The 57,431-nt window shown below is 63.2% G+C and carries 54 protein-coding genes and 3 pseudogenes (1 of these 57 cut by a window edge); 31 read left to right on the top strand and 26 right to left on the bottom strand.

Annotation, left to right across the window (positions count from 1 at the left end):
* The 3 genes from MUN73_RS17755 to MUN73_RS17745 form a co-directional block, all read left to right on the top strand.
* A protein-coding gene (locus MUN73_RS17755) for a zinc-binding dehydrogenase (protein ID WP_250141846.1) crosses the window boundary here: on the top strand, positions 1–41 show its final stretch. It extends 1,096 nt beyond the left edge of the window; 41 of the gene's 1,137 nt are visible here — the last part of the coding sequence; the start codon falls outside the window, past its left edge; its stop codon occupies positions 39–41.
* 48 nt (positions 42–89) lie between these two features.
* Positions 90–788, top strand: coding sequence for a helix-turn-helix domain-containing protein (locus MUN73_RS17750; protein WP_250141845.1), 699 nt, complete (start codon positions 90–92; stop codon positions 786–788).
* 372 nt (positions 789–1,160) lie between these two features.
* Positions 1,161–2,297, top strand: a complete 1,137-nt coding sequence (locus tag MUN73_RS17745; protein WP_250141844.1) for a zinc-binding dehydrogenase — start codon at positions 1,161–1,163, stop codon at positions 2,295–2,297.
* A gap of 526 nt (positions 2,298–2,823) precedes the next feature.
* On the opposite strand, the gene MUN73_RS17740 is transcribed toward MUN73_RS17745, so the two are convergent.
* Both MUN73_RS17740 and MUN73_RS17735 read right to left on the bottom strand, forming a co-directional pair.
* Positions 2,824–3,753 carry a DMT family transporter gene (locus MUN73_RS17740; RefSeq protein ID WP_250141843.1) on the bottom strand — a complete coding sequence of 310 codons (930 nt, stop codon included), beginning with the start codon at positions 3,751–3,753 and terminating at the stop codon, positions 2,824–2,826.
* A gap of 496 nt (positions 3,754–4,249) precedes the next feature.
* Entirely contained in the window at positions 4,250–5,041 is a 792-nt protein-coding gene (locus tag MUN73_RS17735; protein ID WP_250141842.1) for an IclR family transcriptional regulator, read from the bottom strand.
* Positions 5,042–5,486: 445 nt separating this feature from the next.
* Here MUN73_RS17735 and MUN73_RS17730 point away from each other — a divergent pair, with 445 nt between their 5' ends.
* Together MUN73_RS17730 and MUN73_RS17725 are read left to right on the top strand one after the other, a co-directional pair.
* Entirely contained in the window at positions 5,487–6,794 is a 1,308-nt protein-coding gene (locus MUN73_RS17730) for an SAF domain-containing protein (RefSeq protein ID WP_250141841.1), read from the top strand.
* A 170-nt stretch (positions 6,795–6,964) separates the two neighbouring features.
* Positions 6,965–8,443, top strand: a complete 1,479-nt coding sequence (locus tag MUN73_RS17725) for a CoA-acylating methylmalonate-semialdehyde dehydrogenase (protein ID WP_250141840.1) — start codon at positions 6,965–6,967, stop codon at positions 8,441–8,443.
* On the opposite strand, the gene MUN73_RS22805 is transcribed toward MUN73_RS17725, so the two are convergent.
* On the bottom strand, positions 8,388–8,660 hold the full coding sequence (locus tag MUN73_RS22805) for a HEAT repeat domain-containing protein (protein ID WP_465261004.1): 273 nt from the start codon (positions 8,658–8,660) through the stop codon (positions 8,388–8,390). The two genes, MUN73_RS17725 and MUN73_RS22805, sit on opposite strands and share 56 nt — an antisense overlap.
* On the opposite strand from MUN73_RS22805, the gene MUN73_RS17720 reads away from it, so the two are divergent.
* The 3 genes and pseudogenes from MUN73_RS17720 to MUN73_RS17710 all read left to right on the top strand — a co-directional run bounded on the left by MUN73_RS17720 (position 8,541) and on the right by MUN73_RS17710 (position 11,742).
* Entirely contained in the window at positions 8,541–9,002 is a 462-nt protein-coding gene (locus MUN73_RS17720; RefSeq protein WP_250141839.1) for a hypothetical protein, read from the top strand. The genes MUN73_RS22805 and MUN73_RS17720 overlap by 120 nt on opposite strands.
* A 1,108-nt stretch (positions 9,003–10,110) precedes the next feature.
* Positions 10,111–10,785, top strand: a pseudogene (locus MUN73_RS17715) (IS6 family transposase).
* A gap of 97 nt (positions 10,786–10,882) precedes the next feature.
* Positions 10,883–11,742 (top strand): annotated as a pseudogene (locus tag MUN73_RS17710) (IS5 family transposase).
* Between the two features lie 122 nt (positions 11,743–11,864).
* Here the strand turns inward: MUN73_RS17710 and MUN73_RS17705 are convergent.
* Positions 11,865–12,995, bottom strand: coding sequence for a DUF1214 domain-containing protein (locus MUN73_RS17705; RefSeq protein WP_250141838.1), 1,131 nt, complete (start codon positions 12,993–12,995; stop codon positions 11,865–11,867).
* 825 nt (positions 12,996–13,820) lie between these two features.
* Here MUN73_RS17705 and MUN73_RS17700 point away from each other — a divergent pair.
* On the top strand, positions 13,821–14,015 hold the full coding sequence (locus MUN73_RS17700; RefSeq protein WP_250141837.1) for a hypothetical protein: 195 nt from the start codon (positions 13,821–13,823) through the stop codon (positions 14,013–14,015).
* 288 nt (positions 14,016–14,303) lie between these two features.
* A complete protein-coding gene (locus MUN73_RS17695; RefSeq protein ID WP_250141836.1) occupies positions 14,304–14,504 on the top strand; it encodes a hypothetical protein in 201 nt (66 codons plus the stop codon).
* Between the two features lie 199 nt (positions 14,505–14,703).
* On the opposite strand, the gene MUN73_RS17690 is transcribed toward MUN73_RS17695, so the two are convergent.
* The 4 genes from MUN73_RS17690 to MUN73_RS17675 all read right to left on the bottom strand — a co-directional run bounded on the left by MUN73_RS17690 (position 14,704) and on the right by MUN73_RS17675 (position 22,607).
* Positions 14,704–18,426, bottom strand: a complete 3,723-nt coding sequence (locus MUN73_RS17690; protein WP_250141835.1) for a PAS domain-containing sensor histidine kinase — start codon at positions 18,424–18,426, stop codon at positions 14,704–14,706.
* A gap of 434 nt (positions 18,427–18,860) precedes the next feature.
* A complete protein-coding gene (locus MUN73_RS17685) occupies positions 18,861–20,129 on the bottom strand; it encodes a saccharopine dehydrogenase family protein (protein ID WP_250141834.1) in 1,269 nt (422 codons plus the stop codon).
* 667 nt (positions 20,130–20,796) lie between these two features.
* Entirely contained in the window at positions 20,797–21,213 is a 417-nt protein-coding gene (locus MUN73_RS17680; protein ID WP_250141833.1) for a CoA-binding protein, read from the bottom strand.
* A gap of 155 nt (positions 21,214–21,368) precedes the next feature.
* Entirely contained in the window at positions 21,369–22,607 is a 1,239-nt protein-coding gene (locus tag MUN73_RS17675) for a YncE family protein (RefSeq protein WP_250141832.1), read from the bottom strand.
* Between the two features lie 102 nt (positions 22,608–22,709).
* Here MUN73_RS17675 and MUN73_RS17670 point away from each other — a divergent pair, with 102 nt between their 5' ends.
* The 7 genes from MUN73_RS17670 to MUN73_RS17640 all read left to right on the top strand — a co-directional run bounded on the left by MUN73_RS17670 (position 22,710) and on the right by MUN73_RS17640 (position 30,069).
* Positions 22,710–23,810 (top strand): DUF3179 domain-containing protein, encoded by a 1,101-nt coding sequence (locus tag MUN73_RS17670; protein WP_250141831.1) that lies wholly within the window; start codon positions 22,710–22,712, stop codon positions 23,808–23,810.
* Positions 23,807–24,397, top strand: coding sequence for a hypothetical protein (locus tag MUN73_RS17665; RefSeq protein WP_250141830.1), 591 nt, complete (start codon positions 23,807–23,809; stop codon positions 24,395–24,397). The genes MUN73_RS17670 and MUN73_RS17665 overlap by 4 nt, the downstream gene beginning before the upstream one ends.
* Positions 24,398–24,767: 370 nt before the next feature.
* On the top strand, positions 24,768–24,917 hold the full coding sequence (locus tag MUN73_RS17660) for a hypothetical protein (RefSeq protein WP_250141829.1): 150 nt from the start codon (positions 24,768–24,770) through the stop codon (positions 24,915–24,917).
* 58 nt (positions 24,918–24,975) lie between these two features.
* A complete protein-coding gene (locus MUN73_RS17655; RefSeq protein ID WP_250141828.1) occupies positions 24,976–25,269 on the top strand; it encodes a DUF8159 domain-containing protein in 294 nt (97 codons plus the stop codon).
* Positions 25,270–25,425: 156 nt separating this feature from the next.
* Positions 25,426–26,787 carry a dihydrolipoyl dehydrogenase family protein gene (locus MUN73_RS17650; RefSeq protein WP_250141827.1) on the top strand — a complete coding sequence of 454 codons (1,362 nt, stop codon included), beginning with the start codon at positions 25,426–25,428 and terminating at the stop codon, positions 26,785–26,787.
* 346 nt (positions 26,788–27,133) lie between these two features.
* Positions 27,134–27,901 carry a response regulator gene (locus MUN73_RS17645; protein ID WP_250141826.1) on the top strand — a complete coding sequence of 256 codons (768 nt, stop codon included), beginning with the start codon at positions 27,134–27,136 and terminating at the stop codon, positions 27,899–27,901.
* A gap of 56 nt (positions 27,902–27,957) precedes the next feature.
* Entirely contained in the window at positions 27,958–30,069 is a 2,112-nt protein-coding gene (locus MUN73_RS17640) for a PAS domain-containing sensor histidine kinase (protein WP_250141825.1), read from the top strand.
* 10 nt (positions 30,070–30,079) lie between these two features.
* Here MUN73_RS17640 and MUN73_RS17635 read toward each other — a convergent pair whose 3' ends face one another.
* The 6 genes and pseudogenes from MUN73_RS17635 to MUN73_RS22800 all read right to left on the bottom strand — a co-directional run.
* Positions 30,080–30,649, bottom strand: coding sequence for a carboxymuconolactone decarboxylase family protein (locus MUN73_RS17635; RefSeq protein WP_250141824.1), 570 nt, complete (start codon positions 30,647–30,649; stop codon positions 30,080–30,082).
* A gap of 21 nt (positions 30,650–30,670) precedes the next feature.
* Positions 30,671–31,705, bottom strand: coding sequence for a patatin-like phospholipase family protein (locus MUN73_RS17630; protein ID WP_250141823.1), 1,035 nt, complete (start codon positions 31,703–31,705; stop codon positions 30,671–30,673).
* On the bottom strand, positions 31,698–32,561 hold the full coding sequence (locus MUN73_RS17625) for an SDR family oxidoreductase (RefSeq protein ID WP_250141822.1): 864 nt from the start codon (positions 32,559–32,561) through the stop codon (positions 31,698–31,700). Before MUN73_RS17625 ends, MUN73_RS17630 begins: the two co-directional genes overlap by 8 nt.
* Before the next feature lie 100 nt (positions 32,562–32,661).
* On the bottom strand, positions 32,662–33,834 hold the full coding sequence (locus MUN73_RS17620) for a phospholipase D-like domain-containing protein (protein WP_250141821.1): 1,173 nt from the start codon (positions 33,832–33,834) through the stop codon (positions 32,662–32,664).
* 196 nt (positions 33,835–34,030) lie between these two features.
* On the bottom strand, positions 34,031–34,171 hold the full coding sequence (locus MUN73_RS17615) for a hypothetical protein (RefSeq protein ID WP_250141820.1): 141 nt from the start codon (positions 34,169–34,171) through the stop codon (positions 34,031–34,033).
* A 225-nt stretch (positions 34,172–34,396) separates the two neighbouring features.
* Positions 34,397–34,645: pseudogene (locus tag MUN73_RS22800) on the bottom strand (TSUP family transporter); the annotation flags it as partial.
* Between the two features lie 137 nt (positions 34,646–34,782).
* Between MUN73_RS22800 and MUN73_RS17605 the strand changes: the two are divergent.
* Positions 34,783–34,989, top strand: a complete 207-nt coding sequence (locus MUN73_RS17605; RefSeq protein WP_250141818.1) for a hypothetical protein — start codon at positions 34,783–34,785, stop codon at positions 34,987–34,989.
* A gap of 169 nt (positions 34,990–35,158) precedes the next feature.
* On the opposite strand, the gene MUN73_RS17600 is transcribed toward MUN73_RS17605, so the two are convergent.
* Positions 35,159–36,118, bottom strand: a complete 960-nt coding sequence (locus MUN73_RS17600; protein WP_250141817.1) for a DUF3179 domain-containing protein — start codon at positions 36,116–36,118, stop codon at positions 35,159–35,161.
* A gap of 270 nt (positions 36,119–36,388) precedes the next feature.
* Here MUN73_RS17600 and MUN73_RS17595 point away from each other — a divergent pair, with 270 nt between their 5' ends.
* Positions 36,389–36,652 carry a helix-turn-helix domain-containing protein gene (locus tag MUN73_RS17595; protein WP_250141816.1) on the top strand — a complete coding sequence of 88 codons (264 nt, stop codon included), beginning with the start codon at positions 36,389–36,391 and terminating at the stop codon, positions 36,650–36,652.
* A 312-nt stretch (positions 36,653–36,964) separates the two neighbouring features.
* Here MUN73_RS17595 and MUN73_RS17590 read toward each other — a convergent pair whose 3' ends face one another.
* Positions 36,965–38,014: an NAD(P)/FAD-dependent oxidoreductase gene (locus tag MUN73_RS17590; protein ID WP_250141815.1), complete on the bottom strand. Its 1,050-nt coding sequence runs from the start codon at positions 38,012–38,014 to the stop codon at positions 36,965–36,967.
* A gap of 197 nt (positions 38,015–38,211) precedes the next feature.
* Here MUN73_RS17590 and MUN73_RS17585 point away from each other — a divergent pair, with 197 nt between their 5' ends.
* Positions 38,212–38,586, top strand: a complete 375-nt coding sequence (locus tag MUN73_RS17585; RefSeq protein WP_250141814.1) for a winged helix-turn-helix transcriptional regulator — start codon at positions 38,212–38,214, stop codon at positions 38,584–38,586.
* Between the two features lie 79 nt (positions 38,587–38,665).
* A complete protein-coding gene (locus MUN73_RS17580; RefSeq protein ID WP_250141813.1) occupies positions 38,666–38,893 on the top strand; it encodes a DUF5795 family protein in 228 nt (75 codons plus the stop codon).
* A gap of 82 nt (positions 38,894–38,975) precedes the next feature.
* Here MUN73_RS17580 and MUN73_RS17575 read toward each other — a convergent pair whose 3' ends face one another.
* Entirely contained in the window at positions 38,976–39,848 is an 873-nt protein-coding gene (locus tag MUN73_RS17575; RefSeq protein ID WP_250141812.1) for a UbiA family prenyltransferase, read from the bottom strand.
* 456 nt (positions 39,849–40,304) lie between these two features.
* On the opposite strand from MUN73_RS17575, the gene sucC reads away from it, so the two are divergent.
* Positions 40,305–41,453, top strand: coding sequence for an ADP-forming succinate--CoA ligase subunit beta (sucC, locus tag MUN73_RS17570; RefSeq protein ID WP_250141811.1), 1,149 nt, complete (start codon positions 40,305–40,307; stop codon positions 41,451–41,453).
* Positions 41,450–42,322 (top strand): succinate--CoA ligase subunit alpha, encoded by an 873-nt coding sequence (gene sucD / locus MUN73_RS17565; protein ID WP_250141810.1) that lies wholly within the window; start codon positions 41,450–41,452, stop codon positions 42,320–42,322. Before sucC ends, sucD begins: the two co-directional genes overlap by 4 nt.
* Positions 42,323–42,511: 189 nt before the next feature.
* On the opposite strand, the gene MUN73_RS17560 is transcribed toward sucD, so the two are convergent.
* Positions 42,512–43,411: a hypothetical protein gene (locus tag MUN73_RS17560; protein WP_250141809.1), complete on the bottom strand. Its 900-nt coding sequence runs from the start codon at positions 43,409–43,411 to the stop codon at positions 42,512–42,514.
* 284 nt (positions 43,412–43,695) lie between these two features.
* Positions 43,696–44,595, bottom strand: coding sequence for a haloalkane dehalogenase (locus MUN73_RS17555; protein ID WP_250141808.1), 900 nt, complete (start codon positions 44,593–44,595; stop codon positions 43,696–43,698).
* A gap of 88 nt (positions 44,596–44,683) precedes the next feature.
* Between MUN73_RS17555 and MUN73_RS17550 the strand changes: the two genes are divergently transcribed.
* The 3 genes from MUN73_RS17550 (at position 44,684) to bioU (ending at position 47,961) form a co-directional block, all read left to right on the top strand.
* The gene (locus MUN73_RS17550) at positions 44,684–45,658 is read left to right on the top strand and encodes a hypothetical protein (RefSeq protein ID WP_250141807.1); all 975 of its coding nucleotides are present in this window, start codon (positions 44,684–44,686) and stop codon (positions 45,656–45,658) included.
* 80 nt (positions 45,659–45,738) lie between these two features.
* A complete protein-coding gene (gene bioB / locus MUN73_RS17545) occupies positions 45,739–46,845 on the top strand; it encodes a biotin synthase BioB (protein ID WP_250141806.1) in 1,107 nt (368 codons plus the stop codon).
* A gap of 51 nt (positions 46,846–46,896) precedes the next feature.
* The gene (gene bioU / locus MUN73_RS17540) at positions 46,897–47,961 is read left to right on the top strand and encodes a (S)-8-amino-7-oxononanoate synthase BioU (RefSeq protein ID WP_250141805.1); all 1,065 of its coding nucleotides are present in this window, start codon (positions 46,897–46,899) and stop codon (positions 47,959–47,961) included.
* A gap of 106 nt (positions 47,962–48,067) precedes the next feature.
* On the opposite strand, the gene MUN73_RS17535 is transcribed toward bioU, so the two are convergent.
* Positions 48,068–48,550 (bottom strand): Lrp/AsnC family transcriptional regulator, encoded by a 483-nt coding sequence (locus MUN73_RS17535; RefSeq protein WP_250141804.1) that lies wholly within the window; start codon positions 48,548–48,550, stop codon positions 48,068–48,070.
* Positions 48,551–48,755: 205 nt separating this feature from the next.
* Here MUN73_RS17535 and MUN73_RS22710 point away from each other — a divergent pair, with 205 nt between their 5' ends.
* From MUN73_RS22710 to bioD, 4 genes are all read left to right on the top strand, one after another.
* Positions 48,756–49,067 carry a HalOD1 output domain-containing protein gene (locus MUN73_RS22710; RefSeq protein WP_321575771.1) on the top strand — a complete coding sequence of 104 codons (312 nt, stop codon included), beginning with the start codon at positions 48,756–48,758 and terminating at the stop codon, positions 49,065–49,067.
* 1 nt (position 49,068) lies between these two features.
* Complete coding sequence (locus tag MUN73_RS22795; protein WP_425492732.1) at positions 49,069–49,233, top strand: DUF7576 family protein; 165 nt, start codon at positions 49,069–49,071, stop codon at positions 49,231–49,233.
* Positions 49,234–49,505: 272 nt separating this feature from the next.
* Positions 49,506–50,720 carry an aminotransferase class I/II-fold pyridoxal phosphate-dependent enzyme gene (locus tag MUN73_RS17525; protein WP_250141802.1) on the top strand — a complete coding sequence of 405 codons (1,215 nt, stop codon included), beginning with the start codon at positions 49,506–49,508 and terminating at the stop codon, positions 50,718–50,720.
* Positions 50,717–51,421, top strand: a complete 705-nt coding sequence (bioD, locus tag MUN73_RS17520) for a dethiobiotin synthase (RefSeq protein ID WP_250141801.1) — start codon at positions 50,717–50,719, stop codon at positions 51,419–51,421. Before MUN73_RS17525 ends, bioD begins: the two co-directional genes overlap by 4 nt.
* Here bioD and MUN73_RS17515 read toward each other — a convergent pair.
* The 3 genes from MUN73_RS17515 to MUN73_RS17505 all read right to left on the bottom strand — a co-directional run bounded on the left by MUN73_RS17515 (position 51,418) and on the right by MUN73_RS17505 (position 54,758).
* Positions 51,418–51,624, bottom strand: a complete 207-nt coding sequence (locus tag MUN73_RS17515) for a C2H2-type zinc finger protein (RefSeq protein ID WP_250141800.1) — start codon at positions 51,622–51,624, stop codon at positions 51,418–51,420. The genes bioD and MUN73_RS17515 overlap by 4 nt on opposite strands.
* A gap of 124 nt (positions 51,625–51,748) precedes the next feature.
* Positions 51,749–53,260, bottom strand: a complete 1,512-nt coding sequence (locus MUN73_RS17510; RefSeq protein ID WP_250141799.1) for a replication factor C large subunit — start codon at positions 53,258–53,260, stop codon at positions 51,749–51,751.
* Between the two features lie 157 nt (positions 53,261–53,417).
* Entirely contained in the window at positions 53,418–54,758 is a 1,341-nt protein-coding gene (locus MUN73_RS17505; RefSeq protein WP_250141798.1) for a hemolysin family protein, read from the bottom strand.
* 310 nt (positions 54,759–55,068) lie between these two features.
* Between MUN73_RS17505 and MUN73_RS17500 the strand changes: the two genes are divergently transcribed.
* Complete coding sequence (locus MUN73_RS17500; protein WP_250141797.1) at positions 55,069–55,830, top strand: competence/damage-inducible protein A; 762 nt, start codon at positions 55,069–55,071, stop codon at positions 55,828–55,830.
* 28 nt (positions 55,831–55,858) lie between these two features.
* On the opposite strand, the gene MUN73_RS17495 is transcribed toward MUN73_RS17500, so the two are convergent.
* From MUN73_RS17495 to MUN73_RS17485, 3 genes are all read right to left on the bottom strand, one after another.
* Entirely contained in the window at positions 55,859–56,503 is a 645-nt protein-coding gene (locus MUN73_RS17495) for a metal-dependent hydrolase (RefSeq protein ID WP_250141796.1), read from the bottom strand.
* A 71-nt stretch (positions 56,504–56,574) separates the two neighbouring features.
* Positions 56,575–56,847 (bottom strand): DUF7521 family protein, encoded by a 273-nt coding sequence (locus MUN73_RS17490; protein WP_250141795.1) that lies wholly within the window; start codon positions 56,845–56,847, stop codon positions 56,575–56,577.
* A gap of 58 nt (positions 56,848–56,905) precedes the next feature.
* Positions 56,906–57,256 (bottom strand): ArsR/SmtB family transcription factor, encoded by a 351-nt coding sequence (locus MUN73_RS17485; RefSeq protein ID WP_250141794.1) that lies wholly within the window; start codon positions 57,254–57,256, stop codon positions 56,906–56,908.
* Between the last annotated feature and the right edge of the window lie 175 nt (positions 57,257–57,431).

Here is a 57,431-nt window from a genome sequence, read left to right as displayed (position 1 = left end):
ACCGTGACGTCATTCGGGCGACGCTGATCCCATCACAGTAATCCGCCCGGACACGGCCACTTATTATCGCCGGGGTGCTCTACAGACCAATGCTCACAGCCAAACTAAGCGTCCGATACGAGGGAGACTGGACGGCAGAGCTCGACCGGTACGACGTCACCGGTCAGTTCTTGGCCTCCACGTATCGCGACCGGCGGTATTTCGGGCTGTTCGCCCTTGAGGCCGCCGAGAACGAGTGCGAAGCCGTTATTGACGTCATTCGAGAACACGAGACGACGGACACAATCGACGTGATCGAGCGATACCAGGTCGAGGGGGCGGATCGGGTAACCGCGACGGTCATCATCAAAGGGCAGTACTTCGAGTTCACTCCACTCCAGGTGCTTCTCCACGAGGGGTTCATCCCGCTGGCGAACTTCGGCGAGGTCCGGGACGGTCGAGAGACCTTCGACCTCCTGCTATCGAAGCGTGAAGACCTCGCGGAGGCCGTCGACCTGCTCGAGCGGTTCGGCCCGGTGACGATCGAATACGTCTCGAGGGACTTTCAGCGCCGCATCACGCCCAGCGTCACCGAGTGGGCAGAGCTGTTCGAGACCGTCACGCCGCGCCGCCGGCGCGTCCTCAACGAGGCCCTCGAGGCCGGCTACTTCGACGTGCCCCGCGGCTGTACGCTCGAGGAGATCGCGGACGACCTGGGGATCGCCAAGACGACCGCCTCCCAACACTTGCGGAAGGCGGAGAAGGACCTGATGCAGTTCTTCATCAAGTACGTAAACCTGTCCGCGTGAGGTGGACGCGTGGTCGGACACGTACCGTTCGACGTGGTAGCTCGCAGCTAACCTGCTCCAGACGGGCCTGGTCGTCAATACTTATAAGAACCACCATGTGTGGCAGAACCTTCGTGCCGCTGACCCTCGCCAGATGAGCTGTGAATACCGAGACAGCACCAATCCCAGAACCGACGAACAGAGCGATATCAGAGGACTCGCGCTGCCGAACTTCGGGGAAAGATCGATTGGCAAGCGCACGACTGGAACCGCGTCCGCAGCGGCCCCACCTTCCTCACCTGGCCGCTCGTTCTAGAGGGCCGTCCGCCGACCGTCAGAACGAGAGAGGCCCGGCTGACACATCGAGGGCGAAACCGGCCGGGAGGGGCGTCTATGGACGGTGACCCGAACCCGGAAAGCCAGACGTCCAGGCCGACCGGTGAGGTCGTTTACTTTTACGAACCAGGGGAACTTGCGATGCGCGAACATCCTGTGCCGGAGCCTGAGCCCGGCGCCGTAGTCACTGAAGTGGTGCGTACCAACGTATGTGGCTCGGACGTACATATCTCCGAGGGACGACTCGGCGACCCCTTCGTGAACATGGTCTTAGGTCATGAGGCGGTCTGTCGCGTCACTGAGCTCGGGCCAGGCGTCGAGACGGATTACGCCGGCAACGAGATCTCACCGGGCGACCTTGTCGCCCCGGTGTACTATCTCACTTGCCAACACTGCAGCGCCTGCGCCCGGGGAGAGTTCCACAACTGCCAGGAGTCGTACTCGTACAAGACCAAGTCCCTTGAGGAGTTCCCACACTTCCACGGGACGTACGGCACGCACTACTACGTCCACCCGAACCAGCACTTTTACAAGGTTCCCGACGCGCTTACGGAGGTTCCGAGTGTGGCCGCGGCGGCCAACTGTGCGCTGTCGCAGGTTATGTTCGGACTCGACCAGGTGGACCTGGAGTACGACGAGACGGTGGTGATCCAGGGCGCCGGCGGGCTCGGACTCAACGCAACCGCGTACGCGAACGAGCGAGGGGCAGAAGTTATCGTAGTCGAGGGCGCACAGAACCGTCTTGACCTGGCCAGGCGGTTCGGTGCAGACCACGTCGTAGACATGAACGAATACAGTAGTATCGACGAACGTATTGAGAGAGTGATGGAACTCACCGACGGAGAAGGGGCGGACGTCGCAGCGGAGCTCGCGGGCGTGCCGGAGGCGTTCACCGAGGGCATCGAGCTCCTGCGAACGGGCGGGCGGTACCTGGAGGTCGGCAACATCAATCCCGGATCCGTCGTCGACTTCGACCCGGGGCAACTCACTCGCGAGTCCATCACGGTCGAGGCGATGGTGCAGTACGACCCCTGGTACCTGCGCAAGGCACTCGGCTTCCTCGCGGACACCATCGATGTGTATCCCTACGGGGACCTCCTGGACGAGACGTACGGCCTCGCGGAGTTCGAGGCGGCTCTCGAGGCGTCTGCGGGCAAAGGCGTCGGCCGCGCCTCGCTGGATCCGCAGTCGTAGCCGGGCAGACGAGGTGCTGGTCGCATCCACATCTCCGGTGCCAGCAATCGAGTCCGATCGTAGTCGACCCAAGAAGAGTTCGAGACGTGAGACACGACGCTTACGTTTCCTCCACGCGCCTCACGCACGATTTCGGAGGAGATTGTTGCGACAGTATCCACCTCCCCGGCAGCCTCGGCCGGCGTCCATCCTACCTGTGGTACCGTCAGTGACCACCGTGACGACCCGACGGTTCGAGGCGACGCCCACTCACCCGGGATCGGTCGAAGATATCATCCCCATATATAATTTACAATTATGTATAATATATCTTATTTGTGGACGTGAGACGGGCGTCCGCGACGTCTCGGATCGGCGCCCCTGTTCGAAGAGGGAGCAGGTTATAGACGGACGGTGCCCCGGTGTCGACGGCGGCCTGTCTGTGACCGCAGAAGAAGCGGCGGCCCTAGTGTCGAACGCGGTGAGTGAACGCCATCGTGCAGAACAACCACGGCACGGTAGCTGGTCGACCGGCCGCCTAAGAGGCTCAACTGCGGCCGAGCGACTGCCAGGAAAGCTTCCGGGCTTCGGCCCGCAGTTCGTCGTTTTTCACCAGAGCGAAGCCGGCGAAGATGGTGAGAAAGCCCAAGACACTCAGCGGCGATAGCGTCTCGGCCAGCAACAGCCAGCCCAGGACCGCGGTGAAGATGGGGGCTGCGTAGGACACCAGGTTGATCTCGACGGCGCCCAGTGCGTGAAGTAGGTGGAAGTAGATGATCGCGCTGAGCCCGCTTCCGACGACGGCCAGGTAGACGATCGCGAATAGTGCCTCACCAGTTAGGTCCACGGCCGACAGTGATTCGCTGGGCAGTCCGAGGCTCACGACGTGTAGCAAGCCGGCACCCAAGAGGTTCGACCAGCCGACGAACCCGGCGGTGGACAGGTCACCGCTGGCGCGCTGGACGAGAACGCTCCCGAACGCCAGACAGGCGGTCGAGAGGATCACGAGTCCGGCACCGACCGTCTCTGCTCCCAGGGGGCCCGAGAGGTCGGGATTTGCGACCAGACCCACGCCGACAAAACCGAGGAAGAGACCTACAACCCCGGTTTTCGAAAGGCGTTCCGCCGGAATCAGGACCCACGCGAACATCGCCGCGAGGATCGGGTTCGTCGCCGTGAGAATCGCCGCGATACTGCTGGTTACGTCCCCTTGACCGACGAAGAGGAACGCGTTGTACAGGCCGACGAAGAAGGTGGCACCGAGGCCGACGAGCCACCAGTCCGCTCGGGACCGCGGGCGCCACTGCTCCGAAACGGCCGCCGCGTACGCCAACGTCAGCACGGCGGCGAGATCGTGCCGGAGCGCTGCGAACAGCACCGGAGGCACGTACGGTAATCCAATCTTGATGAAGACGAACAGGGAACCCCATATGAACGCGAGAGCGACGAACAGCGCGAAGTGTCTGTACGAACTCACGTGTGCCTTCCCGGTACTCCTCGGTGACTTGACGTCGTCGCGTGATGTTCGGCCATCTGTATACGAACAACTCGTTCTGTCAAACGTGGATTTGCCGGGCGACCTCCTGAATCTTGTGGTCGATCCATACTTCGTTTAATCGCCGGGCAGATGATCGTGGCGGTCTGAAATTCTCTCCTGCGAAATGCCGCTTGGTGTCGGCGGGGACAGTGGTAGCAAAAATGGATCCACGTACATGTCCAACCCAGGACCCGCCAGCAAAGCACGTCTACTGCGGGACGACCGCATTGACGCGAATTCTCGCCTGGACGGAAACTGATGGGTCCAGTTTGGGTGACCCGAACGATATGGTTGCACCTGTTTGGACTGGCAACGTCGATCGTTGGGTTCGGGCGTAATGCCCAGACCAGGTGAGCAGGAGCGGATTGGATTACAGCCATACGAATGTAATACACCGGGTCGCGTCGTAGGCGAACGCCCCCTTTGCAAGCGGTGCCTATCCATCGACGGCCGCGTCACCATTATACCGGATCCGGATAATATCAGCTGTCTGGGCGATTTTTCTCGGAAGTGTTTCGTGGAAGTATTCGCCTTCGATCCGACTGGCCGGACCAGATATCGCTACCGCACCGATGAGACCGTCGAGTCCCTGGACCGGTGCGGCTACGCCACGGATGCCAACTGCCGACTCCTCGTGGTCGCGGGCGACGCCTTCTTCGCGGACCTGTTCGAGTTCGGTTTCCAGTTCTGCCCGGTCGGTAATCGTGTTCGGCGTTACTTGTTCCATCTCGTGTGCGTCGAGAACGGACTCAGCTTTAGTGTCGTCCATGTGAGCAAGCAACACTTTACCACTGGCACTCGCATTAAGGGGCCATCGGCTCCCCATCGTGTACGCTCCACTCTCGACGGCGGCGTCCCCCGCCGATTTGTAGATGTAGTACCCGCGCCCGCGTTCTTCGACCATCAGCCAGACGAACTCGCCCGTATCGGCTGCCAGGTCGTCCGCAGGTTGGGTCCCGTGCACGAACAGCGGATACTCTTCCCTGATAGCCGTGCCGATTTCGTAGTACCGAAGCCCGGGCCGGTACCGGTTGTGCTCCTCGACGACAAATCCCCGTTCTTGGAGTGTACGGAGATGTGCGAGGACGTTGCTCGGTGATCGGTCCAGCTTATCGGCCAGTTCAGTGATCGTTCTGGGGGGGCCCTGTTCCAACGTCGTCACGATGTCCAGCGAGACGCTGACTGACTTGATCCGGTCGTGATTCCCACTCCGTGCATTGTCGGTCATACCCAAGCCTTAGACCGGAGGATAATGAGAATACCGCTCGTTCGGACGGTGGCACGGATGACCCTATCCCCTCTCTGTCGTCTTCTCCGTCGCGTACACACTGATGACCTTCGCACGTCTGCTGTCGACTGCGGATTCTGTCGGACCGGTTCTGTATGAGAGAATGCCGTAACGTCCGGAGAGATCGGGTATCAGCTCCCGGCCTGTGGTCGATCCCTTCACGTTAGTCGGTGCACCGGCCCGACGGTTGAAAGAGTGGTTACAGACCAGTACGCAGATTCGTCGTGTCGCAGGACCGTATCGTAGAGGCCCTGGTACTGGCGTTTACGGGATATTTGGTACATAAGGCAGCATCGCCGCCCTTGGCGATAAACGTGGAGCGTCGACCTTTGATACGCGTCCCGACATAACACTTAAATAACCTCTCGAAAATTGTGCGGTACAGATGGAAGTCAGAGCCCAGCTGATGGAGCGCGTAGCAGAGCCGATTACGGTGGCGCTGATTGGTCCAGGCGTGTACGGATCGCACCTCGCGTACCAGATCGAGGAGACACCTGGGGTCGTCCCGGCCGTCCTCGCAGACCTCGACTTGGAGAAAGCCACGGGGACCTTCCGAGAAGTCGGGGTTCCCGAGGCGGACGTGGACGTTGAGGAGACCCGAGACGGCATCCGGGACGCCTTGTCGGCCGACCGGCGCGTCGCAACAACAAACGGCGTCGCCGCTGCCGGTGCACCGGTCGACGTAGTTGTCGAAACGACCGGCGATCCAGAGGCGGGTGCCCGCCACGCTTGGGAAGCTATCGAGGCCGGCAACGACGTCGTCATGGTGAGCGTCGAGGTAGATGCGACGGTGGGACCACTGCTGGCCCGATTTGCGGCTCATCGGGGAGTGACCTACACTATGGCATACGGCGACGAACCCGCGCAGGTCGTGCGTCTCGCCGATTGGGCACGTCTCCAGGGGTTCGACGTCGTCGCCGCTGGCCAGGGTACGGAGCTGACCTTCGCGCCCCACGCAACCCACGAGGACGCCCTGAAGCGGTACGACCTGCCAGACTCGTTTATCGAGGAAAACGAGCCCGATGCCCGGATGTACAACACCTTCCTCGACGGCACGAAGGTCGCGGTCGAACTCGCTGCCGCGGCGAACGCGCTCGGCTTCCCGCCGGACACGGGCGGCATCCACATGCCGGAGACTGACCGTGATGGTTTGCTCGAGACGTTGCGACCCAAGGCCGACGGAGGCGTTCTAGACCGGACCGGGGTCATCGACGCTGTCACACCGTCCGGCGACAACCCCAGCGCGTTCGTGGTGACGGAGGCCCCCAACGAGGCCACGCAGATCTACCTCGACCAGCGCTACAACATCAACACCACGTCCGATGGTCGGTACCAGGTCTTCCACAGGCCGTTCCACCTGCCCCAAGAGACGCTGGTGTCCATTGCCAGGGCGGCACTCCAGGACCGGGCCACAGGCGTGGTCACCCAGCAGACCACGGAAGTGGTGGCGGCTGCGAAGCGCGACCTCGAACCCGGCGAGACGATCCACGGAGGCGGCGGCGACACTGTCTATGGACAGCTCGAGGACGCTTCGGTCGCCGCGGAGGCCGACCTGGTCCCGTTCGAACTCTTGAGCGGTGCTGAGGTGACTCGCCCCATCGCCACCGACCAGCCAGTGTCGACGGACGACGTTACCCTTGACACGGATTCGGTGCTGTACCAGCTCCGGCAGCTCCAGGACTCGCTACTCTGAGAGGGACTGCCGTTCGAACACGACGAGTGCGCCAGTGTCCCGGACCGTCTCTGGCGAGGTGAATCGAAGCACGGGTACATGTGCGTCGAACAGCGGTCGGTCCGTCGACCGTCTCTTCTTTACTGGCCGAAAATTTATTATTGTTCCCTACTTCACTTGAATCACCAGTGATGCTAGCAAGCCTGAGCGCTGACGGCGAGGTACAGAACTATGTGGACGGCTCGTGGCAGAAACCGGCCGGGCGGGACAGCCAGCCGGTGACCAACCCTGCGACCGGAGAGCGACTGGCGACGATCCCGTTCAGCGATGCAACGGACCTCGACGCGGCCGTCGACGCGGCGAACGAAGCATACAACGACTGGAGAAACACCGCCGTCGAGGACCGCATCCAGCCGCTGTTCCGACTGAAGTCGTTGCTCGAGGAGCACATCGGCGAACTCGCCGAACTTCTGGTCCGCGAGCACGGCAAGACTCGCGCCGAGGCCCGGGGCGAACTTCGCCGCGGTATCGAGAACGTGGAGGTGGCCTGTGGAATGCCGCGCCTCCAGCAAGCCGGCACGCTCGCCAACGCCGCACCCGACATTGACGAGAGTGCCGTCCGTGAGCCACTCGGAACGTTCGTCGGCATCACGCCGTTTAATTTCCCGGCGATGATCTCGCTGTGGTTCCTCCCCCATGCCGTCGCTTCGGGCAACGCCTTCATCCTGAAACCCAGCGAACAGGATCCCCTCGTTACCCAGCGTATCTTCGAGCTAGTAGACCAGGCCGGCTTCCCGGATGGTGTCGTCCAATTGCTCAACGGTGGGCCCGACACCGTGAACGAAATTCTCGCCCACCCAGGTATCGTGGGCGTCTCGTTCGTCGGCAGCACGCCGGTCGCCCGCCACATCTACGAGACGGCGGCGGCAAATGGGAAGCGCGTCCAGGCCCAGGGCGGCGCGAAGAACCACGTCATCGTCACCGAGAGCACCGACCTCTCATACGCTGCCGAAAAGACGGTCTCTTCAGCCTGTGCCTGTGCTGGTGAGCGCTGTCTCTCGAACGACGTCGTCGTTGTCGAGGACTCGGTCTATGACGCGTTCGCCGACGAGATGGTCGCGAAGATGCGCGACCAGACTGTCGGGTACGGCCTCGACGACGGAGTCGACATAGGCGCGATCATCAGCGCCGACCACGAGGAGACGATCAGGAGATACATCCAGTCTGGCGTGGATGAGGGTGCTAAGCTTCTCGTCGACGGGCGCGACGTGGCTGTCGATGGCTACGAGGACGGAAACTTCGTTGGTCCGTCGCTGTTCGGCGAGGTATCGCCGGAGATGACCATCGTCCGCGAGGAGCACTTCGGTCCTATCGTAGGACTGGTCCGCGTCGAGGACTTCGATGAGGCCGTCGATGTCGTCAACCGGAGCGACTTCGGCAACGCCGCGAGTCTGTTCACTGACAGCGGCCACAAGGCTAGTCGGTTCAAATGCGAAGTGGAGGCCGGGAACCTGGGCGTGAACGTTGGCACGGCCGCACCGATGGCGTTCTTTGCGTTCGGGGGACGCAAGGACTCGTTCTTCGGCGACCTCCATGCCCAGGGCTCGGACCTTGTCAACTTCTACACGGACAAAATGAGCTACATCGAGCGGTGGCCGGATCAGTCCTGAGCTGACCGACTGCCCACGAAGCGGTTTCCTGCACACCGTCGTCGGGGTCTGAGTCGGCCACCAATGAGAGTTGATTAACCACAATGGTGACCTCCAGATGGCCAAGCGCTTTGCAGACGTTCCGACGGACGACTGGTGTCGGATGGTCCAGGTGTTCTACGAGGGCGGGAATCCAGTCCTCCACGGCGTCGGGTTCCTCGGCGGCGAACGTGACGATTTCCACGGCGGCGTTCCCTGCCAGGTATTCGTCGCCGCTCTCGATACTCGTCACAGGACCGGTATGTGGTCGACAACCGCGTCCGAGCATTCGGCCCCGATGTCGCTGAGAACGCCAACGGCGTTCGCTTGGACGTTCGTAAACTCACCCGTCGAGATGGTGTTGGCGATTTCGTCAGTCGCCCCGACAGCCCCATCAGAGTACGACGAGACGATGGATCCGAACGCCGAGAGCGCGTTGACCTGGTCGGGTTTGTCTTCGCTGGCGATGTTGCCGACGAGTTGCAGGACAACCGATTTTACCTCCTCCGGAGACTCCGCGGCGATCTTCGAGAGGACTTAGACAACGTTGATTCGGGTCGTCGTCTTTTCGGAGTCGAGCAGTGCTGCCAACGTCGAAATCAAATCGGTGAACGCACCGGGATCAGTGCCGGTCAATTCCACGCAACACCCTTTCAGCCACACGTAACGACGAAGCGTTTACAGACATCGACATCTACCAAACAATACGTAAATGATGGACTGTTCCAACTGCGGATACGAACTTACAATCTCGGAAGTCCGAAAAGCAGGGAACGAGTGTCCCAACTGCGGGAGCAATCCTGCTCGAGATGACAGACCTTAGCCACATTTCCCCCTTGAGCAAATATTGATACTGTCGCCAGATCAACCCGTACTTCGAGTTCGTGGAGACGAGGTCGAATGTCTGCGCCTTGCTGTGTATCAAGAAGCGGTGTCCCGCCGCGTCTGTGGTCGCCGATCGGCCAGTGACCGGACGACCTCACCACCGTTCTCAAAGAAGTGATACAACCGCTGGAGCTTTCGCCATGATCGACGGCGAACCGGGGCGAGTCATCGTCGCGATCTCGGGTCGAGTCGGTCCCCTGTGACCAAGGGGTCAGACGTGGCTTATTCGGAGCCGGATATTGGGCCCGAATCGAGTCGGCATCGATGATGAAAGAGCGGCGGATTCGACGCCGCATCTGCAGGGCGAATCGAAGCGAGAATCCTGACCAGTCGACCACTGACGTCGGTGGTGGGAACCGGTGGTCACCTGTAGTCTCAACGCGGCCGATTCGTGGCCGATTCTGAGGGACGAATCCCGGTGGAATTGTGGTGGTCTACAGCCATCGATTTCTAGGTGAAGTTGACACTGGTCGAGAGGCGGGTCATCGTCGGTAAGTGACTGACCGTCAGGAGGAGATCGTCGCGATCAGCATGGGGAGTCTCCCAGCTGTGGGTCGGGGGGTGAGACACCCTCGTCGTGATCAGCGAAACTGGGGTAGCCGTCGGCCATCGGGAGACACTCGATGTCGGTCGTCGCCTAGAGGTCATTCGGCTCAGAAGTTCGTCTCATACTGGGTCCTGCTGACCGGGGGAAGTAAGCGGCAGTGGCACTGTCTAGTTGAGCCAGTTTGAGAAGTGAGCAGGTCGTAAAGTCGAGTTGGTTGATGCTCGCAGACCTGCTCGGCGAGAGCTATAAGGCGGATTTAGAAGAATCTTGAGAGGACGAGCGGACGGCGAACGCCCTGACGGGCGTCGCCGTCCGCCTCCACCAGACTGGTTGTTCCCTTCGAGAGACAACAACGATTCTCGCTGAATTAGGCGTTGAACGCTCTCACGGAGCCGTTTGGAACTGGATTCATCGGCTAGCTGACAGCAGACGCGACCCGACGATGGCTTCGCCATCGCAGGTCACTGTCGACGAAACCACTGTCAAAATCAACGGCGAGTGGTCTTGGTTGTATGCTGCAATAGACCTCGAGACAAAGTTGATTCTCGACGTTGTGTTGTTTGATCTACATGATCCCGGTCCGGCGGCTGCGTTTCTGCAGAAACTCCGCGAAAAACACGATCTTTCCGGGCTGAGTTTCTCGTCGATCAATGTGGCTATCGGACTGCCCTCCCGAGTTGGACTGAGCAGTCGGGTCAACTATACCGACCGAAACCTTATCGAAAAGTAGTTTCACACCCTCAAAATGCGAATCGACTGCTTCTATAATTCATGGATGGCCAGTCGGGCGAGCGTCCGCAAGTGGCTTGAACAGCTCGTACATTACTACAACCATCATAGACCGCATCAAGCCCTTGACGGAAAAGTGCCAGTTGCGGAGGTGCAGAACTAGACAGTTCCGTTTAGACGATCCGTTCCGGGAAGTGAGACGTCCGAGAAGCTGGTGTCGACTTGCTAGTAGATCTAGGAAAATACCAAATTGCTAGGAAGTGAAGCGGGACAGATTGGGTGTGCAAACCAAGACCGACTGCTTCACGAAGACGGTTGTATCGTTCGCTCAAAAAGCCGTCGTGGCCGGCCGGCTCCGGCCTATTGACCAGGAAAAGAGGGCTATGCCGATTGGGTGATTCTCGCCGTACAGGGGCTTAAGGAGTATCTCGGCCATCCTTACAGGAAGCTGCTGGATGTCCTGCGAGAAATGCCGAGGGTGACGAAATCACTCGGTTGGACGAATGAAACGCTCCTCCACTTCTCGACAGTGTGTTCGCGAGAGCAGGAGACCCCAATAGAACGATGGCAAATGATCCTCGATTCTTCGGTTGATTTGTACGAACTCGATGATGTTCAGGCAATCGATACAACCGGCGTTGATCGCATCCAAGCCAGCCAGCACTACGCCAAACGCACCGATTACACGTTCGAGGCGGTAAAGACCACGCTGCTCGTCGATTTCGAGACCAGTACGATCCTCGATACACACTGTTCGATGAAACAACCGCACGATACACAGATTGGTTGACAGGTTCTGATGCGGAACCTCGACGTGTTGACCGCCGTTGCTGCCGATAAGGGCTACGACTGGGAGGCATTTCGCACGAAACTGCGGGCGGAAGGTATCACACCGCTTATCCCGACGAGAGTGATGGATTTGCGTGGCCACGTGAGGAACCTCTTGATCGATGATCGGACGTATCACCAACGCCCGAACGCTGAGTCGGTGGTTTTCGGATTACGCCGTCGGTACGGTGAGACGCTGTGGTCGGGAATCTGATACTGTCAGTTCTGCGAACTTGTCATGAAATCGGCGGTGCGGAACATCGAACGCGCCATCGGGGGCTTTGACCGATGAAAGTAGGCGTCTAAATAAGGCCCAGAGCATGAGTTCAGCACGACCGTCAGTGCGAAGCGGAAGACGAGCGACGGTCGAGTCACGCCGGTTCAGTCGCCAGAACATCGATGGCCGCGCCCTTGTTACTCGACAGGCTGGACTTCGGGGAACTGATAGCTCCCGTCGAGGATCGCTTCGCGCGGCTCGTAGAGTCGGACCGTATAGTTCCACCGCTCTGGCGTGTAGAGGAAGTTCGGCTGGTCGGGATCACCACCGAAGTGAATCGTGACGCTGCCGTCGTCGTCTCGCTCTGCGGTTACGTTGTTGATCGAGTACGCGTCGTACTCGTTTTCCTCGAGGTACCAGTCGCTGTTGTAGACGGTGACCGACCAGTACCCGTCGACGGGGACGTCGTCGACGGTGAGCGTATATGGCGTGTCGCCGTCGTTCCGTTCGGGCGTTCGCCAGAGGACGAACTCGTCCGTCTCCGGACTTCCGCCCCAGGCGATCGCGGTGCCGAGGAAATGCTTGACAGGATCGATCTCGTCGGCGTCGCCCCACACGCCCCGGGAGTCGTCCATCGTCTCTCCGACTGTGATGAGCGCCTCCCGGATTCCCTCGAGCGATTCCTGATCCCAGTTGGGGATCTCGAACGTCCCGGTCGATTCCTGACTTGCCGTGATCTCGTCCTGGATGGTGTGGACGGTCTCGATGTCGTCCGGATCGTTCGGATCGAATAACGTGCGGACCAGGACCAGACAGTACCGCGTCCCGACTTCGTCCTGTGTCAGCGTGTATTCGCCGGCGGTCGTGGACGATCCCCGCAAGTAGTTGTCTTGATTGATGACGATCAGCAACTGGTAGCGGTCGCCGGTATCCGGTTGGGTGACGGTGACAGGCTCGGTCAGGTCGAAGACGCCAGCCGAGTAGAGCGTATCACGATTCATCTGGATGACGTCCTGCTCGTCGATGGGGACCAGTTCTCGGAGGTGATAGAACGCTCCGAACCCGCCCAGTTCGGCGTATCGTGCGAGGTACGTGTCGGACTCTGCGCGCGGGTAGTTCTCCCACGTTACCGGGACTGGCTCGCCATCTTCTGTCTCGTTTTCAGCCTGGTGTGTATTCGCCTCCGGGGAGTGTTGGCTGGCAGTGGCGCTGGCGCCGCCCATCGCGAGTAAGCCGGCGAGACCCGCCCCGCGAAGTGCGGTGCGGCGGGTTGCCCGCACCGGTTCGGCATCCGATTTCCTCGTCGTGTGGTGTGTCTTATCGCTCATGGCGCATGTCTCTCTGAGTGCCCCATGCAGTGGATGGGACCGACTCACACTCTCGCACATCAGCGCCCCATATAATACGATGGCGGTGATTAGAAATTATGTCATGACAAGATGATAGTATTGATTCGATGATGAAATCTGCTCCGTAAGTTACGATGGATTCCATCAGACAAACGAGCCCCTAGTTGTTGAGCAGCGCCAGATATTACATTCGCGCTATGTATTCAGCAAGGTCCCATCGTCGTTATCAATACGTGGCAAAACTCGTAGCATTCTGTTCGCGTACGAATTGAGCGGTGAGACGCCTCGTTCTCCCGTTTATCCTGATATAACTGTCCGCAAAGAATATATAACGTTCTGGTAAAACAATGACAGAGGATGGATTCAGAACCCATAATGACGTCGAATCCGCCGGCCAGGACACGCTGAACGGGTGTTATCGCGCTGAACTCATGCTCTGCAGGATCGCTAGACGACGCTGTGATTAGCCTACCATCGTCGGAGAGCAGTTAACCACTGGACTAGTCTCTGGAATCCACTGCTGTCTCTTGATTTTGCAGGAATCTGTTCATCCAGCCATCAGCACCTGGAAAATATTCGGCAATATGTACTCGCAATTAATCGGGCCCGATTGCTCCAAAGTCGACGCAGTCTAGTGATCCTACAGAGCACTCTATTCAATACACGCCTTCTGACAGCGGCCGGGAATATTTTAATCGGGTATTGAATACAGCGTGCATCTCGATCACGTGAATCATCTCCCTGAACCCCCATCGTCTCGTCGAAGGGCAAACGTAGATGCTTCAAGCGCCCCTATCAGGACCGATGTCGATGGATGACTTTACCCCAGAGGAGATGCTTGAGACGCGTGGTTCACAACTGAAGACGAGTCTCCCAGGCGTGGTCGTGACGACGAGACTCACCGACGCGGATGTGGACGAACTGGAAGCGGTTCACCGCCGACAGTTGGAGTACGCGCTCGAACACGCCGAAGAAGCGAAGGAAGCGACTCGGATGTAATCACGGGCGTTCAGATCTGAGAATTCCCGTTCTGTAGTGACGCTCAGCAACGCCGAACAACGTGCGTGATGGGAAGATCACGTCCCGTCCGACTCGATGTCGGTGGTCACAGAGGTGTGCTTGTTCCACAGTGCGAATGTGGTACGGACCGAGAGGACAATCAATACAGAAGGCTGAACGCTCAGTGCAGGGGGAACACAGAACGGAGTCGGGACTACCGTATCGCTTCCTGGCAGGCGCAGGCCTACCGTGTTTTCTCGATAGAGAGCGTCGTTTCATCCGAACCCAATGGTAACAACAGGTGACCGGGCAGACGTGCTCAAAAGCGCAAGCACTGTGACGACACTGATCGATGCGACGCTGGAATTTGCGAAAGGCCGCCGGACAAGTGGTCTCTTACTGCTTGGTGCCGCCGCGATCTCCTCGCGCATCCCCGGTATTGGGACAGCAGCTTCGCTTCTCCTTCGTGCGTATCGCCAACTCCGCTAAGTTCGCAGGTTCTCTCCCGGGGATATCAGAGACGAAAGGGCGAAATAAAGCCGATCGACGTTCGGAACTCATGCTCTGTATATCGCACGCCCCTACCGACAGAAAATCGATCTCTCGTCACACCCCGCAAGACACACAGCGCGAATGTAGCGTTCTCTGACCATGCATTAGCGAGGATGGCGACGTCAGCACAGACCGTTCAGGTATCGACAGCCGGAAGGGTAAACGAAAACGTCGATCCCTCGGCGGGTTCGGAGTCGACCCAGATCTCGCCGTCGTGGCGCTCGACGATCCGACGACACAGCGCGAGTCCGATGCCTGTCCCCGAGTGTTCCTCAGGTGTATGCAGTCGCTGGAACACCTCGAAGATACGCTCCTGTTCATCAGGATCGATCCCAATCCCTTCGTCCTGAATCGAAACGATCCACTGTTCCTCATCACGCGTGGCGGAAATGTCGATCTGCGGTGACTCGTCCCCGCTGTACTCGATCGCATTACTCAGCAGGTTCTGGAAGACCTGGCGCAACTGGCTGTCGTCGCCATCTACGCAAGGGAGGTCGTCGGTCGTGATCTCGGCGTCGCTCTCGTCGATCCGCATTTGCAGATCTTCGTGCACGTCTTCGAGAACGTCGTTCAGGTCGACCGGTTCGAACGGATCGCCACGCGTGTCGACGCGCGAGTACTCGAGCAGCCCATCGATCATCTCGCGCATCCGCTCGGCTCCGTCGACGGCGAACTCGAGGAACTCTTCGCCGTCCTCGTCGAGCGCATCGCCGTACCGATTCTCGATCAACTGGAGGTAGCTCGTCACCATCCGCAGTGGCTCTTGGAGGTCGTGGGAGGCGGCGTAGGCGAACTGTTCGAGGCGCTCGTTCGACGCCTCGAGTTGGCGCTGATACTCCCGACGTTCGGTGACGTCTTGTACGACGAGCATCCCCGCAAACACCTCTCCGGCATCATTTCTGACGGGCAAGGTGTAGGCGAACAGCCTTCGATCGTGATACTCGGCCTCGAACGAATTCGCCTCGCCCTCCAGCGCTGCCTCGAAGTACGGTTTCACCTCTTCGACGATATCGTCCGGGTAGACGTCGTAGACGCTGTTTCCGATCCGATCTTCCGGAGAGACGCCGACATCGTCCACGAGCTCCCCGCCGACGGCCGTGTACCGCACGTCCTCGTCGAACAGGCCGACTGCACCGCTCGGGAAGTTTTCGACGAGCGTCCGGTAGCGCCGTTCGGACTCCTCGAGCGCACGTTCGCGCTCCTTGCGCTCGGTGATATCGTCGGCGATCCCGACGATACGGCGAATTTGGCGCTCCTCGTTATGGACTGGGACAGCCTGTACGTCGAGCCACCGAACCTCGTCGTCGGGTCGAACGATGCGGTACTCCTCGTCGAATCCGTCGTCCGGCACGGCCTCGTACGCTTGCTCGACGCGCTGACGGTCGTCGGGATGGATCGTCTCGAGGAACGCGGCGGGATTGTCGTACAGCCACTCCCGGTCGCGTCCCCAGATCCTCTCGGAAGCGGGATTAAGGTAGAGCAGTTCTCGCGTGTCGAGCGACTCGACCCACACCATTTCCTCGAGATTCTCGGCGAGCATCCGGAATCGCGCTTCGCTCTTTTCGAGGGCGCGTTCGCGCTCTTTTCGTTCGGTGATGTCACGTACGACGCCGATTCGTTTGCGTTCATCGCCGGGTAATACCGAGAACGTCGCTTCAGCGGGAACACGGTCGCCATCTGCCGTCTGTACCGTTGCTTCCAGCTTGGGATCGTCGGTGAATCCTTCCGTAATCTCGGTCTCCGCCGCATTCGCTTGCTCGATCGTCTCGTCGTCGACGACCAGCGAGGCGTGTGACCCGAGCAGTTCCTCCCGGGAGTAGCCGGTCAGTTCGGTGTACGCGTCGTTGACCATTGTGAAACGGCCATCCTCGTCGACCGTGTAGATGCCGTCGTTGACGGTCTCGACGATCGTCTCGTACTTCGCCAGTTCCCGCTCGCGTTCCTTGCGCTCGGTGATGTCCAGGGCCATCGTCATTCCTCCGTGAATCTCGCCATCCCGATCCGCGAGGGGCACGACGTGGAGAATCCACTCGCGCCCCTCGGACGTGCCCTCAACCGATTGCGTCTCGCCTTCAAGTGCGGCCCGGAACGCGGGTTCGATCGTCTCGACCACGTCGTCGGCCCACACCTCGTGGAGGTACTGGCCTTCGACGTCGTCCGGCGAGTGGGGAAGGTAGTCGAATGCCTGCCCCTCGGCGAGCGTGTACCGAAGGTCCTCGTCGAACAGGGTGATGATCCCGTTCGGGAAGTTCTCCACGAGCGTCCGGTAGCGACGTTCCGACTCACGGATTGCCCGCTCGCGCTCTTTCCGTTCGGAAACGTCTCGGAAGTAGACCGAGATGCCGGTCTCGGAGGGATAGAGATTCGCTTCGACCCAGAACTCGAGATTGTCGTTGTAGAACTCGAGGCTGGTCGACTCCTGTGAGTTCATCGCCGTCTCGAAGGCGTCCCGAACGTCGTCCATCCGATCGATAGTGGGGAACGCTTCCCAGATGTTTTCGCCGAGCAGGTCCTGTTCGGAGTGTTCGAGGAGTTGCTCGGCCCGTTCGTTGACGTGCGTGAATCGATACTCCTCGTCGACTGCGTAGAAGGCGTCGGAGATCCGACCGAACACCCGCTGGAGTTCGCTCTCGAGTTCCCGTTCGCGCTCGCGCCGATCGGTCATATCGCGAGTGATTTTCAGGTACCCTCGAGGGGCCCCATCCTCGTCCCGAACCGCCGTAATCGTCACGTTCGCCCAGAATCGTGTGCCGTCCTTTCTGACGCGCCAGCCTTCGTCTTCGATGGATCCCGCTTCCGTGGCCCGTTCGAGATTCCGCTCGGGAACGCCCGCGTCCCGATCTTCCTCGGTGTAGAACGTCGAGACGTGTTGGCCGAGAATCTCCTCGGAGTCGTATCCCTTGATCTCCTTCGCCCCCTCGTTCCAGCTGACGACGTGACCCTCCGCATCGAGTCGAAGGATGGCATCTTCCTCGACGGCCTCGATCAGCGACTGGAACTGTTCTTCGGTTTCACGGCGGGCGTCCTCCGATCGCTTCCGATCCGTGATGTCGTAGTAGAGTTCGATTCGCCCGCCGGCGTGTTCACCCGATTCGATCGGTTTGCTCCGGTGCTCGAGCCAGCGTTCCTCACGGACGTCGCCTGCCGTGACGCGGCACTCGAACTCCTCGATGTAACTGTTGTCGTCGTACGTCGCCAGGACCGTCTCTGCAAATCTGTCTGGATCGTCGACCGTGTCCGCGACGAGTTCGTGGACGACCTGTCGTTTGTCGCGGCCGATGAGGTCGTCCCGATCGAGGCCAAAATACCGTTCGATCGTCTCGTCGGCCCACGCGACGTCGAACTCGTCGTCGAGAACGAAGACGCCGATGTTCGCTTCGTCGAGAACGCTCGTGATCGAATCGTACGACGCCTGTGCTGAATCGAGCGTTTTCAGCCGCTGCTCTTGTTCGGAGACGTCTCGGACGACGCCGATCGTTCCCTGAAACTCCCCCTCTTCAGTCAGCACGTTGATCCGTAATTCACACGGAACTACGTCGCCATCGGCAGTGTGGACGCCGAGTTCGAAGGTCGCAATGTCCTCGTCTTCAGTTCCGGTCCGATTCTCGATTTCGCGCTCGATGAGTTCGATATCGCCATCAGTGAGAACACGTGAGACGTGCTCACCGAGGAGTTCCTCGCGAGAATACCCCGTCGTCTCGACGATCACGTCGTTGAGTGCGACGAAGTGTCCGTCCGAATCGAGCTGATACACGCCGTCGTCGATCGTGTTGACGAGCGTCCGATATCGGTGGAGCGCCACGTCGTCCTCGACGTCACCCCAAAATGTCCCGTCGGGGCTGCCCGCTCGTGTACTCATTACCCATCTATGATCAGCGTCCAACTTAAGGCACTCGCCGGTCGTGCAAGAGTTTGCGTTTTCGTCTGGAGAGTACACGGAGTCTCAGAGTCCAGATCACGTTCTCTTCGGTGCAACGTCACACCACTGATATAGTAGCAACTGAAAGTCGATGCACACCTGATCGCAGGATGGCTGTGCGATCAGTGTGTAAATCGGTTCAGTTGTTACTATAGACTTCCGTCGAATGCCCCAGCCTTGAAACGCGAATTACACTGTGAGAATCAGTTTCGGTGAGAAGCATTTGAGCATCTCTACAACAGCAAGAATATGGGCGATAGGCAGTTCGTAGGCGAACGCAGCGTCGAACGTCTCATACGGATTGCTGTACGATTTACCGGCGCAACCGCCGCCCGGATCACGGTTGCGCCGGAAATGACTTACAGTAAACCGTGTCACGCGGGCGGACTATCCCACACGTCAACTTCCACATCCAGTCCCGCCTGCCGAAGCCTGTCAGCAAGTGGGTCACCGATACCTGACGCCGGCGTGAGAATTCCACCCGCGAGCGGTGAGTCGGTCTGGTTGCGCACCAGGCACATCGCAGCCTCGCTGAGCATCCTCGCGGTCGCGCCGTAGCCCGGATCCCGATCGGCGCTAATCTGACTCTCCACGACGAACGGGCCGTCAGTGGCGGTTCCACGGCCGAGTACGCGGACGGTGAAATACCCGTTTTCGATCTGCTCTCTCGTCGGCCCCTCGCCCGGATCCGGGAACACGAATCGACGTAATCCGTCTCGTGTCGGACCGAACGCCATCCCAGCAGTAGCGGCCATGATCCCCGCCCAGACAGCGCTTGCACGTGCCGGGCCGCCGAGGCCGTCGCCCGTGGGAAACACTTCTGTGCACTCGAACTCACGCCCCCACGGATACCCGAGCAGCGCGTTGCTGCGTCGAACGACCCGTTCGTTCACCACCGCCATCGGCGACGGAGCCGTCCACACCGATCGTAGGGGGTCCTTTTTCGGGACGGACTGTGCGCCCGGATCGACGCCGTCGCGCTCACCTTTCGGTGCCAGCGAGTACGGGTTCCGAAGCGTCTGCTGGGCAAGTGGGTCGGTCGACGCGGCGCGAAACACTTCGATTGCACTGGCCATCGTGCCACCGCTCACGCTCCCGCGACTGTCCTCCAGGTAGATGTATGCCATATCGCACGGCGTCCCGAACTCGTCGATGGCGAACGATTGAACGAGTTTCGTCCCGAGATCGCTGGGGATCGAGTCGAATCCACAGCTGTGGACGATTCGAGTGCCTGCCTCGATCGCGTCGTCGTGGTATCGATCGATCATCTCCCGCACCCAGTTCACCTCGCCCGTCAGATCACAGTAGTCCGTTTCGGCGGCGATGCATGCCTCGACGAGTGGTGTGCCATACGTCGTGTACGGGCCGACCGTCGTACAGACGACACGCGTGTCTTCGGCGATGGCGTGGAGACTGTCGGGCTCGGTCGCGTCGCCGAGGACGATCGGGATGTCATCCCACGCAGAACGCCGTTCTCCGAGTGCTGTTTCCAGTTCGTGGAGCCGACGCTCGCTGCGACCGCCGAGTGCGAGCGAGAGCTGGTCCGGTGTGTACTGTGCAGTGAGATACTCGGCGACGAGGCGGCCAGCGACGCCAGTGGCCCCCCAGACGACGAGGTCGTGCTGCCGGTGGGTGTTCGACACAGGTATCGGTTGCAATTCGCGATCCATGGCCTCAACTGTTGGGTGACGGCCAGTGTCGTCACCCATCCCGAACGCGAACACGAATTCGAGTTCGTCCTCGATCTGTTCGAGTGGTATCTACTCGGTTGCAATCCACGGGAGCGTCCCCCTTTGCAAGTCGGATCGGCCCACCACTCCCGTCTAGCAACTCGACGGACATACCCGAGTGATATTGCGGCGTTGGAGGGGAAAGTGTTTGAGCCGTGCTATAGTAGCCACTGAAAGTCAATGCACACCTGATCGCAGGACAGCTTTGCGATCAGTGTGTAAATCGTTTCAGTGGCTACTATACTCGGACGGTGTCGGTGGTCGGGGCTCGACTCGTTCGGTGGACGGTCAGCGGTCCAGTTTCAGACGCCGCCTTCGCGGATCTGGCCGGTGACGTGTCGGTGGAGTTCGCGGGCCAGTCGATGCATCGATTCGGCCTGCCGTTCGACGGCGAGGAGCCGGCACCCCCTGGTGAGTTGCGTCTTCCAGTCGGCGTCTGCGTCGATCGTCGGTTCCCGCGTCGGGCCGCTGTGCCCGCTTCGTTGAAGGCGTCGACGGCGGCGTCGAGCGCCTCCTGACAGTGTCTCGTCAGATGATCGATGATCCGGCCGGACAACGTCAGCCGCGGAACCGGCACCGGTCACCGAGACGCGATGAGGCGCTGGTGCTCGGGTTTCATACACCGGTCCTGGACGACTCGGACGCCAGCGTCCTCCGCTCGGGCGACGGCCTCGTCGTCGTGAATCCCGAGCTGGAGCCAGACGACGTCGACGTCGTCGCGGTCGAGCACCTCGTCGACGATGCCGGACACCTCGTCGCTCGGTCGGAATACGTCGACGATGTCGATGTCCTCCTCGACGTCGGAGAGCGAGTCGGCGGCCGGCTTCCCGAGGACCTCGTCCGCGTACGGATTGACCGGGACGACCTCGTAGCCCTGTCGCTGGAGATACGCCGGTATCTCGTGGGCGTCCTTGCCGGGCGTCGACGAACACCCGACGACGGCGACGGTTTCTCGTCCGAGTATCTCTCGTACTTCGGCGTCCGTTTCGACGGGCATACCCGGTCGTACGGGCCGGACCGGGAAAACGGCACTGTCGTCGCGACGGCGAATACGTCAGCAGGGTACCGATCGAGGGGCCGCCAGTATCGGATTCGAAGCCGGTGCTCGCGGTTCAGCCGATCGAATCGAACGACGGCGATGACGCGGCACTGTCACCCACAGTAACAGTTGTCGTCGGGGCAGAACGTCGGTTCCCGGTCACCGAACGAGACGCCGAGCGTCGCCAGCGAACTTCGCAGTCGCTGGCTGGTGGTCGTCTCGGGCCGAACCATCCCGCCGACGGCCCCCGTCGGCGTCTCCCCGGTATCGATCGTCGTGAGCACGGCCCGCCGCTCGGGGTCGATTACTGCGACGTGGTTCGCGGTCTGGACCGGAACGTACAGTTTCTCCCGGTGGGGACCCCACGCGCCGGATATCGCACTCCCGCCGACGTCGAGTTCGCGGTCGACGGCCCGTTCGTCGAGGTCGATCACCGTCACGGCGTCGATACCGGGAGTGAAGAGGTAGGCTGCGTCGGTGTCGGGGGAGATCTCGCTCGTGATCGGTGGCGCCGAAAGACCGTCGTCTCGAGTGATTCGGTCGAGTTCGCCCTCGCCGTTCTCGACCAGGAGAAGATCGCCGTCGAACGACGCGGTGCACATGAACGGCAGGACGTTCCCCTCCCCTGCGGGGTCGCCGACGTCGACTCGCGTGACGATTTCGAACGGATCGACGCGGACCACGGTCAGCGTCTCGTTCGCGATGTCCGCCACGAATCCGTACTCGCCGTTCGGGGTCAGCGTCGTATCGCACGGCCCGGTGTACCCGACCTCGATTTCGCCCGTGACCTCGCCGAACGTATCGCTCTCGCGATCGGCGTCGATTCGAAGGATGACGTGGTCCGGCGGATCGTCCGGGTCGGGATCGATGGTGGTCGTTCCGCCGGCGGCGACGAGCAGGTGGTTCCCGTCCGGCGTCAGGTTCGGGTAGTTCGGCTCGAACCCGGTCTCGATCGCCGCGACCTCGTCGACCGTGTGCTGGTCGAGGGCCCTGACGCCGCCGGAGACGTTGAGCCAGAGCGTCTCGGACGGCGAATCGGCGCCGGTGCCGTACTGGTTGGCCGGGAACGACGCCGTCGTATCGATGAAGACGGTCTCGACCAGTTCGTCGGCGTCGGCGTCGACGATGCTCAGCGTTCGATCGCCGTTGTTGAACACGTACACCGTCGGCGCACGCGCTCCGTTCGAATCGGACAGACAGCCAGACAGCGTCGCCGTCGCGGTCGTCCCGATGGCGGCCGACGATTGTAGCATTCTGCGCCGATCGATCCCCTCCCGGAACGGGTCCGTCGCAGCCGGGTTCGTTCGAAACCGGTCCTGTCTGCTCCCGCTGTCCCCTCCCTCGTGGCCCATACGTGGGTTACGACCCGCCGATAATAAATACTGAAACGCGCCTGTGCGTCGATCGCACACGACCAACGTCGGGTTATTGGGGACGCACACCTCTCGATACCTATGCGAGACGGACGAAAACCCGGCGGCATCTCCAGACGGTCCGTTATCGGCACGATCGGGGGCGTCGGTCTCGCCACCCTGGCAGGCTGTCTGGACACCGCCGGTGATCCCGATCGCGGAGCGGGTGCCGAGGACGCGTCGACCGGCGGCCCGCCGACTGCCGACCGATCGCTTCCGGAGGAGTACACGACCGAGGAACTCGAGGACGCGAGTCTCTCCGGCGGTCCGGGACAGGACGGCATCCCCTCGATCGACGAGCCACAGTTCACCGCGGCCGACGAGCCGCCGACGAACCTGACTGACGGCGATCCGGTATTCGGCGTCGAACTGAACGGCGAGGCGAAGGCCTACCCCCAGCACGTCCTCGTCTGGCACGAGGTCGTGAACGACGTCGTCGGCGACGAACCGGTCGCGGTGACGTACTGTCCGCTGACCGGAACCGCACAGGGCTTCTGTCGCGGCGAGGTCGAGTTCGGCGTCTCCGGCCGACTCGTCAACAGCAACCTCGTCATGTACGATCGCGGGACGGAGACGTGGTGGCCCCAGATGCTCGCGCGGGGGATCCGCGGTCCGCACGAAGGAGCCTACCTCGATGAGTTCCGGGTGATCTGGACGACGTGGGAGCGGTGGCGCGAGTCGTATCCGGAGACGGTCGTGCTCACCGAGGAAACTGGCCACATTCGAAATTACGGCGACGATCCCTACGGGGGATACAATCCCCGGACCGGATACTACGACAGCGCGAACACGCTGTTCAGTCCGCTGACGACCGACGATCGGTTCCCCGCGAAGGCGGTCGTCGTCGGAGCACGGAACGCCGACGGCGCGGTCGCGGTTCCCAAAGCGACCCTCCGCGAACGTACGGTCGTCGAGGGGACGGTGAACGACGTCCCGTACGTGACCGTCCACGACGAGGGACTCGACACGGGCTACGTGTACCGGAACCCCGGCGACGAGACGGTCGAGCACGACGACGGGAGATTCACCGTCGGCGGTGACGAGTACGAGGCCGACGAACTCCCCCTCGAGCGCGAGATCGCGTTCGACGCGATGTGGTTCGCCTGGTACGGCTACTACCCGTCGACGGAGGTCCACGAATGAGCACCGATCGTCGATTCGTTCCGAATCCGCGGCGGCGACTCGACGAGACGGCGGCTGCGACGGCACTCGTCGTCCGGCGGTACGATTCGCTGGCGATCGCATCCGTCGTCGCGATCGGCTACCTCGTGGCCTTCCTCTGGGCCGTCGGCGATCTGGCGTTTCGACCAGACGTGGCGGCGACCCTGGTCGTGGTCGACGACCCGCTGGGCCGGATGGTCGCCCGGACCGGCCCGGCGACGTTCGAGGCCGTCGCGCTCCTCGACACCGGCGTCGTTCGACTCCTGGTGTCGCCGCTCAACCTCGCGATCGGCCTCCTGATCGCCGGCCTCGTCGGGATCAATCTCGGACTGACCTACCTCGCGGTCGTGCAGCCGGCGGCCTGCGGGATCGGCGCGGGGTCCGGCCTGCTCGCGTCGGTACCCGCGCTGCTGTCCGGGACGGTGTGCTGTGGCCCCGTCGTCCTGATCGCCCTCGGGATACAGGCGAGCGGCCTTCTGCTGACCACGTTCGCGTGGCTGTTGCCCCTGGGCGTCGCCACGTTGTTCCTGAGTCTGGTGTACGTCGCCGGAACGATCGACGTTGAGTGACATCCGGGTGAGAGCGACGGCGAGACGACGGATCGCTCGCGAGAGTCGGTGACGATCGGGGCCCCGATCGTCAGTACAGAGGCCGCGGAAGCACCTCGAAGCACCGACCGTCTCCGAACGGTCTCACGGGTCGCGTCCAGTACCGCACAACGGTTTTGTACCGCGACGACGGTGAATGCGTATAGCCGTCTCGTCGCCGCCGCTTCGAGTGTCGGGCTCCGTCGGGGCGAACGCCCTACGACGCTTCGGCGCGTTCCGAAACGGACGACGATGATTCGTCTCGCTCCCGCGGCCGTCCGCCGCGGATCCCAGGATCAGACCGGCTGATTCGAACCAGAACCCCGTTCGAACCCACTCGAGGAGAGGACACGTGACCGACCACAACCGATTCAGTCGATCGCACGGCATTCCGAGACGCACCGTCCTGACGACTGCGACTGCCGTCGGCGCCGGAACCATCGCAGGCTGTCTGGACGATACGGACGAGTCCGAACAGGAGGCCGCCCAGGGGGGGCGGTGACGGCTCCGGGGACGACGACTCCGACGTCAGTGAGGAGGAGCGAGCGCTCGCTGCGGAGATGGTCGAGGCGGTCGACGACGACCTCTCGGTGACCGACTGGGAGTTACACGGCATGTTCATCCCCGAGTACACCGACAGCGGTGGCCTGGAGGCCGACGTCCCGATCCTCGGGGACGCCTACGCCGACATCGTCGACCAGGGATTCGATCGGCGGGCGATGCCGACCGCGCTCGAGGACGACGGAACCGTGGATTTCATGGTCTTTCTCGAGACGGAGTGGGCCACCGCGTACCTCGACGGCGACTGGTCGGAAGACGAGTACTACGCGGAGATCGAAGACTCCGAACACTGATCCTCGACGCAGTGGCGCCCGATGCGGTCCGGTCGGCGTGACTCGACAGGTCGTCGAGAGCCGAGCGCGTCGCCACCTCGCTGTCCCGTCGGTCGTGTCTCGCCGGTGAACACCCCCGTTCGCTATTTACGTGTTCCCGGAGTCGATACCGCTGGAATGGCCGATTTTGACGTCCTCGTCATCGGTGGTGGCACAGCCAACAACGTCGCCGCGGCGGCGGCGAATCGCGGACTCGAGACGGCGCTCGTCGAACCGGGACCGCTCGGTGGAACGTGTCTCAACCGGGGCTGTAACCCCTCGAAGATGCTCATCCAGGCGGCGAACGCGGTCAATCACGTTCGGGATGCCGAGCGGTTCCACGTCGACGCCAGCCTCGAGGGAATCGACTGGGAATCCGTCGTCGGCGAGATGGACGACCTGCTTGGCGGGATCGCCGACGACATGGCGGAGCGATACCGCGAGAAAGACCATCTCACGCTCTTCGAGGAACGAACCGCGTTCGTCGACGATCGGACGGTCGAACTCGACGGACAGGAGGTAACGAGCGAGAAGGTCGTCGTCGCAACGGGCAGCCGTCCCGTCGTCCCGCCGATCGACGGTCTCGACGACGTCGACTACCTGACGAGCAAAGAGGCGCTGTACCTGACCGACCCGCCGGAGCGTCTCGTCGTTCTCGGCGGCGGGTACATCGCCGTCGAACTCGGCTACGTCTTCGAGTCGATCGGGACGGACGTCACCATCGTCGAGATGATGGACGCGCTCGTTCCCCGCGAGGACGGCGACGTCTCCGAAGCGTTCACCGACATCGCGAGCGATCGCCACGACGTCTACACCGGGCACCGAGTGACGGCCGTCGAAGCGGTCGATGACGGTCACCGGGTCCACGCCGAAACCGAGGACGGCGAGACGATCGCGGTCGAGGGCGAGGAGGTCCTCGTCGCGCTGGGCCGACGGCCGAACACCGACGCGCTGAACCTCGACGCTGCCGGTATCGAGGTCGACGATCGCGGCTTCGTCGAGACGAACGAGTATCTGGAAACCACCGCAGAGAACGTCTGGGCCCAGGGGGATGTCGCCGGAAACGCCCTGTTCAAACACTCCGGCGACTACGAGACGCGCCACGTGATCGACACTGTCGTCCACGACGAGCGGCGGGCGATCGATCTCACAGCGATGCCGCACACGATCTTCACCGAGCCCCAGATCGCCGGCGTCGGTGCCACCGAGGACGAACTCGAGGAGGAGGGGCGCGAGTACGTCGTCGGCCGCGCCGACTACGCCGACTCGGCGATGGGACGGGCGAAGAAACTCGAGGACGGCTTCGTGAAGGTGCTCGGGGCGCCGGACGGCGAGATCCTGGGCTGTCACGTCATCGGGTACGAGGCGTCGATGCTGGTGCACGAGGCCGTCGTCGCGATGCGGACGGGCGCAACCGTCGACGAGGTGGCCGACACGATCCACGCCCACCCGACGCTCGGGAAGGTCGTCGAGGCGGCGTTCCTGGACGCCTCGAATTGAGCGACTCCGAACAGCGCTCCCTCTCGACGGTGACGACTTTTCGCGCCGTCCGAACCTACCGATGAGGGCTGTGCGGACTCCTCCCGTGGGTCGTGTTCGTCGATCACCCCGTTCCTATAGTAGCCACTGAAACGATTTACACACTGATCGCAAAGCTGTCTTGCGATAAGCGATGTTCCGGCCACACTCGCGCGAGTGGGTTATGCAACGTTTCAACGCTCACGACATAACCGACTAACTGAAGAATCGCGGGTGAGAGTGTCCGCACAGCTTGACTCTCAGGCAAAATAGTAATATTACTGGAAATTAAATAATACTTATGTTTGTGTGGGACACCCTACCACCTATGAAAGACGAGGTTACCACTCCAGACGGTCACGATCGTGCGGCTCCCCCGACCGACGACCTGTTCCGCATTCTCTCGGACTCGAATCGACGGACCGTGCTGTTCCATCTCCGTCAGCACAGGGCTGCGACGCTCGACGAACTGGTCGACGTGCTCTCGGCGACCAGCACGGAGGACTCTGATGAGTACGACCGGACTCGCGCGCAAACGTCGTTGCTCCACAGCCATCTCCCATTACTCGAAGACCACGGCCTCATCACGTACGATCCTGGCGAGCGCATCGCCGAATCGACGAACCTCCAGGGTAAAACCGGCGAGTGGCTCGATCTCGCGGTCCGCCAGCAGATCCGGTTCGAAAACGCGAACGAAACGCACGATCGGTCCGACGACGAGATCAGGGTGTTGCTCGTCGACGACGAACCCGGACTCCCCGAAACCATCGGCGCCTACATCGAACGCGAGAACGACGACCTGGCGGTCACGACCGCGGCGAGTGCGCTCGAGGCGGTGTCGACGCTCGAAGACGAGTCGTTCGACTGTATCGTCAGTGACTACGATATGCCCGCGATCTCCGGTCTCGACTTCCTGGAAGCTGTTCGCGAGGCGGACCCGGCGCTTCCGTTCATCGTCTTTACCGCCAAAGGGAGTGAGCGAGTTGCGAGCGAGGCGATCGCAACTGGTGTCACCGACTACGTCCAGAAGGGACCGGACGCCGAACAGTTCGACGTCCTGGTCGACCGGATCCGCAAGGCCGCTACCCGGGATTGAAACCGTCGTACGCTCGTCCCGTACCGCATCGTGCCACCCGTGTAACCGCCCGATCGATGACCGACGCCCACCCCGAGTACGAGCGGATGATCGAACGCGTCTCGGACGCGTACTGTGCCGTGGATTCCGAGTGGCGAGTCACGTACTGGAACGAACGGATGGAGGCGTGGACTGGCAGTCGGGTAGCGGACGTCGTCGGTGGCGTTCTCTGGGATGCCGTGCCGGCGCTTCGCGGATCGCCCCTCGAGTCACACTGCCGTGCGGTCATGGAAACGCACGAATCACGGTCGGTCGAAACCCAGCTCTGTGAGTCATCTGATACCTGGTTCGAGGTGACCCTCTATGCCGACGCGGACGGCCTGTCGATCGTCGCCCGTGAGATCACCGATCGAAAGGGTCGAGAAGCGGACGTCCTGCTCGCGGAAACGGTGTTCGAGAACACGCAGGATGCGCTGTTCCTCATCGACGTCGACGAAGACGGCGACGAGTTCCGACTCGAACGAGTGAACCCCGTCTACGAATCCCACACTGGACTATCGAACGACGAACTCAGCGGACGGCGGCTACGGGACGTCTTCGGCGACGAGCAGGGGAGTGCCATCCTCGAAAACTACCGCAAGTGTGTCGCCCGCGGTGAGTCGCTCCACTACGAGGAGGTCCTCTCGGTCCCCCACGAGCGGACCTACTGGGAGACACAAATTGCACCGGTCAGGATCGACGGCCAAATCGAAAAAATCGTCGGCGCGACGCGCAATATCACCGACCGCAAGGAGCGAGAACGCCAGTACGACGCGATCTTCAACCAGACCTACCAGTTTACGGGTCTGCTCGATCCCGACGGGACGCTACTGGAGGCGAACGATTCCGCGCTGGAATTCGGCGGGTTCGATCGCGAGGACGTGGTGGGTACTCCACTCTGGGAGTCCGAGTGGTGGCAGATCGGCGTGGACACCCAGGAGTCCCTGAAAGCGGCGATCGAGTCGGCAGCCGACGGCGAGTTCGTCCGGTACGACGAGGAGGTCCAGGGCGCCGACGGGACCGTGATCATCGACTTCTCGCTTCGACCGGTCACTGACGAACGGGGCGACGTCGTCCTGCTCGTGGCCGAGGGACGAAACATCACGGACCACAAACGACGGGCCCGGGAACTCGAGCAGAAACGGGAGTTTCTCGGACAGATCCAGTCGGTCGCAGCGATCGGCGGGTGGGAGGTCGACTTCCGGACGGAGACGATGCGATGGACGGACGAAGTCTATCGCATCCACAATATGCCTCCGGAGTACGAGCCGACGGTGGAAGACGGAATCGGCTTCTATCACCCTCGAGACAGGGCGACGATCACGGACGCGTTCGAGCGGCTGCGGACGACGGGCGACGGGTACGATCTGGAGTTGCGGCTCATCGCGAACGGCGACGAGCAACGCTGGGTTCGAACGCTGGGAACGCCGTGGTACGACGACGATGGCGAACTGATCGGTTCCCGCGGCGCGTTCCAGGACATCACCGAGCGCAAGGAACGCGAGCGGACGCTTCAACGGACCAACGATCGTCTCGAGGCGTTCGCATCCGTCGTGAGCCACGATCTTCGCAACCCGCTCACGGTCGCGCAGGCCGCGCTCGAACTCGCCCGGGAGAGCGGTTCGGCGGAAGATTTCGATCGTATCGAGACGGCACACGGGCGGATGAACGCGCTGATCGACGACCTGTTGACGCTCGCACGCGACGGCCAGCAGGTCGACGAGACGCGCCCCGTCGTACTCGCCGACCTGGTCGCGTCGGTCCGTGAGACGATTCCAGGCGACGACGCCACCATCGACGTCGCGCTCGACGACTACCGTATCGAAGCGGACGAGGCGCGGTTGCGTCAGTTGCTCGAGAACCTCCTCTCGAACGCGCTCATCCACGGCGGCGACGACGTGACGATCCGAATCGGTCCGCTGGACGATGGTGCGGGATTCTACGTCGCGGACGACGGACCGGGCGTCCCGGCTGCGATACGGGACGCGATATTCGACCAGGGCTTCTCGACGACGAGCGACGGGACCGGCTTCGGCCTCGCGATCGTCAGGGGGATCGCCGACGCCCACGGGTGGACCGTCGACGTGACCGAAAGCGTCGACGGCGGCGCGCGGTTCGAAGTGAACACCGGCGGGTACCCGCCGGACTGACCGTGACCGTCTACGACGGGTCTCCGTCGAAGAGCCGTGAAATCGTCTCGTCGTCCGGGATCCAGCCGACGAACTCGCCGCCCTCGAACGGCAGGTCGACCGAGGCGATGTAGTTGCACAGGCCGACGTAGAAGTCGATCAGCAGGCCGGCCGCGACGATCTCCGCCGGCGAATACTCGCGAGCCAGTGCGTCGTGGATCTGGTCAGTCACCGCTCCGGACTCGACGGCACGAGCGTACTGGAGCAGGACGAACTCGCTCTCGGCGAACGACGAGAAGTCATCGCCACCGATCGCGCGCATCTCGTCGATCGTGACGCCCCTCTCGCGGGCGATGTCGACGTGCTGGTGCCACTCGTAGCGAGCCCGGCGCGCTCGAGCGACGGTGAGGATGACCAGTTCCTTTCGTCGGTCGCCGAGTTCGTCGTAGAGCGTGTTCAGGTACTCCAGCGTGGCCTCGAGCACCTCGGGGTTGTGGGCCCACGCGCGGAAGATGTGGCGATCGCCGAGGTACTCGTCGGTGAACAGGTGATGGTACTCGTTCGGGATGTCGTCCAGTTCGAGGAGCGGAAGTCGGGTCATGTGTGATTGGTTCGGAGTCGGTTACTGGGTCGGTGGACTGTGCCGCGGCTCCGAAACGGTGTAGGCGCTTTCTTCGGGCGGACCGGCCTCGAGAAACGCGGCCGCGCGCTCTTCGCCGAGGCGCATCAGTTTCTCGAGGAACGACGGACTGCGATCGACCTTCGTCGAGCAGTGGTAGTCCGCTTCCATCGGAATCCGTCGCACGGCAGTCCTCGAAAACTCGCTCTCAGGGAGGTGGCCGGCGTCGATCCACTCGTTGACCCGCTTGATGACGTGCAACTCCTGGTTCAGCGAGATGTTCCCCGCGAGTTCGTTTCGCCTGTCGGCGATTTCCTCGAACGACGTGGGTTCTCCCTCGATCTCCTGGGAATTGATCTGGATGACCCACAGTTCGTCCGGCTTGTGGTCGGAATCGACGGTCATGAGGTCGTCTATCGGCGGATTCTGCGAGAAGAGGCCGTCCCAGTGGAGGTGGCCGTCGATCTCGACGGCCTCGAAGAGCGTCGGAACGGCCGCCGAGGCGAGCACCGCTTCCGGCGTCACCTCTTCGTCGACGAACGTCTCGAAGACGCCCGCGTTGACGTCGACGGTGCCGACGACGAGTTCCGGCGCGTCTCGCGTGCAGTACTCAGGTATCTCCTCGAACTCGATGTGCCGTTCGAGGGTGTTCCGGATCTCCTCTTTGCCCAGTTCCGGCCCTGGCATCTGGTACGGACTGACCCGCGGAATCGGCAACCCGCTGCTTTCGAGGCGCGACAGGCCGGTAACCCAGTCGTTGAGGAACCGATCGGTGACGCCGGTCGCCGACAGGTCCTCCCACAGGTCATCGAGGAGTTCGATCGCGCGTTCCTCGTCGGCCGTGACGAGGCCGTACCACGTCGCGAGCGCGTTGAATGCACCGCCGGAGGTCCCGCTGATCCCGACCAGTTCGTACTCCTCGGGCCACTCGCGAAGCAGCCCCTTCAGGACGCCAGCGGTGAACGCCGTGTGGCTCCCGCCGCCCTGGCAGGCGATGGCGACGTTCGTCGGCGTCTCCGCGCCGTCGCGTTCACTCATACGTCGTCGTGTAGCCGCCGTCCCAGAGCAAGTCGGCGCCGTTGAGGTGCCTCGCGTGACTCGAGAACCCGAAGACGAACAGGTTCGCCACCTCGGCAGGCGTCATCATCTCCTTTGTGCGGGCCTGGCCGAGCATCACGTCCTCGATCACCTCCCGTTCGGAGATCCCGCGTTCCTCGGCGGTATCCTCGATCTGATCGACCATCAGCGGCGTCAGTACGTAGCCGACGCTCACCGAGAACCCGCGGAGCGTTCCGCCGCCCTCGGCCGCGATCGCCCGCGTCAATCCCATGAGCCCGTGTTTCAGCGCGATGTAGGCCGGTTTGTCCTGGGTCGCGTAGTGGCCGTGGACCGACGACATGTTTCCGATCGCGCCGACGCCGTCGTCGGTCGCCTCGATGTGCGGAATCACGTGCTTCGAGAGCAGGAACGGCGACCGAAGCATGAGATCGTGCATGAAATCGTATTTGTCCATCGGGAAGTCGGCGATCGACGCGATGTGTTGCATCCCGGCGATGTTCGCGGCGTAGCGCACCGTCCCCAGATCGGCGGCTTCCTCGACGGCCGCTTCGACGGCGGCGTCGTCGGTGAGGTCGCCCTCGATCGGGACGACGCGTCCGTCCGCGTCCAGAGACGTTGTGACCTCGACGGTTTCCTTGAGCCCCTCCTCGTCGATGTCGACGGCGGCGACTGTCAGCCCGTTGGTCGCGAGGGCGACGCTCGTCGCCTGGCCGATGCCCGACCCGCCGCCGGTGACGATCGCGACGGTGTCCGACGTGAAACGGTCGTCCGGAACGCGAAGGAAGTCGTCTGCGGACAGTTCCGGTGGCTGCAGTTCGGGAGTGTCGTTCGGCATGGGGTCCGTACTCCGACGATCGGTATATAATCCACCCGGACGGGTAGTCGCGGTGCACAGGGGCAAAACGACACACTCGGCGGAACCGCTCCGGAACGCGTCACCAGAGGGAGCGTACGATCGCCATCGCTCCGTCGCTGGCCAGGCGACGCCCCTGTTCGTGAACGCGCTTCCAGTCCCGGACGAACTGGGCGTAGACGTCGTCGTCTTCGATCCGGAGGAGCGTCTCGTCGTTGGCGAGTAACCCGTTTCTGCTCAGGTTCTGCGACCCCGTGTAGACGAGGCGACGGCGTCTCGTCTCGCCGTCCACGTCGACGTCGGCGTCGACGAGCATGGTCTTCGAGTGGACGTTCGGCGACTGCCACGGCGTCACTCGGCCTACCGTCGTCGTCGGATACTCGAGCACGTCCGCGCCCGCCCGCCGCAAGCGCTGGCCGATGTCTGATTTCTCCCCGTTGAGGATCACCTCGACCGTACAGCCCGCGTCGACGAGTTCCGCGATGCGATCGACGATCGCGGGACGCTTCTCGTTCCAGATCGAATACATGAATCGGATCGTCGCGTCACGGGACGGAACGACGTTCTCGAGGGCCGCGAGGTGGGTGTCGAAGTCGGATCGAGGGGAAAAGTACACGGTCGCGGAGTCGGTCTCTGCTGTGCGATTGTAGTGCGGGTCGGAGTCGCCGGCGGCCAGTTCGTTCCAGTACTCCCGGTAGACGTCGTACAGGTCGCCGGCGCCGCGGAACACGACGGACGTGTTGTGGAGAAAGCGCTGCGTGTTCGTGAGGTTCGACGAGGACTGCCACACGACGTTCGACTCGCCGTTGTTCAGTTCTTCGACGAGGAGGAACTTGTTGTGGTTCCTGGAGACGCCGATCCCTCCGTCCGCGGTGATCGAGACGCGATCGTTCGACCGTCCGCGGAGTCGCTGGACCGCGTCCGCCTCGGCGAGGTGGTCGTCCACCAGGACGTTGACGTCGACGCCGCGGTCGGCGGCCGCGAGACACGCTCTCGCCACGTTGGTGCGCGTGAACGCGTACAGGGAGAGGTGCACCGCCGTCCCGGGCACCGCCCGGTGGAGCAGGTCCAGTATCGTTCGCTCGTGGACGTCGTCGGGCCTCCCCAGCGGCGACGGGTAACTGAAAATCGGCTCGATTCGGGGGGCGGAACCGCGACTCGACCACGCCCGGTTCGTGTCCGACCCGAGCACGACCGATCCCACCACGCCCGTCGAACCGACGGCCCGGAGAAGGGATCGCCTGGTCCTGCTCATGCGTGACGGGTGACGGATCGACGTTCGGACGGCGCGATCGATCGGTGCTCGGGCCGTCGGCTGTTCGGGTCTCTCGTCGAGTGCGGTCGCCAGCGGGACTCGGCTGTCATCGGTCGAAGGCGGTATCGATCGATGATCGCCACCGAGCGTGGATAATCGGCGCCCTGAACCAGTCCAGCGTTTACGTTTGGCCGCGTCACTCCGCAGATCCCGTCCGAAAACGCTGGGACGTGAGTCGCGGGAAGGTCGCGTCGATCGGACTCCCGTCCGAGTGTCGGCGGACGTCGGTCACCGATCGATCGACGATACCGATCGCCGTGGACGACGGGGCACTCATACTGCCGGACAAAACGGTTCATACATCCATCGCACTCGAGACGCTGTCGTCAGCGACGACAGCCGTCGAAACGCGATCGAGTATTCACTGACTGTTGTCCGGTAGTATCAGAACAGGACCGTCGTCACGAGCACGATACCGCCAACGAAGCCGAAAATGACGCCGAGACCGACTTCCATCAGGTCGCTCGGGACGTGCTTGCCCACGCGTGTCCCGACTCGTCCCGCCGATCAGGAGCCACTTCGCCGTCGCGTAGTCGACGAGCCCCTGTTTGACGTACGATCGAAGCCCGTTCCCCATCCCGAAGACCTCCGTCAGGAGTCCGGCACCGATCGCCTGGGCCGGCTCCAGGCCGACGACGAGCAGGAAGAACGGACTGAAAAAGAGCGCCCCCGAGACGCCCGAGGCGAGCGCGACGGTCGAAAACAGGATCGACGCGGGAAAGATCCACCAGTGGGCGAGGAACGCGTCCATCGGGAACGAACCGATCAGTGAAACCGTCGCCAGTGCTATCGAACGAGAACCGATCGCGGTGAGTTGCCGCCGCCGATCGGTCTCCGAAATGCGATCCCATCGAAGCGCTTTCGGCCCTCGCGGACCCTGTGTATGGTATGTCATCGACCGCCACGACTCCCGACGCGGACGAGACCTGTGCGTACTGCGAGTCGCGTATCTTCGAGCACGACCCCGTCTGCGTACGCGACTGCACCGCCGACTGCGGTTCGCCGACCTACTTTTGTAACTACGCCTGTCTGTCGGCGTACATCGACGCGAACGACCTGAGTACGGGCGACGCCTGCAACTGGTCGCCCGAGTGATCACCGACACGATCGGGCGAGTCCGGTTTCGGCCACCGATCGCTGAATCGGAAACGGCCGTTGCCACCGACAGCTACAGTGGCAAGCGTCCTCGAAACGGACGAGACGAACTCCGCGCGGCCCGATACCGCCACGAGTTCCACGACGAGCCGGTCGCGTCGCGCCTCAGTCACTCGAAAAATGCGTCCGGGCCGTGATCGTCCTGCCACGCGAACGCGAAGAGTCGCCGCGCCGGCAGTCGCGTCAGCCGTCGGCCGTCGGCTGCCTCTCCCGTCGCGCCGTCCCACACGGTCGAATCGCCGCGGAACCGACCGTCTGCGGCCGGCTCGAACCCGTATCCGGGGGTTTCGAACGCGTGAATTCCGCTCTCCGTCGCGAACACGGCGACGTCGGTTCCGGCGACCGTGTCGGTCACGACGCCGCCCGCGTCGACCACGCGGGGGAGCGGAAATCCGACGGCTTCGTCGCCGACCTCGAGACCCAGAACGACGGTCTTCGGGTCGATATCCGTTCGGTCCCACGATCGCGCCCCTTCCGTTTCCCGGTGGGCGGCCAGCCCGAATCCGTCGGCGTCGAAGTAGTCCGCGTACGGTCGATCGTCGTAGGTGATCTCCGCGGGCGTGTCGCCGTCGCTCGCGGCCTCGCTCCGGGCGTTCTCGAGGGGCTGTAGCACGACGCCGTCCGGGTGTCGTTCGCGAAACGCGTCCCAGGTCAGCATCGCGGACGGCCGGACCGTCAGCCGTCGTCCCGCGAACGCGCCGGCGATACACTCGCCGGAGGATTGTTTCCACTCCGATCCGGTTTCGCGATCGTACATCACGAGATCGTCGTCGGCCAGCTTCCCGCTGACGCCGAACTCGAGCGAGCGGCCGTCGACCCTTCGGTCGTAGACGATCGCACTGCCACAGAGCGGACACCACGTCACCGCGATCGGAATCGATTCGTCGTCGTCCTCGAGCACGTCGTTGACGATCTCGTGGTAGTCGAGGATGCGAACCGGATACGCCTTCGCTGGCGTCGTCTCGACGACGATGACGTCGTCGTCACCGTCCCCGAAATACGCCGTCCCGAACGCGGGCTCGTCGACGCTCGGAATCGCGTCTTTCGGCACCACCTGACGAACGTTCATAAGCCCACCGACGGAGCCGATTTTTATAACAGTCCTGTTGCTCCCGTAGGTCGGTGGGCGGTGGGTACCCCACCAACGATCGGGTTCGCGTAACGGTATCAAGTCGACGAACTCGCGTCCACCCGTGCGTGACAGTGCCTCGATCCCGTCTCGAAGCCCATCGTGTAGACGCGGGCTGAGCGGCGCTGTATCGAGATGGAATCCGCGGTCGTGCACGGTTTGTGCACCACCAGTAAACGAGTATATTCCCGTCCAGACAAGGTGACGTGTATGACTGACGTTCCGGATCGACTGTACGACCTCCCACCGAGCGCGAAACTCGTGTTGAAGGTTCTCGAGGTCGACGGCGCGATGACGCAGGGACAGATCGCGGCCGAATCCCGTCTGAGCAAGCGAACAGTTCGGTTCGCACTCGAGAGCCTCCGCGAGGCCGACGTCGTCCACGAAGGTGTGTACTTCCGCGACGCGCGAAAATCGCTCTACTCGATCGCCGACTCGATGTCGACCGACGAGTCGACGGCGGCGAGCGACTGACCGTCCCCCGGCGGGTCCCGCTGAAACCGTCTTTCCTCGTCGGACGCCCGTACCGAAATCATTCGCGAGACGGCACCGGTTCCGACGTCTCTCGTCACGCTCCTAGAAAACAGTCGCACGACCGCAGACGCCACCCTATGCGATCAGAACGGCGTCACGGACTGACGGCCGCATTCGCCGTCGACCGATCGTCTCGTGAGAACTTCGAGCACTGTGCCTCGAGTGCCCCTTCATACGGATTGCTGTACCGATGTACCGGCGCAACCGCCTCCGGATCGCGGTTGCGCCGGAAATGACGTACAGTAAACCGTATCAGTCACCTTCTGCCGACGAGTGAGCGTTCGCCTGCTGCCGTACCGCAGGGGCGATTCCGGGAACGTCCTGCGGATCGACTGCCCCTTCCGCCTCGAGTTCCGCGATCGACTTCGGGAACTCGCGGAGGCTCTTGTGGATCGCGATACCCGCTTTCGCACCCTGGCCCATCGCGACGGGAACCTGGTTGTGCCCCGGGGTCAGGTCGCCGACGGCGTAGAGGCCGTCGACGCTCGTTCGGCCGTGATCGTCGACGACGACCGCGCCGTCCTCGGTGCGGTCCGCGCCGAGGGACGCCGCCAGGTCGTTGTTGTAGTCGGAACCGTACATCGCGAAGCCGCCGCGATAGTCGCGGACGGAGCCGTCCGCGAACTCGAGCGCCTCGAGCCAGCCGTCTTCGCCGTTGCGGACGCCGGTGACCTCCTCGCGAACGATATCGACGGGGTGGTGCTCGAGCAGCACGTCCGTCTCGTCGCTCCAGTCGGGGTCGTCGCCCCGCAACAGGAGGTCCACGTCGTCGGTGAAGTTGAGCATGAGCATCGCGACGGTGGCGGCGCTGTCGCCGTTGCCCATCACGTACACCGATTCGTCGACGAACATGTACGCGTCGCAGTGGAGGCAGTAGTGCAGTCCACGCCCGGTTCGGGGCAGCGGCGGCTCGGGTCGACCGTCCGAGAACCCGGTCGCGAGGACGACCCGATCGGCGACCGCCGAGCCCTCGGTCGTCTTCAGGTAGAACGATCCCTCGCCCCGATCGATCCCGGTGACGAACTCCCGACGGTAGTCCGCGCCGTACGATCGAAGCTGGTCGATCGCCGTCTCGAGGAACTCGTTCCCGGAGACGGACTCGGGGGTCCCGATGACGTTGTGGGTCTCCTGCATCATCGCGGCGCGGCCGCCGCCGCGATCGAAGACCGCGGTTTCGTGTCCGAGTCGCGTCGCGTACAGGGCGGTCGTCAGGCCGGCCGGACCGCCGCCGACGACGGCGACCTCGTAGCGACTCGTCGCTGTGGAGTCGGTCTGTCTGGTGGGGTCAGTTGGTGCCGTCACGTTGAGTTACCTTCTGTAACCCCGTTACTCCTGGTTGGTCTTAAGTTCGAGCCAACCGCTCCGTCACCGGGTTACCGTTCGGTAACCCCGAGCGGAACGGGCGGAGGTCGAGATGTCTCGGTGGGAGCTATACAGTGACCACTAGTAACTAGCTAACGATACGTAACTATATGGTGATCCGGGCCATTTCGACGACCATGGAGGAGTCGACAGAGCAACTAGAAGTGTGGTGTGCGGGCGAAGACTGGTGTCCCGTCACGTCGACTGCGACGTTGATCGGCAAGAAGTGGCACACGGTGGTCCTCCACCGACTGCTCGACAACGGCCCGCTCGGGTTCAACGCGCTGAAAGCGGAGGTCGGCGGCATCTCGAGCAAGGTCCTCTCGGACGTCCTGGACGATCTCGAGAAGAAGCAACTGGTCGACAGGGAGATCGTGAGCGAAAAACCGGTGCGCGTCGAGTACTCGCTGACCGAACACGGCGAATCGCTCGAACCGGTTATCCAGGAGATGGCCAGGTGGGGACGAGAACACCTGACGGCGGCTGCGGACGAGGAGAGTTCGATCGTGTGAGAGAGACGGAGTCGTCGGGGGCGAGAGAGTCGAGCGGTAACCCCGGAAACCCTTAGGGCGGCCGCTCCGAACGACGACCGTGAGCGAAAATCGCGTCGTTCAGGGTCGAATGGTCACGGCAACGAAACTCGCGGAGTTGATCGAGGACGACTCGGTGATGGAAGTCGACTCGATCGAGGAGGCAGAGCGGGACTGTCCCGAGTGTGGCGGGAACGTCCTGAAGGTCGGCTACATGCCGTCCGTGACGGCGTTCGTCACCGGCTGGAAGTGCCAGGACTGCGACTGGAGCGAGACCGATCGGGACTGACCACGGCGGCCCGACACCCGCACGGGAAGAGCGGAAATAATCGATCGCGAGCGGCCGCGTCATCGTCCGTTCGTCGATCGGGCTACCAGACGGCCCACTCCAGGACGACGACGAGGACGGCCAGGAAGAGGTGTTCGCCGTCGACGACGAACCCGTAGAACAGCGGTCCCCGATCGGGCGTCGCGAACGGGATGTACGCGCCGACGTAGCCGTTGAACGCGAGCAGGACGAGGAACTCGGGTGACAGCACGCCGGCCGCGACGACCACGGGGACGAGTGCCGCGACGAGGACGTTCGCCACCTGCGAGACGATCCGGGTCCAGCCGGGCCCGAACGTATTCGGGACGGTGCGAATCCCTTCCGCGCGATCGCCCTCGATGTCCTTGACGTCGAAGATCACCGCGGCGATCGTGATCATCGCGCCGACGTAGGCGGTCAGGAACAGGATTTCGAACTGCCACGGCCGGCCGAAGTAGTAGCCGACTCCCAGCGGGATCAGGGCCCACGCCGCGCCGACGAACAGGTTCTTCACGAGAAACAGGCGCTTGACGCCCACCGTCGAGTACAGGATCGCGGCGAGCAGGGGCACGATCATGAACCCGACGCCCGGCACGTCGAGTGCGATCGCGAAACCGATCGCCGCGAGATAGAGCACCGTTCCGACGGCGAGCCAGAGCCGGCCGTACCGCTTGATGAACGCCGCGCGCTGGGGAACGTTCGCCTCGTCCTCCTCGAGATCCGTGAACCGGTTGACCGTGTAGACGAACATCGTGACCGCGACGACGATGAAAAACGGGCGCGGATCGAAGGGCAGGTCGGCGAGTCCGATCGTCGTGACGACGACGCTCGCTGCCGAGATCGAGATGAAGACGTTGCTGTGAACGAGTACGCGCACGAGTGCTGCCAGCGACGAGACCCACTGCCGGCGGCGGTGAGCGGCGATCGACCTCGTCATCGCCGCTCACCACGACGATCGGGGTGTGGCCGGGCGATCCGTTCTCGACCGAGGCGCGATCGAACGACCAGTGGCGTTCCCCCGTCCCGATCGACGCCCGCGTCGGACACGCGGTACTCGGCGGGACCGCATCGGGGACGGGATTCGCCCCCCGTGGATCCGGGACGACGATCGAGTGGGAACGCGCTACCAGGAGACACCGGTTGTCACCGCTTGGAACTGTACGGAGTCAAGCGCTTCGGTGTCACTGGTCGTCTCCCCCGGTCCTCGGCCGTCGCGTCGATCGGCCAGCCCGCTTACACACACTCTAGTAGTTTACATTCCAAACGTACAACGAGTGTAACAGCACGGAGATGCGTCGGCCGGCGTCGCACGCCACTACCTGTCAGACGAACGCCGTCCGCGAGTAGAAACTGGCAGGATTTAAGCAACGGCGGAACACCCGTTCGAATGGCCATGAAATTACACGAGTATCAGGCGAAGCAGGTCTTCGCCGACGCCGGGATTCCGACGCCGGCGTCTCAACTCGCCTCCGACGTCGACGGCGTCGTCGCCGCGGCCGAGGAGATCGGGTACCCAGTAGCAGTGAAAGCGCAGGTCCAGGTCGGCGGCCGGGGGAAAGCCGGCGGGATCAAACTCGTCGAGGACGAGGAGGAGGCCCGCGACGCGGCCGACTCGATTCTCGGGATGGATCTCAAGGGCTACCACGTGGACCGCGTCCTCGTCGAGGAAGCGGTCGACTTCACGAACGAACTCTACGTCGGGATCACGATGGACCGCGGCGAGGGCAAGCCGGTCGCGATGGTCTCGACCCGCGGCGGCGTCAACATCGAGGAGGTCGCCGAGGAAGACCCCGACGCGATCGCGCGCGAGCACATCGATCCCTCGTTCGGGATGCACCCCTACCAGGCCCGCAAGGCCGTCTACGACGCGGGCGTCGATCGGTCCGTCGCGCGGGACGTCTCGAACGTCCTCATGACGCTGTACGACCTCTGGGAGAGTCGTGACGGCGCTGACGCCGAGATCAACCCGCTGATGGTCACGAGCGACGACGAGGTCATCGCGGCCGACGCCGTGATGAACATCGACGAGGACGCGCTGTTCCGCCAGCCCGAACTCGCGGAGATGGAAGAGGAGGCCGCGGGTGGCGACGAACTCGAGCAGAAGGCCGACGAGTACGGCTTCGACTACGTCCGACTCTCGGGCAACGTCGGGATCATCGGCAACGGTGCCGGGCTCGTGATGACGACGCTCGACCTCGTCGACCACTACGGCGGCGAACCCGCGAACTTCCTGGACGTCGGCGGCGGCGCGAAGGCCGCCCGCATCGCGAACGCCCTCGACATGGTGTTCTCCGACGACAACGTCGAGAGCGTCGTCTTCAACATCTTCGGCGGGATCACCCGCGGCGACGAGGTCGCCAAGGGGATCAACGAGGCCCTCGAACAGTTCGACGAGATTCCGAAGCCGGTCGTCGTCCGACTGGCCGGCACGAACTGGGAGGAAGGCATGGAGATTCTCAACGAGGACCTCGTGACGGTCGAACAGACCCTGGAGGACGCAGTCCAGCGTGCCGTCGAGTACGCTGAGGAGGTAGAAGCATGAGTGTACTAGTCGACGACGACACGCGCGTCGTGGTACAGGGCATCACCGGCGGGGAAGGCAAGTTCCACGCCGAACAGATGATGGAGTACGGTACCAACGTCGTCGCCGGCGCGGTCCCCGGCAAGGGCGGCCAGGAAGCCGCCGGCGTCCCCGTCTACGACACGGTCCACGAAGCCGTGGAAGAGGAGAACGCCGACACCTCGGTCATCTTCGTCCCGCCGGCGTTCGCGGGCGACGCCATCTTCGAGTCGCTCGACTCCGGACTCGACCTCGCGGTCGCCATCACGGAGGGCATTCCGACCCAGGACATGGCGCGGGTCAACAAGCGTCTCTCCGAGACCGACACCCGACTCATCGGGCCGAACTGCCCCGGTCTCATCACGCCCGGCGAGGCCAAACTGGGCATCCTCCCCGGCAACATCTTCGCCGAGGGGAACGTCGGCCTCGTCTCCCGATCGGGCACCCTGACCTACCAGGTCGTCGACAGCCTGACCAACCGCGGCATCGGCCAGACCACCGCGATCGGTATCGGCGGCGACCCGATCATCGGAACCGACTTCGTCGACGCCCTCGAACTGTTCGAGAACGACGACGAGACGGACGCGATCGTCATGTGCGGTGAGATCGGCGGCGAAGACGAGGAGGAGGCCGCCGCCTACATCGACGAGCACGTCGACACGCCCGTCGCCGGCTTCATCGCCGGCCGCACCGCCCCGCCGGGCAAGCGCATGGGCCACGCCGGCGCGATCGTCTCCGGTTCGGGTACCGGGACCGCCGAGAGCAAGATCAACGCGCTCAACGACGCGGGCGTCCCCGTCGGCGACACGCCAGAGGAAGTCGCCGACCACATCGAGGAGTTCCTCGACTAACGCTGCGCTCGCCGTTCTCGATATCCGCTCTCTTTCCGATTCGTTCTCCACCGGCGCGTTTCGATCGAGCGCCAGCGAGCGGACGTCGAAACGGACCAACCGCGGTGGCGCGTCGAACGGCGCCGAACCGACAGTGGAAACGGACGAACCGATCGTCCGCGCCCGCCGTGGAACGTGTCGGCGTCGAATCTAGAACAGTCCGCCGAGTTTCGATCGGAGCCAGCCGAAGAATCCCGACGACCCCTCGTCCTGGGGTTTTGCGAGGCTCTGTTCGTCGTCCTGGACGACCAGCGAGGTTTCGTCGGCGTCGTCCGCCGCCGCATCGGGCGCTGTCCTGTCGGCCTCCGGATCGGACGTCGATTCGGCGTTGGCCTCGTCCTCGTCGCCGAGTGCGTGTTTGACGTCGTCGTCGGCCGCGACGCCAGGGTTCGAGTCCTCGTCACCGTTCGACGGAGGTGCGTCGGACGAGGACTCGTCGGTCGGTCCGGCCCGGTCTTCGTCCGACACCAGGATCGAGCCACCGGACGGCGACTGGTCGGACTCGTCTCCGTTCGAATCGGTAGCAGGCGATTCGTCCTCGACGTCGTCCGGATCGTCGGGGTCTTCGAACGCCCCCTCGTAGGTCCGATCGTTCGCGTCGGCCTCGGCGGCCCCGTCGCTCAAATCGGCCGCGGTGGTCGATTCGACATCGGACCCGTCGTCCTCGGCTCCCGAGTCCACCCAGAGGAACTCTTTTTCCTTCGTTCGTCCGGTGAGCAAGAGGTCCTCGAGCGCGTCCTCGTCCATCAGCAGGTCGTCGTCGACGGTCGTCTCTGGCGCCGGATCGTCCGCACTCGCGATGATGTCCTCGGGACTCTCGTTCGCGAGCACGTCGTCGGTGTCGTCCCCCACGTCCGACCGGAGCTGGTCGAAGACGTCTGCGGCCGTCTGGTCCTCGATCGCGTCGCCGTCCGTCGACGCGTCGTCGGCCTCGCGATCGGTCGATCCCCCCTCGACCGACTCCTCGATCTCGCCGAACAGTTCGTCCGCACTCGGCCCCGCTTCGAACGCCCCATCCCTCGCGGTTTTGTCTGCGGTACTGTCGGTCATACAGTCGTTCAGTACCAATAGATTATCACATCCCTTTAATTTTTGGAATTTTTGTCAGTTGCCACGAGTGATACACCTGAGGCATGAGTGTGGTGGCCGTCGCCCCGTTCTGGAACCCATCGAATTTGACATCCGTTTACCAGCGCTCGGAGAAGTGTCTCGATATATCGATTCTCGTTGCACGAGAGAGGACGGTCAATCGGTGACACCGCTCCAGATCGCTGGTGGGCACGTGGCGGGTGGGACAGGTGAGAAACACGTCTCGCCAGTCGAGTTAGAGGGCCTCACGTTCGATCGACGAAGTCGACGATCCGATCGGCGATCGCCTCGGCGGCGTCTTCCTGCAGGAAGTGTGCGGCGTTCTCGATCCAGACGTCGGGCTGATCGTCAGCGGTCGGCAACAGGTGGCGCATCGGATCGCGATTCGCGTAGGTGATGGGATCGTTCTCGGCGAAGAGCACGAACGCCGGCTTCTCCCACTCGGCGAGTCGATCGCGGGCGGTCGCGAACAGTTCGGCACCGGGATCGTCGGGCGACTGGGGGACCAGGCCCGGGAACGTCCGGATGCCCGCCATGTAGCGCTCGTCGGGGAAGGGGGCGCGATAGGCGTCACGGACGTCTTCGGAGAGGTCGTTGTAGGTCCCGTTCTCGATCAATCGCCCCACGTCGAGGTCGTCGGCCGTCGCGACGAGGTCCGCGAACTGGTGCCAGATCGGGGGCATCTCTTGCGTGCCGTCCGGGAGCCCCGTGTTCATCGGGACCAGCCGCGCGAACCGATCGGGCCGGTGCGCTGCGAGCGCGAGACCGAGTAACCCGCCCCAGTCCTGGCAGACGAGCGTAACGTTCGTCAGGTCGAGCTCCGCGACGAACGTCTCGACGGCGTCGTAGTGCATCTCGACCGTGTACGCCTCTCGGTCCTCGTACCTGTCCGATCGGCCACAGCCGATCAGATCGGGGGCGATCACGCGGCCCCGATCGGCCAGCCGCGGGATCATCTTGCGATAGAGGAACGACCAGGTGGGTTCGCCGTGGAGACAGAGGAACGTCTCGTCGGCATCGCCGGCCTCCGGTGACGGCTCCGCCTCGACGTACGCCATCCGAACGTCCCCCACGTCGACGTAGTGGGGATCGTAGTCGAACGACGGAAGATTCTCGAACCGATCTTCGGAGATACGAACGACCATGATCAGTGGTATCTGGTGACACTATTCAATTCTTTTGGGACTTGCAATCGAGACAAAGTATTTACTACTCTCACTAACAGGAACGAGTATGCGCCGCCCGACACGCCGTGCCCTCCTCGCAGCGACAGGTGCCGTCGCGATCGCCGGCTGCCTCGGCGACCTGAGCGATTCGACCTCCGACGACGATCCAGCCGATGACGACGACGGACAGGCATCGAACGGCGACCCGTCGCTCCCGCCCGGCGGGGACTCCCCCGACGGGTGTCCCGAGTACGACGTCGATCGGGTCGTCGCCGCCCACGAGATCGATCCCGACGAGACCGCGATCCACCTCGTCCCGTCGGCCGAGACGATCGCCGGGAACGAACGGATCACGTTCACGCTACACAACGAGACGGACAGCGAATTCTTGCACAACCCGTACCGCTGGCACCTCCACAAGTGGGTCGACGATCGGTGGCACTACGTCGCACCGCTGGGATGGAACGAACCGCTCTCCACCCTCCAACCCGGCGGGACGCACGACTGGGATCTCAGGGTCGACAACGCGGGCGTCGAAGACGGGGCGTCCGTACGCGAAGCGAGCACCGGGCGCGACCCGATCGCTGGCCTCGGTGGCGGAACGTACGCCTTCGGAACGCGAGGCTGGTTCGACGACGGCCCGTACGACGGGACGATCGGGTTCTGTGCGCGGTTCGAACTCGACGCGGACGACCTCGCGCCGACGCCGACGAACGCGATTACGAGCACCGAGTGGGAGGACGACACGCTCGTCGCCACGTCCGACCGGGGCGACCCCGAGAGCGAATACACGCGACCGGGCGCGTACGAACTCGTTCGGACCGACGACGACGTCGCCGGAACTCCGCTGGTCACCGAGACGTTGCTCCGGAACGACCAGTTACGGGACGTCGTCGCACTCGCCCGCGACCACGACGCCGATCGGGTCCGACTCGAGGAGTTCAACGGGACCAGCCCGATATTCGGTAGCCGCGAGGACGGTCACTACGAGTACGACGGCAACACCTACGAGGTCTCGACGAGAGAACTCGAAGACGAGTAATTCGATAGTCTCGGGGTCCGAACGTGCAAATGCCGTGACGGTCCCCAACAGTTATAGGTTCGTCAACCGACGTTCGAGTCGTGGTTTACGAGACGAACAACGAGACGGTCGACGGCGCGCTCGAGCGGGTCCTGGCCGGCGAGCGACTCGATCGGACCGACGGGCTCGCGCTGATGGCCCAGCCGGTCGACCCGCTCGCAGAAGCCGGGGCGGTCGTGCGCGACCACTTCGGTGACGGCACGGTCGACGCCTGCTCGATCGTCAACGCGAAGGCGGGCAACTGCGCCGAGGACTGTGGCTTCTGTGCGCAGTCGGTCCACTTCGACACCGGTATCGATACCTACGGCTTTCTCGGCCCGGAGAAGATCCTCGAGGCCGCGAAGCGCGCCGAACGCGACGGCGCACAGCGGTTCGGGATCGTCGTCGCCGAGAAGGGCGTCTCGAAGGAACACCGGCCCGATGAGTGGGCTGAGGTTCTCGAGTCGATCCGACTCGTCCGGGACGAGTGCGACCTCGAGGTCGACGCCTCGCTCGGGATTCTCACCGAGGAAGAGGCCGCGATCCTCGCAGACGAGGGGATCAATCACTACAATCACAACATCGAAACCTCTCCGCGGTACTTCCCCGAGATCGTCGACACCCACTCCTTCGAGGATCGGGTGAAGACGCTCGAAGTGGCCAAGGCGGCCGGCATGGACCTCTGTGCGGGCGTCATCCTCGGTATGGGCGAGACGCCCACCGATCGGGTCGAGGCCGCGATCGCCCTGCAGGAGATCGGCATCTCTTCGCTCCCGGTGAACGTCCTGAACCCGGTCCCGGGCACGCCGCTGTACGAACGGGGCGTCGACATCACGACCGAGGAGATCGTCAAGACGGTCGCGGTGTACAAACTGCTCCACCCCGAGTCGCGGGTGCGACTCACCGGCGGTCGCGAGGCCAACCTCGATCCCGGCGAGCAACACCTGCCCCTGGAGGCGGGCGCGGACGGCCTGCTGACGGGCGACTACCTCACGACGGAGGGCCAGTCCCCCGGCGAGGACATCGAGATCGTCGAACGGGCCGGGCTGGAACCCAACCGGGAGGTCAACGACTTCGATCCCGAGGCGGTGAAGGACCGTCACGGCGCGTCGACGGAGTCGTCGACCGAGACGGCGGCGAGTGCGGGCGCGGAACCGAGCGACGACTAGCGGCGCAACCGACGACTAACTGATCGACGACTCACCACGACACCGACAGCTATGGACGAAATCACGTTTGCGGTACTCGGAACCGGCGGTATCGGACGACGAACGCTCGAAGTCAGCCAGCACAAGGACGCACTCACCCCCGTCGCGGCCTGCGATCGCCACGGGACCGCGATCGACGCCGACGGACTGGACGTCGACGAACTGCTGGCGGCGACGGAGGGGAATATCGACAGCGAAGTTGCGACGGACGGCGGAACCGGTGCGGCCGCCGCCGAGGGCGAGGGCGGCATCAAACAGCACGGCGAGGACCGGGGCGTCGTCGCCTCCGCGCAGGCCCGGCCCAGCGAGGACCCCATCCAAGATATTATCGACCACGGCGATCGGATCGACGCCGTCCTGCTCGCACTGCCGAACTACGAACACGACTTCATCCCGCGTGTGGCCGATCGGTTCGTCGAGGGCGGCTACTCGGGCGTCATGATCGACGTGCTCAAGCGATCGCGCGTGATCGACATGCTCGACGATCGGAGCGAGGCGTTCGAAGAGCAGGGTATCACGTTCGTCTGCGGCGCGGGCGCGACCCCCGGCTTCCTCACCGGCGCTGCCGCGCTGGCGGCCCAGTCGTTCGTCGAGGTGACGGACGTCGACATCCACTGGGGCGTCGGGCTCAAATCCGGGTACGAGGACAACCGCGGTACCGTCCGCGAGGACATCGCACACCTCCCGGAGTACGACATCGAGACCGCCCGCGACCTCACGGACGAGGAGATCGAAGCGATCATCGACGCCCACGACGGCGTCATCGAGTTCGAGGACATGGAACACGCCGACGACGTATTGCTCGAGCGCGCAGGGATCTGCGACGCCGACGACGTCAGCGTCGGCGGTGTGCTCGACGTCGAGAGCGACGAGAAGCCGACGACGACGACCGTCTCCGTGATGGGAACGACCTTCGACGGCGAGACGGCGACGAACACCTTCCAGCTCGACGACGCGACGAGCATGGAGGCGAACGTCAACGGGCCCGCGCTGGGCTACCTGAAGGCCGGCGTTCGGCGAAATCGTGCCGGCGAGTACGGCGTCTTCGGGCCGGCCGAACTGATGCCCGGCTTCTGACGCGCCGGCGCGGTTTCTCACGTAAGATTCGGGGGAACCAAGTGTTATTGTACAGACGAAGCGCGAATCGTTTAGAACTGTGTCGAGAAGCGCCTCGTTACATAATTCACTGTTCGATCGGTAGCTGGTCCATCACCTCTACATAGTCGAGCGGGATCGCGTGTTCAGCCCGAACGAGATTCTCGTCGTTAATCTCGAGGTTGAGATTGTCGAGTTGTTCGGCAACATGGGTAATGTCCCTGTTTTCGGATCCGATCGCCTTGATGTGAAGGTTCTCTTGGCCGGTCATTAGTTCGGTCACTTCGGTGACTTGCGGAAGAGCCAGTGCCTTCTCGGCCACGTCGGAGCGGTCACTGATACGGGCCGTACAGCTGAAATGAAAGTAGAGACGGAGGCCCGTTAGGTCGCGGTCAATAGTCGTCGTATACCCGGTGATGATGCCAGCGTTCTCCAACCGTTCCATCCGATTGTGAATGGTGTTGTCGGAGACGCCGATCTCTTCAGCCAGTTCGATTGCCTTGGACCGAGCATTCTCCTGAAGAAGCTTGAGCAACTGCTTGTCTACGTCATCGAGGTTGTACTCGGTCACAATCGGGCTTGTCGGTCCGGCTCCATGAGACTACCGATACTCCATGAGTTTCGAGAGTACTATTTCGAGATTTCCGAAGAATAGCTGTGAATAGAGTCATTCTCGAAGCACTCTCGCTCCCTTTAAGTGAGGTTGCGAGATGGTATGGAGACTCAACATAATACTGCTATAGTACTTCGAAATCTCCATCTATAGAACTATTAACGTGAAGTATCGAACTATCTATGCCGGGATTTTTATACATGGCTGTCTTCGTACTGCTGTGAACCCCGCGCAAACCACTACGACCTCATGGATAACCCTCCGAGAGCCTGATTCGATCACAGAGGCCATTGTCACCGCCGTTGCCGATGCAGAAGGAACGTCACCGCTGGAATTGCAACCACTGGCCACAGTGATCGACCCGGATGCCCTCGACAAACTCGTTCGAGCTGACGAGAATGTAACTGCCGAGTTCGCCTATCACGGATACCAAGTGTGCGTTTCCGGTGACGGACAAGTCGCAGTGAGAGAGTAGAATGACGAGCGACAGACCGGATTTCTGGAAGGGTTGTGTCCAATGCGGGGCAGAGTACAGCAACGCCGATCCCCCACCGATCGTCGACATCGTAACTGACGGTGGCAACGTCTCTCCGATCTCGTTCTGTAGCAACGAGTGCAAAGAGGCTTGGATAAGCGACTAAGAGCCCCCTCTCTGTGTGCAGGTTTTGCTGATTGAGTGCTCTATACTCGTTGATTCTACCTCTATCCTGATTGGACAAGGCGTGGCGCCTCCCTCCGAAGAGATTCACTGTGATCAGTAGGTACGTCTCCATACCGGCCAGTTCAGCTATCTCTGTTCGAAATCGGACCTGTGACGGATATAATCCGATAGTATGCTCATTATGAGTCCAGCTCCGATCGCGTCGATCGGAACCGTGAAAGTCAAATCACGTCGTTGACTCGATTCACTCGAATGGACGATCGCGACCGCGGGTTCGACCTGGAGGGGCGACTCGGCGACCTCGAGGCGAACGACCTGAAGCGAGCGCTGGCTCCCGCCGATCGGGTCGCCGAGCGCGGCTACTTCGCGGCGCCGTCGGGCGGCGACCTGCCGGTGCTCGAGGCCGACGAAGCACTGGTCTTCGCATCGAACAACTATCTCGGGTTGACCGACGACCAGCGCATCCAGGATGCGGCCCGACAGGCCGCCGCGACGGTCGGCACGGGAGCGGGGGCCAGCCGCCTCGTAACCGGCGATACCCTGGTCCACCGCGACCTCGAACGGCAACTCGCCGAGACCAAGGGGACCGATCGCGCGCTCGCGTTCTCCTCGGGGTACGCCGCCAACGTGGGGACGATCGCGGCACTGTCCCCGGACGTCATCTTCTCCGACGAGTACAATCACGCGAGTATCGTCGACGGCTGCCGGCTCTCGGGAGCCGATATCGTCGTCTACGACCACTGCGACGCCGCGAGCCTGCGGTCGAAGCTCGAAGCGCGTGCCGATCGCCCCGAGGCCGAGACGGAATCGTGGCTGATCGTCACCGACTCGGTGTTCAGCATGGACGGCACCGTCGCGCCGCTCGAGGCGATCTGTGACGCCGCCGAGGCGGTCGGCGCGTGGGTCATGGTCGACGAGGCCCACGCGACCGGCCTCTACGCCAAGGGTGGCGGCGTCGTGCAGGCGGAGGGGCTCGCCGACCGGGTCCAGATCCAGCTGGGGACGCTGTCGAAGACGCTCGCCAGCCAGGGCGGCTACGTCGCCGGCAGCGACGCCCTGATCGAGTGTCTGATCAACGACGCCCGATCGTTCGTCTTCTCGACGGGGCTGAATCCGCCGGCCGCCGCGGCCGCGAGCGAAGCGTTACACGTCGCGCGTCACGGGAGCGCCCGGGAACGACTCTGGGAGAACGTCTCCCACCTCCGGGACGGACTGGAGTCGATGGGCTTTACGGTGCTTGGGGACTCCCAGATCCTCCCCGTCATGGTCGGCGATCGGGGCGACGCGCTCGCCCTGGCCGACGCGATCCGGGATCGGAACGTCGTCGCGCCGGCGATCCGGCCGCCGACCGTCCCCGAGGGGACCAGCCGGATCCGCGTCGCGCCGATGGCGACCCACGACACCGACGATGTCGTGGCCTGTCTCGAGGCGTTCCAGGCCGCCGGTCAGGAGGTCGGGTTGCTGTGACGGACGCGAACGCGGATGCCGACACGCCGATCGCGGTCGTCGGCACCGACACCGGCGTCGGCAAGACCGTCGTCACAGCGGGACTCACGCGCTGGCTCCGCGAGGAGGGGTTCGAGGCCCGGGCGGTCAAGCCCGCCCAGACCGGCCATCCGCCGGACGACGACGCGGGCTTCGTCGCCGAGGCCTGCGAAGACGACGACGCGGCGATCTGTCCCCGGTATCTCGAGCCGCCGCTCGCGCCGCGGGTCGCCGCCGAGGAAACCGGCGAGACGCTCACCTACGAGTCGATCCTCGCCGCCTGCCACCAGGCGATCGACGCGACGCCGGTCCCGCTCCTCGAGGGGATCGGCGGCCTTCGCGTGCCGCTGGCCGGCGACAGCGAAGTGATCGACCTCGTCGCGGACTGTTCGGCCGCGGCGATCGTCGTCACGCGATCGGGACTGGGCACGCTGAATCACACGGCGCTGTCGGTCGAGGCGCTCCGTCGTCGCGGCGTCCCGGTCCGTAGCATCGTCTGCAACGAGTACGAGGGTGCGACGGTCGCGGAACGGACGAATCCGGCCGAACTCGAACGGCTGACGGGGGTACCGGTCGAGACGGTGCCGCGGCTCTCGGGGTCCGATCCACGGCGACTGGCCGAGGGTGTTCGCGACGCGTTCTCACCGGCGTTTCGCGATCGGCTCTCGGCGGGCGAGTTCTAGACTGGCGGGGTCGGCCGCTGTTCGTTCTCGACGCCGGATTCGGTCCCTGCATCGAGGGCGTCGATGAGTGAGGAGACGATCTCCGATTTCCGGTGTTCCACCTCGAGGTGGACCTGAAGATTCGTCTGCTCGCCGTACGTGTCCGTACAGAGGGGGCACTTGTAATCGTTCATCGGTAACCGCTCACCGTCGAGTACTGTCATCAGTCATCGACGTAATAGTGTCGATCACTCTATATCTCGACATATTCCGGGCTAATAAAACCGAGTTGAACGGCCCGCAAATTTCCAACCGAGGGCGTGACGACGACCCGATCGCGAGCCCGAGCTACATGAAGTCCGTCAGTCCGGACTGGTCGTCGTCCGGGTCGTCGGCCGACTCGGGTTCCGCCGACGCACCCTCGTCGGCGTCCTCATTCGACTCGGTCGTGGCGGTGAGGGTTTGCTGGCTCTCCCCGTTCTCCGTGCCGGTAGCGCCGTCTCCCGCCGTCGCCGACGACTCGGTGGCGTCCCCGTCGCTCGCGTCACCGGCCTCGAAGAACGCGTTCCCGGAGTGAGCGACCGTCTCTTCGTCACGCAGTTCCTGGGCGTCCTCGACGATCGACTCGACCTTGTTGGTGTCTTTCCCGCTGCCGGTGACGAACGAGACGTCCCCCTCGTCGAGGTCGTAGATCGCGGCCATCCGGACGGTGAGATCGCGGTTCTTGCAGTGGTGGGTCATCGCCGAGAGGAAGGGGAGAATCTCGCGGCGGGCCGTCGCGACGCTCGTTCCCTCGCGCTCGGCGATGCGTTCGGCGATCGCGTCCCGGGTGTTCCGGGTCCCCTTGGTTCGCCCGAGTTTCGACCAGTAGCTCGGCGGGCCGTACCGGGTCCAGCCGCCTTTCGGTTCGCGGCGCGAGGCGGCGACGCCGGCGGTCATGTTGTCGGTCGCGTACCGCCAGTAGGAGTAGTCCTGCGTGGCCCGGACGCGGCCGAGCCAGCGATCGGCGTTCGAGAGGAACTCGTACGCGTCCGCGAGTTCGGCTCCCTCGTAGTCCTTCGGGACGTTGTCCTCGATCCAGTTGAGCAGGTCGTCCGGCGTCTCGTCGACGTCGTAGGACGCCCGGAGCGCCCCCTCGGCGTCTTCCTCCTTGATCAGCGCGTCGAGGTAGTCGAAGATCCCCTCGGTGGTGTCGCGCTCGCCCGTGACCACGTCCTCGACGGTCAGCCGATCGGCCTCCTCGGCGACCGCCTGCAGGTCGTTGACCGCCGATCGGAGGTCGCCGCTCGTGTTCTCGGCGATCGCCTCGAGCGCCTCGTCCTCGTACTCGACCCCTTCCCGTCGGCAGATGTCCCGCAGGACGGGCACGATCGATCGCTTCGAGACGTCCCGGAACTCGATCGTCTCGCAGGCACTGCGAAGCGACTGGCTCATGTCGTAGAACTCGTTGGCCACGAGGACGATCGGCTGGTTGGCGTCCTTGACGACCCGCGTGACTTCCCGCGAACCGCCGTAGTCCGCGTTCCCGTGGAAGTTGTCCGCCTCGTCCAGGACGACGAGTCGGCGGCCCGCACCGCCTGCCGTGAGGGTCCCGGTTTTGGCGGCTTCGCCGGCGATCCGTTCGATCACGTCGGCCCCGCGACTGTCGCTGGCGTTGAGTTCCATCACGGGCCACCCCATGTCGTTGGCCAGCGCGTGGGCGGCCGAGGTCTTCCCGACGCCGGGACTGCCATGGACGATCACCGCGTCCCGGTGCTCGTCCCAGGTCTCGGCCCACTCCTTCAGTTTGTCGCGGGCCTTGTTGTTCCCGCGTACCTCCGACAGGGTCGTCGGGCGGTACGTCTCCGTCCAGTCACTCATTGGCCACAGGTTGGTGCGAGTCGCGTTTAGTGGTTGCGGAGCCTCACTCCTCGGCGGCTGTCTACAAGACCGAGACGAGGTGTGAACTCCTCGTACGCGTCGTCGCTGGAGACGATCGAACGCGATCGAGTGACCCGATCCGGTCCCGGAATCGATCTCACTCGGACGATCCTTCGGCTTCCGGGACGGCTTCGGCCACGATCACCCGCGAGACGCGCGTCCCTTCCACCGCTTCGACGGTCACCTCGTAGCCGTCGGCCTCGATCGCGTCGCCGACTTCGGGCGGACGACCGAGGCGGTGCAACACCAGCCCGCCGATCGTGTCGAACGCGTCGCTCTCGAATTCGGTTTCGAGGAGGTCGTTTACCGCCGCGAGCGTGACGCCGCCGTCCATGGCGTAGCGTCCGTCCGCGAGTTCGTCGATCGAGGGCACCATCGCCGCGGTGTCGAACTCGTCCTGGATCTCGCCGACGACCTCCTCGATGACGTCCTCGATGGTCAGGATGCCCTCGAAGGCACCCCACTCGTCGATCACGACCGCCAGCTGGACGTTCTGCGTGCGGAACTCGGTGAGGACCTCGTCGATCCGGCGGGTTTCGGGGACGATGATCACCTCTCGTGCGAGGTCGCGTGCAGTCGGATCGTCGGTTCGATCCGTGGCCTCGATGGCCTGAAGCACGTCTTTCGCGTGCACGAACCCGACGACGGGCTGATCGGCGTCCTCGTCGACGACGGGAAACCGGGTGTAGGTCCCGCTGGCGGCGACGCCGCGCAGTTCCGAGAGGGGCATTCCCGCGCGGACGGTCACGACGTCCGGCCGCGGGACCATCACCTCGCGGGCGATCGTCTCGCCCAGATCGAAGACCGCCTCGACCATCTCGACCTCGTTCATGTCGACGGCTCCCTGCTGGCCCGACCGGGAGACGATGCGCAGGATCTCTTCCTCGCTGTGGCTCTCGTCGCTCTCGGAGGCCGGCTCGACGCCGATGAGTCGCGTAAAGAAGTTCGCCGTCCCGTTGAACACGACGATGCCGGGGAGGAAGACGTAGTAGAAGAACTTCATCGGCGCGGCGACCAAGAGCGCGATCCGTTCGGCGTCGGCGATGGCGAGCGTCTTCGGCGCGAGTTCCCCGAAGACGACGTGCAGGAACGTGATGATGCCGAACCCGATCGCGATCGCGACCAGGTGGATCGATCCCGCCGGCAGCACCGATCCGAGGACGGGTTCGATGAGCGAGGCGATCGCCGGTTCGCCGGCCCACCCCAGCCCCAGCGACGCGATCGTGATGCCCAGTTGGGTGGTCGCGAGGTAGTCGTCCAGGTTCTCCTCGGCCTCCTGGAGGAGTTTCGCCGACCGCCGGCCCTCCTCGACGAGCGCGTCGATCTGGGTCGGCCGGATCCGGACGTACGCGAACTCCGCCGCGACGAAAAAGCCGTTCAGGAAGACCAGGAAGAACGCGAACGCGAGGCGACCCAGCGAGAACGCGAGGTCTACCATCGGCCTCCCCTCGCCGACGTCGATCGACCCGGCTGCGCCGGTACCGGGGCGGGCACACTCCGTCTTCGACGCTCGATTCGACTGATTCGTCCGGCCGATCCGGGCGACCGGCGGTCGCCGATCGGTGGACGAGATGCACTGGCAGTCCCATCGCCAGTAACCACGATCATACGGACACTTGGCACAGGGCTTACAAAACCGTGCCGCAAGCGCTCGCCCCAGTCTCGTCAGTAGCGAGTGACCTCGGTCCCCCGGAAGCGGTCCCCGTCGAACCCGGAGACGATAACTGCCCGCATACCGAAGGCCGCTCATGAACGTCGCGATCGTCACCGTTGGCGACGAGTTGCTGGCCGGAACGACGACGAATACGAACGCGTCGTGGCTGGCCGAGCGGATCACCGATCGCGGGAGTTCGGTCGAACGGATCCTGACGATCCCCGACGATCGGGCCCTCATCGCCGACTCCATCGACCGCTGGGCGGACGCGTTCGACGCCGTGATCGTCACCGGCGGGATCGGCGGAACCCCCGACGACGTGACGGTCGAGGCCGTCGCCGACGGTCTCGGGCGCGACCTCGTGGTCCACGAGGGGATCCGCGAGCGCCTCGTCGAGAAAGCGGCCGCGTTCCGCGAGGAGAACCCGGACCTGGTCGCGGAGTACGACCTGCAACTCGACGTCGACGCCGCGGCCTCGATCCCCGCGGGCGCGACGCCGATCGTGATCGACGAGGGCTGGGCGCCGGGCTGTATCGCCGGGAACGTCTACGCGTTCGCGGGTATCCCCGACGAGATGCGAGCCATGTTCGAGCAGGTGGCCGACGAGTTCCGTGGCGATGCGACCGCGGAAACGCTGTACACGCCGGCCCCCGAAGGAGCGCTTCACGACGCGCTCGAAGCGGTCACCGATCGGTTCGACGTCGCGGTCGGGAGCTATCCCCGGAGCGAGCACCGACCCGGCCGGATCCGCGTCTCGGGGACCGATCCCGGAACGGTCGCGGACGCGATCGGGTGGCTCCGTAAGCGCGTGGAGACGACGGACCCGCCGTCGGCGAGCGAAGACGACCGTCCCTGACCCGGTTCGATCCCGGCGGCGTCCTCGCTCACTCCGATCGTCGATCCTCGACGACCCGCACGAGAACCGTCAGCAATCCGGCGACGGTGAGCACGAACCGCTCACCGGTCGCGGCGATCGGAAAGACCCGCTCGACGCCCGTGGCGGGGTCGTCCCGCGTCGGATCGACCCCCGTCCGGTAGTGAGTGTTCTCGGTCGTGCCGCGGGCCGTCGACTCGGCGACGTCACCGGTCTCGAGTTCGACGAACGTCTGGACGACCCCGCGCTGGTCGGTCACGAGCAACTCCCCGGAGAGATCGTAGAAGCGATCGTGGAGCGGCCAGAAGAGGTTGACGCCGTTGAAGAAGGCGTCGAAGAGGACGTGTGCGAACAGCACCGCCGCGAGCGTGGCCCACGCGACGCGGTGACCGTAGTCGCCCCACCGATCGCGGAGGGCGGACTTCTCGCGGACTGTGGCGTCCCAGAGCACGACGGCGGCGGGAACGAGCACGATCCAGACGTTGTGCAACGCCGCGCGGTGCGTTCCGGGGACGACGATTCCGATCAGCGTATCCAGATCGAGGAGGGCGGTACACCCCATCACGATCAGGATCGCCCGGGTATCGAACTCGTCGCCGAGCAACGCGACCCCGATCACTCCCGCGAACGCGACGTGGACGACCGTCGATGGCATATCGGGTCGACTCGAACCGCGGGGGCTTCACTGTTCGGGCGCTCGCGTGCCCGTGTCGCCGGGCGGGCACGTCACCGGTACAGCGACAGGTAGAGCATCCCGAACCCGATGATGAACGGGATCGTCTCGACGATTCGGAACAGGACCGACAGCGACGGCACCTGGGAAACGATCGTGGTGAGTGCGACGCCCATACTGAGGAACGCGAAGCCGATGAACGCGGATTCCAGTCGCTTCGACTGGTTCTTCCGGTACGACTGGAAGCTGATGAGGGTCAGTCCCAGCGCGAGCGCGAAGACGACCATCTGCATCATCATCAGGACGGCCTCCGCGATCTCGTTCATGGCTCGATACCTCCCGGACACAGTAGGTCGTGGCTATCGTTGTGGCTCATCGTCGCTCCTAGGTTGCACCGAGTTCGTCCCAGAGCTGCGAAAACCGGTCCGGGAGGTTTTCTTCGCGGAAGATCCGCACGTCGTACTCGTCGTCTTCCAGCGAGATGACCGTGCTGTTGAAGTTGGACTGAAACTCCTTGTAGTGGTTCCCGTCGTCCGCGACGAGGGTCCGATGCTTGATGAGGTCGTAGTCTTCGAGGAGTTCGAGGCGTCGATAGATCGTCGGCTGTGAGAGGTCGAGTCGGTCCGCCAGTTCCTTCGCCGAACAGGGTTCGCGGCTGATCGAGGCGAGGACGGTCCTGGCGTGTTCGTCCCCGATCATGTCGAGAATGTCTTCGATGGAGGACTCGTCATCCATGTGCAGTTCCTATAGAGAGATGGAGCAAAAGACTTTCCCAGTTTTCGAACCGTCACTTCTCCCCGTAATGGTTCTCTCCTGATATGTTTTCGGTCGATCGAACGCGAACGGCCAGCGACGGGATCGACCGCTCCCGTTCCGGGGGGTATTCTCACGATGCGAAAATACCTATATA

Origin of the sequence: Halosolutus amylolyticus (assembly GCF_023566055.1) — an archaeon.
GTDB classification, from domain to species: Archaea; Halobacteriota; Halobacteria; order Halobacteriales; family Natrialbaceae; genus Halosolutus; species Halosolutus amylolyticus.
The sequence above is the reverse complement of the archived record's forward strand: the minus strand, read 5'-3'. Positions and strand labels throughout refer to the sequence as shown.

Coding starts and splice junctions, on each gene's coding strand:
- MUN73_RS17695 (WP_250141836.1), top strand. CDS start 14,304: ATGGTAACAACAGGTGACCGGGCAGACGTGCTCAAAAGCGCAAGCACT.
- MUN73_RS17500 (WP_250141797.1), top strand. CDS start 55,069: ATGAACGTCGCGATCGTCACCGTTGGCGACGAGTTGCTGGCCGGAACG.
- MUN73_RS17720 (WP_250141839.1), top strand. CDS start 8,541: ATGGCCAAGCGCTTTGCAGACGTTCCGACGGACGACTGGTGTCGGATG.
- MUN73_RS17495 (WP_250141796.1), bottom strand. CDS start 56,503: ATGCCATCGACGGTCGTCCACGTCGCGTTCGCGGGAGTGATCGGGGTC.
- MUN73_RS17645 (WP_250141826.1), top strand. CDS start 27,134: ATGAAAGACGAGGTTACCACTCCAGACGGTCACGATCGTGCGGCTCCC.
- MUN73_RS17555 (WP_250141808.1), bottom strand. CDS start 44,595: ATGGTCGTTCGTATCTCCGAAGATCGGTTCGAGAATCTTCCGTCGTTC.
- MUN73_RS17635 (WP_250141824.1), bottom strand. CDS start 30,649: ATGACCCGACTTCCGCTCCTCGAACTGGACGACATCCCGAACGAGTAC.
- MUN73_RS17510 (WP_250141799.1), bottom strand. CDS start 53,260: ATGAGTGACTGGACGGAGACGTACCGCCCGACGACCCTGTCGGAGGTA.
- MUN73_RS17515 (WP_250141800.1), bottom strand. CDS start 51,624: ATGACAGTACTCGACGGTGAGCGGTTACCGATGAACGATTACAAGTGC.
- MUN73_RS17745 (WP_250141844.1), top strand. CDS start 1,161: ATGGACGGTGACCCGAACCCGGAAAGCCAGACGTCCAGGCCGACCGGT.
- MUN73_RS17595 (WP_250141816.1), top strand. CDS start 36,389: ATGACTGACGTTCCGGATCGACTGTACGACCTCCCACCGAGCGCGAAA.
- MUN73_RS17680 (WP_250141833.1), bottom strand. CDS start 21,213: ATGCCCGTCGAAACGGACGCCGAAGTACGAGAGATACTCGGACGAGAA.
- MUN73_RS17625 (WP_250141822.1), bottom strand. CDS start 32,561: ATGCCGAACGACACTCCCGAACTGCAGCCACCGGAACTGTCCGCAGAC.
- MUN73_RS17655 (WP_250141828.1), top strand. CDS start 24,976: ATGGTCGAGGCGGTCGACGACGACCTCTCGGTGACCGACTGGGAGTTA.
- MUN73_RS17585 (WP_250141814.1), top strand. CDS start 38,212: ATGGAGGAGTCGACAGAGCAACTAGAAGTGTGGTGTGCGGGCGAAGAC.
- MUN73_RS17575 (WP_250141812.1), bottom strand. CDS start 39,848: ATGACGAGGTCGATCGCCGCTCACCGCCGCCGGCAGTGGGTCTCGTCG.
- MUN73_RS17640 (WP_250141825.1), top strand. CDS start 27,958: ATGACCGACGCCCACCCCGAGTACGAGCGGATGATCGAACGCGTCTCG.
- MUN73_RS17485 (WP_250141794.1), bottom strand. CDS start 57,256: ATGGATGACGAGTCCTCCATCGAAGACATTCTCGACATGATCGGGGAC.
- MUN73_RS17600 (WP_250141817.1), bottom strand. CDS start 36,118: ATGAACGTTCGTCAGGTGGTGCCGAAAGACGCGATTCCGAGCGTCGAC.
- MUN73_RS17615 (WP_250141820.1), bottom strand. CDS start 34,171: ATGAGTGCCCCGTCGTCCACGGCGATCGGTATCGTCGATCGATCGGTG.
- MUN73_RS17630 (WP_250141823.1), bottom strand. CDS start 31,705: ATGAGTGAACGCGACGGCGCGGAGACGCCGACGAACGTCGCCATCGCC.
- sucD (WP_250141810.1), top strand. CDS start 41,450: ATGAGTGTACTAGTCGACGACGACACGCGCGTCGTGGTACAGGGCATC.
- MUN73_RS17735 (WP_250141842.1), bottom strand. CDS start 5,041: ATGACCGACAATGCACGGAGTGGGAATCACGACCGGATCAAGTCAGTC.
- MUN73_RS17690 (WP_250141835.1), bottom strand. CDS start 18,426: ATGAGTACACGAGCGGGCAGCCCCGACGGGACATTTTGGGGTGACGTC.
- MUN73_RS17620 (WP_250141821.1), bottom strand. CDS start 33,834: ATGAGCAGGACCAGGCGATCCCTTCTCCGGGCCGTCGGTTCGACGGGC.
- MUN73_RS17650 (WP_250141827.1), top strand. CDS start 25,426: ATGGCCGATTTTGACGTCCTCGTCATCGGTGGTGGCACAGCCAACAAC.
- MUN73_RS17550 (WP_250141807.1), top strand. CDS start 44,684: ATGCGCCGCCCGACACGCCGTGCCCTCCTCGCAGCGACAGGTGCCGTC.
- MUN73_RS17725 (WP_250141840.1), top strand. CDS start 6,965: ATGCTAGCAAGCCTGAGCGCTGACGGCGAGGTACAGAACTATGTGGAC.
- MUN73_RS17700 (WP_250141837.1), top strand. CDS start 13,821: ATGTCGATGGATGACTTTACCCCAGAGGAGATGCTTGAGACGCGTGGT.
- bioU (WP_250141805.1), top strand. CDS start 46,897: ATGGACGAAATCACGTTTGCGGTACTCGGAACCGGCGGTATCGGACGA.
- MUN73_RS22795 (WP_425492732.1), top strand. CDS start 49,069: ATGACGAGCGACAGACCGGATTTCTGGAAGGGTTGTGTCCAATGCGGG.
- MUN73_RS17605 (WP_250141818.1), top strand. CDS start 34,783: ATGTCATCGACCGCCACGACTCCCGACGCGGACGAGACCTGTGCGTAC.
- MUN73_RS17675 (WP_250141832.1), bottom strand. CDS start 22,607: ATGGGCCACGAGGGAGGGGACAGCGGGAGCAGACAGGACCGGTTTCGA.
- MUN73_RS17560 (WP_250141809.1), bottom strand. CDS start 43,411: ATGACCGACAGTACCGCAGACAAAACCGCGAGGGATGGGGCGTTCGAA.
- MUN73_RS17750 (WP_250141845.1), top strand. CDS start 90: ATGCTCACAGCCAAACTAAGCGTCCGATACGAGGGAGACTGGACGGCA.
- MUN73_RS17730 (WP_250141841.1), top strand. CDS start 5,487: ATGGAAGTCAGAGCCCAGCTGATGGAGCGCGTAGCAGAGCCGATTACG.
- MUN73_RS17505 (WP_250141798.1), bottom strand. CDS start 54,758: ATGGTAGACCTCGCGTTCTCGCTGGGTCGCCTCGCGTTCGCGTTCTTC.
- MUN73_RS17665 (WP_250141830.1), top strand. CDS start 23,807: ATGAGCACCGATCGTCGATTCGTTCCGAATCCGCGGCGGCGACTCGAC.
- MUN73_RS17705 (WP_250141838.1), bottom strand. CDS start 12,995: ATGAGCGATAAGACACACCACACGACGAGGAAATCGGATGCCGAACCG.
- MUN73_RS17670 (WP_250141831.1), top strand. CDS start 22,710: ATGCGAGACGGACGAAAACCCGGCGGCATCTCCAGACGGTCCGTTATC.
- MUN73_RS17525 (WP_250141802.1), top strand. CDS start 49,506: ATGGACGATCGCGACCGCGGGTTCGACCTGGAGGGGCGACTCGGCGAC.
- sucC (WP_250141811.1), top strand. CDS start 40,305: ATGAAATTACACGAGTATCAGGCGAAGCAGGTCTTCGCCGACGCCGGG.
- MUN73_RS17490 (WP_250141795.1), bottom strand. CDS start 56,847: ATGAACGAGATCGCGGAGGCCGTCCTGATGATGATGCAGATGGTCGTC.